This window comes from Myxococcus sp. CA023 (assembly GCF_010998615.1).
In the GTDB taxonomy this organism is placed as follows: domain Bacteria; phylum Myxococcota; class Myxococcia; order Myxococcales; family Myxococcaceae; genus Myxococcus.
Genome location: NZ_JAAEAH010000044.1, coordinates 1 through 55,661 on the forward strand (window position 1 = coordinate 1; position 55,661 = coordinate 55,661).

The 55,661-nt window shown below is 68.8% G+C and carries 51 protein-coding genes (1 of these 51 running past the window's edge); 20 read left to right on the forward strand and 31 right to left on the reverse strand.

What is annotated here, in order from left to right:
• Positions 1–270: 270 nt before the first annotated feature.
• From F8M74_RS19955 to F8M74_RS19970, 4 genes are all read right to left on the reverse strand, one after another.
• On the reverse strand, positions 271–813 hold the full coding sequence (locus tag F8M74_RS19955) for a hypothetical protein (RefSeq protein ID WP_090494907.1): 543 nt from the start codon (positions 811–813) through the stop codon (positions 271–273).
• Between the two features lie 163 nt (positions 814–976).
• Entirely contained in the window at positions 977–2,176 is a 1,200-nt protein-coding gene (locus F8M74_RS19960; RefSeq protein WP_171410232.1) for a peptidase MA family metallohydrolase, read from the reverse strand.
• A gap of 77 nt (positions 2,177–2,253) precedes the next feature.
• Positions 2,254–2,781 (reverse strand): DivIVA domain-containing protein, encoded by a 528-nt coding sequence (locus tag F8M74_RS19965; RefSeq protein ID WP_011553162.1) that lies wholly within the window; start codon positions 2,779–2,781, stop codon positions 2,254–2,256.
• Positions 2,782–2,886: 105 nt separating this feature from the next.
• Positions 2,887–3,405: a HEAT repeat domain-containing protein gene (locus F8M74_RS19970; RefSeq protein ID WP_141279581.1), complete on the reverse strand. Its 519-nt coding sequence runs from the start codon at positions 3,403–3,405 to the stop codon at positions 2,887–2,889.
• A 102-nt stretch (positions 3,406–3,507) separates the two neighbouring features.
• On the opposite strand from F8M74_RS19970, the gene F8M74_RS19975 reads away from it, so the two are divergent.
• Positions 3,508–4,017: a J domain-containing protein gene (locus F8M74_RS19975; protein WP_141254468.1), complete on the forward strand. Its 510-nt coding sequence runs from the start codon at positions 3,508–3,510 to the stop codon at positions 4,015–4,017.
• On the opposite strand, the gene F8M74_RS19980 is transcribed toward F8M74_RS19975, so the two are convergent.
• The gene (locus F8M74_RS19980; protein WP_141254469.1) at positions 3,951–4,943 is read right to left on the reverse strand and encodes a stage II sporulation protein M; all 993 of its coding nucleotides are present in this window, start codon (positions 4,941–4,943) and stop codon (positions 3,951–3,953) included. The two genes, F8M74_RS19975 and F8M74_RS19980, sit on opposite strands and share 67 nt — an antisense overlap.
• Before the next feature lies 1 nt (position 4,944).
• Entirely contained in the window at positions 4,945–5,709 is a 765-nt protein-coding gene (locus F8M74_RS19985) for an RDD family protein (protein ID WP_171410233.1), read from the reverse strand.
• A gap of 526 nt (positions 5,710–6,235) precedes the next feature.
• Between F8M74_RS19985 and F8M74_RS19990 the strand changes: the two genes are divergently transcribed.
• Entirely contained in the window at positions 6,236–6,925 is a 690-nt protein-coding gene (locus F8M74_RS19990) for a response regulator transcription factor (RefSeq protein ID WP_011553167.1), read from the forward strand.
• 93 nt (positions 6,926–7,018) lie between these two features.
• Here the strand turns inward: F8M74_RS19990 and F8M74_RS19995 are convergent, their stop codons facing one another.
• Positions 7,019–7,234 carry an MbtH family protein gene (locus tag F8M74_RS19995; RefSeq protein ID WP_013939684.1) on the reverse strand — a complete coding sequence of 72 codons (216 nt, stop codon included), beginning with the start codon at positions 7,232–7,234 and terminating at the stop codon, positions 7,019–7,021.
• A 112-nt stretch (positions 7,235–7,346) separates the two neighbouring features.
• Between F8M74_RS19995 and F8M74_RS20000 the strand changes: the two genes are divergently transcribed.
• Positions 7,347–8,351 carry a DUF4105 domain-containing protein gene (locus F8M74_RS20000; RefSeq protein WP_141254471.1) on the forward strand — a complete coding sequence of 335 codons (1,005 nt, stop codon included), beginning with the start codon at positions 7,347–7,349 and terminating at the stop codon, positions 8,349–8,351.
• 13 nt (positions 8,352–8,364) lie between these two features.
• Here the strand turns inward: F8M74_RS20000 and F8M74_RS20005 are convergent, their stop codons facing one another.
• The 3 genes from F8M74_RS20005 to F8M74_RS20015 form a co-directional block, all read right to left on the reverse strand.
• On the reverse strand, positions 8,365–9,084 hold the full coding sequence (locus F8M74_RS20005) for a hypothetical protein (protein ID WP_141254472.1): 720 nt from the start codon (positions 9,082–9,084) through the stop codon (positions 8,365–8,367).
• Positions 9,085–9,173: 89 nt separating this feature from the next.
• Positions 9,174–10,130 carry a ketopantoate reductase family protein gene (locus F8M74_RS20010; RefSeq protein WP_141254473.1) on the reverse strand — a complete coding sequence of 319 codons (957 nt, stop codon included), beginning with the start codon at positions 10,128–10,130 and terminating at the stop codon, positions 9,174–9,176.
• Positions 10,131–10,282: 152 nt separating this feature from the next.
• Positions 10,283–11,605 carry a styrene monooxygenase/indole monooxygenase family protein gene (locus tag F8M74_RS20015; RefSeq protein WP_141254474.1) on the reverse strand — a complete coding sequence of 441 codons (1,323 nt, stop codon included), beginning with the start codon at positions 11,603–11,605 and terminating at the stop codon, positions 10,283–10,285.
• A 212-nt stretch (positions 11,606–11,817) separates the two neighbouring features.
• Here F8M74_RS20015 and F8M74_RS20020 point away from each other — a divergent pair, with 212 nt between their 5' ends.
• Entirely contained in the window at positions 11,818–12,810 is a 993-nt protein-coding gene (locus tag F8M74_RS20020; protein ID WP_228559936.1) for a hypothetical protein, read from the forward strand.
• A 10-nt stretch (positions 12,811–12,820) separates the two neighbouring features.
• Here F8M74_RS20020 and F8M74_RS20025 read toward each other — a convergent pair whose 3' ends face one another.
• Entirely contained in the window at positions 12,821–13,912 is a 1,092-nt protein-coding gene (locus F8M74_RS20025) for a D-TA family PLP-dependent enzyme (protein ID WP_141254476.1), read from the reverse strand.
• A 136-nt stretch (positions 13,913–14,048) separates the two neighbouring features.
• On the opposite strand from F8M74_RS20025, the gene F8M74_RS20030 reads away from it, so the two are divergent.
• Positions 14,049–15,152, forward strand: a complete 1,104-nt coding sequence (locus tag F8M74_RS20030) for a winged helix DNA-binding domain-containing protein (RefSeq protein ID WP_141254505.1) — start codon at positions 14,049–14,051, stop codon at positions 15,150–15,152.
• A 283-nt stretch (positions 15,153–15,435) separates the two neighbouring features.
• Here the strand turns inward: F8M74_RS20030 and F8M74_RS20040 are convergent, their stop codons facing one another.
• The 3 genes from F8M74_RS20040 to F8M74_RS38655 all read right to left on the reverse strand — a co-directional run bounded on the left by F8M74_RS20040 (position 15,436) and on the right by F8M74_RS38655 (position 16,885).
• Positions 15,436–15,813 carry an ArsC/Spx/MgsR family protein gene (locus F8M74_RS20040; RefSeq protein ID WP_141254477.1) on the reverse strand — a complete coding sequence of 126 codons (378 nt, stop codon included), beginning with the start codon at positions 15,811–15,813 and terminating at the stop codon, positions 15,436–15,438.
• A 125-nt stretch (positions 15,814–15,938) separates the two neighbouring features.
• On the reverse strand, positions 15,939–16,574 hold the full coding sequence (locus F8M74_RS20045; protein ID WP_228559933.1) for a hypothetical protein: 636 nt from the start codon (positions 16,572–16,574) through the stop codon (positions 15,939–15,941).
• Between the two features lie 146 nt (positions 16,575–16,720).
• The gene (locus tag F8M74_RS38655) at positions 16,721–16,885 is read right to left on the reverse strand and encodes a PAN domain-containing protein (RefSeq protein ID WP_140790858.1); all 165 of its coding nucleotides are present in this window, start codon (positions 16,883–16,885) and stop codon (positions 16,721–16,723) included.
• Between the two features lie 234 nt (positions 16,886–17,119).
• Between F8M74_RS38655 and F8M74_RS20055 the strand changes: the two genes are divergently transcribed.
• Positions 17,120–17,482, forward strand: coding sequence for a hypothetical protein (locus tag F8M74_RS20055; RefSeq protein WP_228559931.1), 363 nt, complete (start codon positions 17,120–17,122; stop codon positions 17,480–17,482).
• Between the two features lie 69 nt (positions 17,483–17,551).
• On the opposite strand, the gene F8M74_RS20060 is transcribed toward F8M74_RS20055, so the two are convergent.
• Together F8M74_RS20060 and dacB are read right to left on the reverse strand one after the other, a co-directional pair.
• Complete coding sequence (locus F8M74_RS20060; protein WP_141254480.1) at positions 17,552–19,759, reverse strand: prolyl oligopeptidase family protein; 2,208 nt, start codon at positions 19,757–19,759, stop codon at positions 17,552–17,554.
• A gap of 153 nt (positions 19,760–19,912) precedes the next feature.
• Positions 19,913–21,397 carry a D-alanyl-D-alanine carboxypeptidase/D-alanyl-D-alanine-endopeptidase gene (gene dacB / locus F8M74_RS20065; RefSeq protein ID WP_141254481.1) on the reverse strand — a complete coding sequence of 495 codons (1,485 nt, stop codon included), beginning with the start codon at positions 21,395–21,397 and terminating at the stop codon, positions 19,913–19,915.
• Between the two features lie 149 nt (positions 21,398–21,546).
• Between dacB and rdgC the strand changes: the two genes are divergently transcribed.
• Positions 21,547–22,191, forward strand: a complete 645-nt coding sequence (rdgC, locus tag F8M74_RS20070) for a recombination-associated protein RdgC (RefSeq protein WP_141254482.1) — start codon at positions 21,547–21,549, stop codon at positions 22,189–22,191.
• Entirely contained in the window at positions 22,178–22,867 is a 690-nt protein-coding gene (locus F8M74_RS20075) for a hypothetical protein (RefSeq protein ID WP_011553182.1), read from the forward strand. The genes rdgC and F8M74_RS20075 overlap by 14 nt, the downstream gene beginning before the upstream one ends.
• Positions 22,868–22,876: 9 nt before the next feature.
• On the opposite strand, the gene F8M74_RS20080 is transcribed toward F8M74_RS20075, so the two are convergent.
• Positions 22,877–23,581 carry a TVP38/TMEM64 family protein gene (locus tag F8M74_RS20080; protein ID WP_141254483.1) on the reverse strand — a complete coding sequence of 235 codons (705 nt, stop codon included), beginning with the start codon at positions 23,579–23,581 and terminating at the stop codon, positions 22,877–22,879.
• Positions 23,574–23,999 (reverse strand): GAF domain-containing protein, encoded by a 426-nt coding sequence (locus tag F8M74_RS20085; RefSeq protein ID WP_043612819.1) that lies wholly within the window; start codon positions 23,997–23,999, stop codon positions 23,574–23,576. Before F8M74_RS20085 ends, F8M74_RS20080 begins: the two co-directional genes overlap by 8 nt.
• Before the next feature lie 181 nt (positions 24,000–24,180).
• Between F8M74_RS20085 and F8M74_RS20090 the strand changes: the two genes are divergently transcribed.
• Positions 24,181–24,435: a hypothetical protein gene (locus F8M74_RS20090; RefSeq protein ID WP_228559929.1), complete on the forward strand. Its 255-nt coding sequence runs from the start codon at positions 24,181–24,183 to the stop codon at positions 24,433–24,435.
• Here F8M74_RS20090 and F8M74_RS20095 read toward each other — a convergent pair.
• A complete protein-coding gene (locus F8M74_RS20095) occupies positions 24,423–24,827 on the reverse strand; it encodes a hypothetical protein (protein ID WP_141254484.1) in 405 nt (134 codons plus the stop codon). The two genes, F8M74_RS20090 and F8M74_RS20095, sit on opposite strands and share 13 nt — an antisense overlap.
• 290 nt (positions 24,828–25,117) lie before the next feature.
• Between F8M74_RS20095 and F8M74_RS20100 the strand changes: the two genes are divergently transcribed.
• Positions 25,118–27,418 (forward strand): SO2930 family diheme c-type cytochrome, encoded by a 2,301-nt coding sequence (locus tag F8M74_RS20100; protein WP_216619944.1) that lies wholly within the window; start codon positions 25,118–25,120, stop codon positions 27,416–27,418.
• A 43-nt stretch (positions 27,419–27,461) separates the two neighbouring features.
• Here F8M74_RS20100 and F8M74_RS20105 read toward each other — a convergent pair whose 3' ends face one another.
• A complete protein-coding gene (locus tag F8M74_RS20105) occupies positions 27,462–28,745 on the reverse strand; it encodes an endonuclease/exonuclease/phosphatase family protein (protein ID WP_141254486.1) in 1,284 nt (427 codons plus the stop codon).
• 253 nt (positions 28,746–28,998) lie between these two features.
• Between F8M74_RS20105 and F8M74_RS20110 the strand changes: the two genes are divergently transcribed.
• A complete protein-coding gene (locus F8M74_RS20110; protein WP_141254487.1) occupies positions 28,999–29,805 on the forward strand; it encodes a hypothetical protein in 807 nt (268 codons plus the stop codon).
• Here F8M74_RS20110 and F8M74_RS20115 read toward each other — a convergent pair.
• Positions 29,762–30,517 carry a hypothetical protein gene (locus tag F8M74_RS20115; RefSeq protein ID WP_228559927.1) on the reverse strand — a complete coding sequence of 252 codons (756 nt, stop codon included), beginning with the start codon at positions 30,515–30,517 and terminating at the stop codon, positions 29,762–29,764. The two genes, F8M74_RS20110 and F8M74_RS20115, sit on opposite strands and share 44 nt — an antisense overlap.
• On the opposite strand from F8M74_RS20115, the gene F8M74_RS20120 reads away from it, so the two are divergent.
• Positions 30,497–30,766 (forward strand): helix-turn-helix domain-containing protein, encoded by a 270-nt coding sequence (locus F8M74_RS20120; RefSeq protein WP_228559925.1) that lies wholly within the window; start codon positions 30,497–30,499, stop codon positions 30,764–30,766. The genes F8M74_RS20115 and F8M74_RS20120 overlap by 21 nt on opposite strands.
• Before the next feature lie 30 nt (positions 30,767–30,796).
• Here F8M74_RS20120 and xdhB read toward each other — a convergent pair whose 3' ends face one another.
• The 5 genes from xdhB to nth form a co-directional block, all read right to left on the reverse strand.
• Complete coding sequence (xdhB, locus tag F8M74_RS20125; RefSeq protein ID WP_141254488.1) at positions 30,797–34,618, reverse strand: xanthine dehydrogenase molybdopterin binding subunit; 3,822 nt, start codon at positions 34,616–34,618, stop codon at positions 30,797–30,799.
• Positions 34,615–35,451 (reverse strand): xanthine dehydrogenase accessory protein XdhC, encoded by an 837-nt coding sequence (gene xdhC, locus F8M74_RS20130; protein ID WP_141254489.1) that lies wholly within the window; start codon positions 35,449–35,451, stop codon positions 34,615–34,617. The genes xdhB and xdhC overlap by 4 nt, the downstream gene beginning before the upstream one ends.
• Positions 35,452–35,654: 203 nt before the next feature.
• Entirely contained in the window at positions 35,655–36,245 is a 591-nt protein-coding gene (locus tag F8M74_RS20135) for a hypothetical protein (RefSeq protein WP_228559921.1), read from the reverse strand.
• Positions 36,246–36,313: 68 nt separating this feature from the next.
• Entirely contained in the window at positions 36,314–37,642 is a 1,329-nt protein-coding gene (locus tag F8M74_RS20140) for a DUF418 domain-containing protein (protein ID WP_141254490.1), read from the reverse strand.
• A 125-nt stretch (positions 37,643–37,767) separates the two neighbouring features.
• Positions 37,768–38,400 carry an endonuclease III gene (gene nth, locus F8M74_RS20145; RefSeq protein WP_141254491.1) on the reverse strand — a complete coding sequence of 211 codons (633 nt, stop codon included), beginning with the start codon at positions 38,398–38,400 and terminating at the stop codon, positions 37,768–37,770.
• Between the two features lie 483 nt (positions 38,401–38,883).
• On the opposite strand from nth, the gene F8M74_RS20150 reads away from it, so the two are divergent.
• Positions 38,884–40,227, forward strand: coding sequence for a M6 family metalloprotease domain-containing protein (locus F8M74_RS20150; RefSeq protein ID WP_141254492.1), 1,344 nt, complete (start codon positions 38,884–38,886; stop codon positions 40,225–40,227).
• A 367-nt stretch (positions 40,228–40,594) separates the two neighbouring features.
• On the opposite strand, the gene F8M74_RS20155 is transcribed toward F8M74_RS20150, so the two are convergent.
• Positions 40,595–41,482, reverse strand: a complete 888-nt coding sequence (locus F8M74_RS20155) for a LysR family transcriptional regulator (protein ID WP_141254494.1) — start codon at positions 41,480–41,482, stop codon at positions 40,595–40,597.
• Between the two features lie 119 nt (positions 41,483–41,601).
• On the opposite strand from F8M74_RS20155, the gene F8M74_RS20160 reads away from it, so the two are divergent.
• Positions 41,602–42,006 (forward strand): RidA family protein, encoded by a 405-nt coding sequence (locus tag F8M74_RS20160; protein ID WP_020478577.1) that lies wholly within the window; start codon positions 41,602–41,604, stop codon positions 42,004–42,006.
• A 36-nt stretch (positions 42,007–42,042) separates the two neighbouring features.
• Here the strand turns inward: F8M74_RS20160 and F8M74_RS20165 are convergent, their stop codons facing one another.
• The gene (locus tag F8M74_RS20165) at positions 42,043–44,367 is read right to left on the reverse strand and encodes an ethanolamine ammonia-lyase (RefSeq protein WP_141254495.1); all 2,325 of its coding nucleotides are present in this window, start codon (positions 44,365–44,367) and stop codon (positions 42,043–42,045) included.
• A 250-nt stretch (positions 44,368–44,617) separates the two neighbouring features.
• Here F8M74_RS20165 and F8M74_RS20170 point away from each other — a divergent pair, with 250 nt between their 5' ends.
• Positions 44,618–45,511: a 1,4-dihydroxy-2-naphthoyl-CoA synthase gene (locus F8M74_RS20170; RefSeq protein ID WP_002640507.1), complete on the forward strand. Its 894-nt coding sequence runs from the start codon at positions 44,618–44,620 to the stop codon at positions 45,509–45,511.
• A 91-nt stretch (positions 45,512–45,602) separates the two neighbouring features.
• Positions 45,603–46,007: a hypothetical protein gene (locus F8M74_RS20175; RefSeq protein ID WP_141254496.1), complete on the forward strand. Its 405-nt coding sequence runs from the start codon at positions 45,603–45,605 to the stop codon at positions 46,005–46,007.
• 16 nt (positions 46,008–46,023) lie between these two features.
• Here the strand turns inward: F8M74_RS20175 and F8M74_RS20180 are convergent, their stop codons facing one another.
• Positions 46,024–46,698 carry a hemolysin III family protein gene (locus F8M74_RS20180; RefSeq protein WP_171410234.1) on the reverse strand — a complete coding sequence of 225 codons (675 nt, stop codon included), beginning with the start codon at positions 46,696–46,698 and terminating at the stop codon, positions 46,024–46,026.
• Positions 46,699–46,856: 158 nt separating this feature from the next.
• Positions 46,857–47,072 (reverse strand): VOC family protein, encoded by a 216-nt coding sequence (locus F8M74_RS20185; protein WP_141254508.1) that lies wholly within the window; start codon positions 47,070–47,072, stop codon positions 46,857–46,859.
• A 14-nt stretch (positions 47,073–47,086) separates the two neighbouring features.
• Between F8M74_RS20185 and F8M74_RS20190 the strand changes: the two genes are divergently transcribed.
• From F8M74_RS20190 to F8M74_RS20205, 4 genes are all read left to right on the forward strand, one after another.
• Complete coding sequence (locus F8M74_RS20190) at positions 47,087–48,085, forward strand: hypothetical protein (protein WP_141254497.1); 999 nt, start codon at positions 47,087–47,089, stop codon at positions 48,083–48,085.
• A 147-nt stretch (positions 48,086–48,232) separates the two neighbouring features.
• Positions 48,233–51,544, forward strand: a complete 3,312-nt coding sequence (locus tag F8M74_RS20195; protein WP_141254498.1) for a C45 family autoproteolytic acyltransferase/hydolase — start codon at positions 48,233–48,235, stop codon at positions 51,542–51,544.
• 156 nt (positions 51,545–51,700) lie between these two features.
• The gene (locus F8M74_RS20200) at positions 51,701–53,812 is read left to right on the forward strand and encodes a M13 family metallopeptidase (protein ID WP_141254499.1); all 2,112 of its coding nucleotides are present in this window, start codon (positions 51,701–51,703) and stop codon (positions 53,810–53,812) included.
• A 53-nt stretch (positions 53,813–53,865) separates the two neighbouring features.
• Positions 53,866–54,090 carry a hypothetical protein gene (locus F8M74_RS20205; protein ID WP_141254500.1) on the forward strand — a complete coding sequence of 75 codons (225 nt, stop codon included), beginning with the start codon at positions 53,866–53,868 and terminating at the stop codon, positions 54,088–54,090.
• Between the two features lie 24 nt (positions 54,091–54,114).
• Here F8M74_RS20205 and F8M74_RS20210 read toward each other — a convergent pair whose 3' ends face one another.
• A protein-coding gene (locus tag F8M74_RS20210) for a fumarate hydratase (RefSeq protein ID WP_026114163.1) crosses the window boundary here: on the reverse strand, positions 54,115–55,661 show its 3' portion. 91 nt of this gene lie beyond the right edge of the window; the window shows 1,547 of its 1,638 coding nt (coding positions 92–1,638); its start codon lies beyond the right edge, outside the window — the gene reads right to left on this strand; its stop codon occupies positions 54,115–54,117.

Below are 55,661 nucleotides of genomic sequence, written 5' to 3' on the forward strand. Positions count from 1 at the left end.
CTCCCGCATGCTCCACCCGCGGCCCCCACAGCCGCTGCTGCACACCCTGCGACAAATGCGCCGACCCGTCCGACCGGCGAGTCGCGTGGACCCCCATCCACGCGTCTTGCCAGCGGCTCGCGGAGCGCGCTCACCACTCCCCAGCGGGAGCACGCCTTCCCACAAAGCGCGCCATGGGCCCCCACCCAGGCACACTCCCTCCCGCCGGTCTCGGACGCGCCCGTTTCTGGGCACGTCAAGTCGAACGGGCCGGCCAACCCCTACACGCCCTCAGTGCATTGCCGTACGTCCATCTCCCGTGTCCGGGGACACGCGCCGCGTCCGGGAAGGACGCTCGAAGTACTCGACGACCAGCCCACCGAAGGGCACCCGCGGGCCATCCGCTCGCGGGTCCTTCATCCGTTGGAGGAGCGCCACCGCGGAGTCCACGGCTTCGTCCACGGCGCGGTTGATGCGCTCGCGCTCCCAATCCCCGCCACCGAGCACCTCGGAGGCATCCACCAGGCAGCGCCGCAGCGCCGCGAATTCGTCGTAGAGCGAGCGTGCGCCCCGATGCGCCGACAAGCGCAGCACCGCGCGAGTGCGGCTCCAGGGGCTGGACTCCTCGCCCGCGAGCGTCCGGCCCAGCTCGCGGATGAAGGGCTCCACCAGGTTGTCCAACTGGGTGGGCGCGCCCCGCGACGCGTCCGAATCGGGCGCCGCCAGCACCATCCGTCGCCACAGCGCGGAGATTCGATCCGGCTGCTGACGGAAGAACCGCGCCAGCACGGCTGCCTTACGTCCACGCTCGCTCATGTCCAGTGCCTTCCGCATCGCGGACGGAAGCCAAAGCAATCCATCGGCCAATGCCCCTGGGATAAGTCTCCCCAGTGAAATCAGCCATTTGCCTTGAAGGGATGGGCAGGCAGAGGAGCAGCACGGCCGTAGAAACTACAGGCCCGGCCCTGTAGTCATGGCAGGACGGAAAGGGCGGCGCTCAGTGGAGGGTGGGCTTCGGCGGCCGGCCGTTGGGGCCGTCCTCGTCGTCCAGTTCACCCGGAAGGTCGCCGACGGCGCTGTCCGCGGGCGCCTCGCCGTCCTGGGCCTCCAGGTGGGCTTCCGTGCCCTGCGAGCCCGCGGGCCAGTCTGGCCAGGTGGAATCCCCGGCACTCACGGCGGTGCCCTGCGCCTGGGCCTGCGCGGCCTGGGCGGCCAGCAGACGCAGCGCGGCGTCCTCCGCGGCATCCTGGGCGGCCATCTCCGCCAGCTTCGCGGCGCGCTGCTGGCGGCGGCGGGCATAGGCGGCGACGCAGAGGAAGGACGCGCCCAGCCAGACGAGCGCGGAGCTGGTGGTGAGCGGGAGCCAGCCGTAGCGCGCGGCCAGGCCTTCACGCCAGTCGGTCTCCTCCACCAACAGCGAGGTGCGGAAGGCCTTGCCGAAGGCCGTCTCGAAGGGCTCGCCGCGCGCCACGCCGTCCACGAGCGCGGCCATGGCCTGGGGGCCGAACTTCGCCGACAGGTGCGCGACGAAGGCGGCGCTCTGCGCGTAGGCGATTTCCACGTCCGACGGCACGTCCGGCCAGGCCCGGTCGAGGTGCTCGAAGTGGAACACGCGCTCCTGGGTGACGGCCCGGAAGAGGGCGGAGTAGTGCGTCAGGGAGTAGCGCTCCCCGGTGACGTACTGCGCGACGCCTTCCTGGAACCAGCGGGGCCACGACGGGGCCAGTTGCCCCAGGGCCACGTGCGCCAGCTCGTGCCGGAGCGTCTGCTGGCCCTCCGGCTCATGGAGGCTGAGCGCGTCCAGCAGGATGATTTGATGGGCGGGGTAGGCCAGCGCCACGGCCCACCCCGGGGGCTTTCCGCCAGGCAGCGCCAGGGCCTCGAACTCCGTGCGGCCCACGCCCAGGCGAATCTCGGTGACGCCCGGCCAGTCCTTGCCCAGGATGGTGCCGAACCGGTCGCGGACACCTTCAATCTGCCGGGACAGCTCGTGGGCGGCCGCGGTGGCGGCGGCGGTGTGGAGGATGCGGAAGCGCTTCGTCGTCACGTCCCCGCTGACCTGGGGCGGACGCGTCAGGGGCACCAGCGCGGCGTCATTCACGACGTCATGGGCGTGGGGGCCATGAGGGCCGCCCGGTCCCTGGGCCCAGGCCCCAGGAGCGGCGAGCAGCAGGAGCAGGACAAGCAGGTGGCGCATGTGCGGCGGCCTCACGTTCCCACTGACATAACAGCCTCGTCCCAGGTTGCAGCAACCTCACCACGCGGCGCGGTGCGTCAGGAGTCGCCGTTGGCTTTTTTCTGGGACAGATACGCCACGTTGTCCTCGACGCGCGCGTAGTCGCGGTCCGCGAACGTGGGGCTCTTGAAGGTCTCCAGCAGCTTCTGGTGGGCATCCAACACGGAGCGGACCTGCGACTCGAATTGGGTGCGCTGGCGCTTCAGCTCGTTGATGTCCTCCACCACCTGCACCAGCCGCTGGTGGGCGCCGTGGACGATCTTCTCCGCCTGATGCTCGGCGTCCGCGATGATGATTTCCGCTTCCTTCTTCGCGGCGTCCTTCAGGTCCTCGCTGATGCGCTGGGCGGTGACCATGGTCTCCTGGAGGGTGCGCTCCCGTTCCTGGTGTTGCTCCACCTTGAACTGGGTGCGCTTCACTTCCTCCTTGAGCGCGATGTTCTCCTTCACCACCTCCTCGAATTCACCGGCGATGAGCTCGAGGTAGGCCTCCACCTCACGGCGAGAGAAGCCGCGCAGGGCCGTTTCGAACCGCTTCTGCCGGATGTCGAGCGGAGTGATTTTCATGACGCCGCAGTGTAGCGCAGGGGCGTCGCATCTCCAGGAAACGGCCCTTGACCTGGGCGCCGGCGCTGGCGGGTGGTGCTTGCATGGCTGCCCGACGGGCGGGCGTCAGCGTCGCGTCGCGTCCCACTGAGACACGACGGTGCGCGCGGCGTTCTGCACCCCCGCGGTGAGCCGCGAGTCGACAGCGGCGTCCTGGACGGCCCGGCGCGCGGTGGGCGTGCGCTGAAAGACGAGCCCGTTGAGCGCCTGGATTTTCAGCGCGTCCGGCAGCCGGGGGTGGCGCACCACATTGGCGAGAATCTCCTCCGCGCGGACGTGCTGGAACAGCGTGACGGCCCTCAATGCCGCCTGCTGGATGCGGGGGTTGGGGTCCCACAGGAGCGTGGCCAGCGTGTCCAGGGCGCGGGCATCTCCCAGCAGCGCCAGGTCTTCGATGGCGATGGCCCGAATCTCCTCCGGCGCGGGCCGCACCGCCCCCAGAAGGCCCCGCAGGAGGGCGGCGTCGTCCTTCGCGGGCGCCAGGGCGGCCTCCACCGGGGGCGTGGGCGCCGGACCCGGGGGGGGCGAGGCTTGGGCACGGGCGGCGGTGGTAAGGAGCAGGCCAGCGAGAAGCAGGGGACGCATGGAGGCCCTTCTAACCTGGGGCGGAGAGATTTTCTTGACGCGATCTCCCATCGTGGGACCTTCCCCGCGCTACAGGCGTGTTGCAAACGGGAGCAAGGTTCGATGAACGCGGCGGCAGCGAACTGGCAGACACTGGAAAACGTCGATGTGGAGTGCACCCACTGCGGCATCCGGATGACCCAGCAACCGGGGACCCGAGTCCGCTACTTCCGGTGTTCCGGGTGCCACCGCTGGGTGTCCAGCGTGTACTCCGACGTCTTCCGGGCGGACGCGAAGGTGCGCACGCACCCGGTGAAGGACACCGGCGCCCAGGACGAGCAGTTCATCGAGGTCAAGGACCGGCTGGACCGGTGGCTGTCCGCGCTGGAAGAGCAGGACCCCTACCGGCTGCTGGGTGTCTCGCCGCTGGACTCGGCCGACACGGTCCGCGCGCGTTACCACGCGCTGGCCATGGAGCAGCACCCGGACCGCGGCGGCTCCGCGGAGAAGATGCGCGAGCTGAACGCGGCCTATGAGCGCATCCTCCGTCACCGCCAGCGCAAGCGTCAGGAGGCGCTGTCGGCCGGAACGCCCGTGGCCTCCGCGACCGTCCTTCCCGCGCGCAGCAGGTAGGCCCAGAAGAGCGCTCCCAGGACCAGGCCCAGCCCCGCCTTCAGCCAGGTGGGGAACAAGTCCCCTGGGGAGACGTAGCCCTCCACCACGCCGATGAGGGCGAGGAAGGGCGCGCAGCCCAGCACCAGCTTCACCGCTTCCCGTCCGCGCACCGCCAGCGCCTGTCCCCGGGGCAGCTCCCCCGGGTCGATGAGCGCCTGGCCCACCATCAGTCCCGCCCCGCCGGCGATGACCAGGATGGACAGCTCCACCGGGCCGTGCGCGGCGATGAAGTCCAGCAATCCCCCCAGCATGCCTTCGCGGGCGCACAGCGCGCTGATGGCGCCGATATGCACCCCGTTGTTCACCAGCAGGAACAGCGTGCCCAGGCCGCCGGTGAGGCCCAGCGCGAAGGTGACAATGGTGACGGTGAGATTGTTGGTGGCGATGCCGGACGCCACCGAGTTGGGAGGCGCCACCGACAGGATGTCATCCGTCCACATGCGGCCCTGAGCCACGTAGTGGCGCACGCCGGAGGGCACCAGCAGCTCGGCGCCCCGGGGCTCCCACAGCACCACCAGGGCGCCCAGCAGGATGCCCAGGATGAACAGCACGGCGCTGGCGCCCACGAAGCCACGCTCGCGGCGCAAGGTGGCGGGGAACTCGCGGCGGAAGAAGTCCCGCACCGCGGGCCAGCGCTCGCGCGGCGGCTGGTAGATGGACGCGTAGGCCTGGCCACAGAGCTGGTTGAGGAAGCGGTGGACATCCGTGCCGGCGTAGAAGGTCTGCGCGTGCGCCAGGTCGGCGGACGCGCGGCGGTACAGCGTGTCCAGCGTGCGCAGCTCGCCCAGCTTCAGCGTGCCGGAGCGCTGCTTCGCCAGCAGGGCCTGGAGCGCATCCCAGTCCGTGCGGCGTTGGGCCACGTAGGCGGGCAGGGGCATGGCCATCTCAGCGCTCTCCCTGGACGCGGGCGCGCAGGAAGGCCTCGGTGCTCTCTGCGGACGCCAGCACCGCCGCGCGTGCTTCCGCGTCGTCAGGCCCCACGCGCTCCACCAGCCGCGTGCCCAGCCGCTGCCGCACCTCCGGCGACAGCCCCGGCGCGCGCGAGAGGAAGGACAGCACCAGCTCCACGTCCTCCGGAGACAGGGGCCGCGCACCCGTGCCTTGTGGCAATGGTACGGACGCGGCCGGAGCGGCGGTGTACTTGTCCAGGTCGATGCGCTCCTCGCGCACCAGCAGCGTGCCGGCCAGCAGGTCTCCCAGGCGCCGGTGCTGGCGGGTGAGCAGCATGCTGACACAGGCGGCGGCGTACAGCATGGGCAGGAAGTCCACCGCGCGGCAGAGGTTGCGCACCGCGCTCTCGTAGACACCCACAGGCGAGCCGTCCGTGCGCACCACCCGGATGCCCAGCACGCGCTTGCCCACCGTCTGGCCGTGGAAGAAGACCTCGCACACCGTCCAGTACAGCCACTGCGTGGCGAAGACGCCCACCACCAGCAGCGTCTGCCCCACGCCCGACAGCGCCTGGAAGACGCCGAGCACGTCCGACACCAACAACGTGAAGACGAAGTAGGCCACCAGCCAGAAGAAGAACAGCAGGCTCGCGTCCACCAGCCACGCGAGGCACCGGTAGCCGATGCCCGCGATGGGAAGCGTGAGCGCCACGCGCTCGGGGGTGGCGACGTCGAGATGGGGAGTCGGAGCGGAGCGCATGCGGGGTAGGCAGCATACACGTCTGCCTTCCTCCCACGCGTCCATGTCGCACTCCCTTTTTTGCTTGGAGTTGCGGGATTTTCAGGGCCCAGACGCATGTGTCACGGTTGACAGTCAGCGCCGTGCGGGAGGGGGCTTTCATCGACTTGTGGACGCCCCGGCGTGTCCGGCTCCGGACAGCGATGACGAACCAACGGATGAAACCCCTGTAACGGGCTCTGATTCATGCACACTGGACACTCCCATTGGGGCTGGTTCGCGTCTGCGCTTTCCCGGTGATAGGGTTTCTGCGTTGGACCATGAACCTGGGCCGAAGGAGGTGCGGCCCGCAGGGACGTCAGGAGTAGCTGAAAGTCAAAAACAGCCTGGAGTCGAGTCGTACATCGGTAGGTCGACTCCGGAGTGGCTCAGCGGACGCGCTCGTTCTTCCCTGTCATGCAACCCACTGGCCCAGGTGGTACCGGAGCCGGCTGTGGTCAGTTGTCTGTTCATGCAGTTTTCGCCATGACGGCTGGGGGGCCTTCGCATGGCAACCAATCAAGCAGCGATTCGTGTATCGATTCTCGAAGGACCGTGGGCGGCCTGGCAGGGCCTGGCCGACGGGCTCCGTGGTGAAGGCGTGCAGGTCTCCTCGGTGACGAGGGACGTGCGCCTGTTCCTCGACAGCCTGGGGACAGACCCGCCGCAGGTCGCGGTGATGGACGTGGAGGGCGACAGCGAGGCCGCCGTGGGCTGCTCCGTCACGGAAGGCATCAATCTCCTGCGGGAGGCGCGCAAGCGCCGGCTGGAGGTGCGGATGCTGTTGCTCTCCGCGGTGAGCACACCGGAAATCATCTCGCAGTGCTTCGACGAGGGTGCCTCCGGCTACCTGTTCCGCGCGGGACTGGGCACGACGGCGGTGGCGTCCGCCATCAACTCCCTGGTCCGAGGCGAGCGGCTGTTTCCGGTGCAGCTCCTGAGGAACGACTTCGAACATCCACCGGTGACGTCACCCACCGCGAGCGTGCTGCTGGCGCTCACGCAGCGCGAGCGCGAGGTGCTGGCGTATGTCGCGGGCGGCGCGGACAACCTGAAGATTGCCGCGCACCTGCAAATCGCCGAGCGCACCGTGAAGTCCCACGTCACGCAGCTCTACCGGAAGCTGGGCGCCGAGAACCGCACGCAGCTGGCGCTGAGGGCGTGCCACCTGGGCGTCCGGCCGCCGCCGGACCTCTAGGCGTCGCTGTCGTTCCGTTCATGCAGCACGCCCCCCGGACCCTGGCGCCGTTGCCAGGGGGCGCGAGGGGCGTGCGCACGGACGGTGCCGTGACTACGACTTCAACTCTTCCATCTTCTTGCGGAGGCTCAGCGGACGCATGTCCGTCCAGACCTCCTTGATGTACTCCAGGCACTCGGCCTTGAGGCCCTGCTTGCCTGCATCCTTCCAGCCGAGCGCATTCTCGCGGTCGGCCGGCCAGATGGAGTACTGCTCCTCGTGGTTCACCACGACCTTGTAGACGGTCGTGTCCTCTCGCTCATCCGCCATTGATATCTCTCCCTGGAACGGGGCGTATTCTGGCCACAATCCAGGAAAAGGGGTCAAGACACGGAAGGCGTGGGTGCGGTCGGCGTCTGAAGCCCGCATATACTCGCCGGCCATGCAAAGTGTCTTCCGTGTCATCACCGCCCTGCTCCTCGCGCTGGGCGTCACCTGGGCCGCGCTGGCCCTGGCGTTGACGGGGGCGGGCCCCGAGGGCGCGCACGTACTGCGGGCGTTGGGGGCCGGGCTGCTCGCGGTGGGCGCGGTGGTTGCCTGGCGGCGTCACTCACAAGGGGCGGCCCTGTCCGTCATTGGCGTCGGGTGTGTGGCCATCTGGGGGTGGACCCAGACGGTACGGCCCGCGACGCAGGCGGACTGGGCGCCGGACCTGGCGCGCTCCGCCCGGGCGGTGGTGGAGGGCTCCCGTGTGACGTTGCATGACGTGCGTGACTTCCGCTACCGCACCACGTCGGACTGGGATGCGTCGTGGTACTCGGCCACATACGACACGCGTGAGCTCACGGGCGCGTGGTTCATCGTGGAGCCCTTCTCCGGCGTCTGGGGCGCGGCCCACACCATGGTGAGCTTCGGCTTCGCGGATGGGCGCTACCTCGTCTTCTCCGTGGAGGTCCGCCGCGAGAAGGGGGAGACGTTCTCCGCGCTGGGCGGCCTGTTCCGCCAGTTCGAGCTCACCTACGTCGTGGGGGACGAGCGGGACCTGGTGCAGCTGCGCTCCAACCACCGCAAGGACGAGGTCTACCTCTACCCGGTGGATGCGTCGAAGGAGCGCATCACCCACTTCTTCCTCGACATGGTGGCGCGGATGAACGCGCTGCACGAGAAGCCGGAGTTCTACGACACGCTCACCAACAACTGCACCACCAACCTGGTGCGGCACCTGGAGAAGGTGAGCCAGAGCCAGGTGCCCTATGACCATCGCACCTTGTTGCCGGCGTTCTCGGACGCCCTGGCGTATGAGCTGGAGCTCATCGACCGGGACGCGCCGCTGGAGCAGGTGCGCAAGCGCTACCACATCAACGCGCGCGCGCAGGCGGCGGACGGGCGCCCGGACTTCTCGCGGCGCATCCGCGAGCCGCTGGCCGCCGCCGACACCTTGCCGTGACACGCCAGGTCCCTTAAGGGGCGTGGCGCGCCTTCAGGTGCTTGTCGTACTGCTGTTGCAGCGCGGCGAAGTAACCGCGCTCCTCCCAGAGCGCGGCGATGAGGCGCTCCGTCAAGGTCTTCATCTCGGCGCTCTCGCCCGGCTCGGGCGTACGGGGGCCGAGGGCGTCGGAGCTGAAGAAGGCGCGAGTGGCCTCGGCCATGAGCAGGCGGCTGCCGACGAAGAGCCGGCGCAGGGCCTGATTGATGGGGCGCGGGTCCAACTCCGCGCAGGCGGCGACGATGGCGTCGTGAATCTTCCCGGGCAGCGGGCCCTCCAGGTCCTCGGGCCTCAGGTCGCCACGGTCCAGGGCATGGTTGAGCAGGTAGCCGTGATGCAGCGCTGATGACGCCACGTCCACGCAGTCCTTCACCCACAAGACGAAGAAGATCTTGCGGAACACCTTGCGCACCGGGAAGAGCACCAGGCCCTTCATGTAGCTCATCAGTCGGCCACCCGCCGTCCGCCCCATGTGTGAGCCGGCGAGGACCTCCACCGCCCGGGCCGGTCTGGGGAGGCCGTGTTCGGAGAGGATGGTGAGGACCATGCTCTCGCGGGCCTGCCGGAGCGCGTAGTCGTCCAGGAAGGGGACGGGGATGAGCGGCGTCAGGCCGGACACGACGGCGAGAAAGGCCACGCGGCCCAATACGGGGGGCAGCTCGTTCTCGGAAGGACGGGGCTTCGGCTCGGTCATATGACGTTCATATGCCCATCGGGCCCGGCGATTGCGCGGGCCCTGAAGGCGGGATGGGTGTTGGCTGGCCTCCAGCCGGACGTCATGGCTCAGGCCTTCCGTTCTCCCTGGGCGTGGGGCAGCAGCAGGACATAGAGGGTGCTCATCACCGGCGTGGGGACGCCCCGCGCACGGCCCCGTCGCACCACCGACCCCTGGAGGTATTCGACCTCCAGCGGCTTGCCGTTCTCCAGGTCGCCCAGCATGGATGGGCGCATGTGGGCGGGCAGCCCGTCCATGTACTGCACCAGGGCGTCTGGCGTGCGGGTGGTGGTGACGCCCTCCGCGGCGGCGACGCTGAGCACCTCGGTGGCGGCCTGCCGGAACACCTCGCGGAAGGCCGGATTGTCCCGGAGGGCGCCCACGGGCAGCCGGGACGCGGTGCTGAACGCGGACATGCAGGCGAGGAAGGACAGCTTGTCCCAGAGGGCTCCGCGCGCATCCGCCACGGCTTCCACGGTGACGCCCGCGCCGGCCAGCGCGTCCCGCAGGGACTGTGCCCGGTCGGAGATGCGCGAGGTGTCACCGAACACTTCTCCGAGCACGATGCGGTGGTTCGTTCCGGTCTGGGTGATGACGCCGGGCTCGCTGATGGCGGCGGAGATGTACGTGGTGCCGCCCAGGACGGCGGCTTCGCCCACGGCGGCGGCCACTTCGGAGGGGATGTCCACGCCGTTCTGCAAGGTGAGCACGAAGGGCGGCGTTTCGCCCGGCGCCGGTGCGCCTCGCGCGGAGAGCAACGTCTTCACCGCGGGGAGCACGGAAGCGACGTCGTAGTTCTTCACCGCGAGGACCACGACGTCCACGGGGCCGAAGCGCTGGACGTCATCGTCGGCCTTGACCGCGACGGTGAAGTCTCCTTCGGCGCCGTGGATGGTGAGCCCGTGTTCCCGCATGGCGCGCAGGTGCGCTCCGCGCGCGAGGAACGTCACGTCATGCCCGGCGCGGACCAGCTTCGCGCCGAAGAAACCACCGACGCCTCCAGAGCCCAAGATGGCGAATCGCATGGCGCGGAAGATAACCGCACGTCCCCAGCGGGGCAGGGCTGAATCACGCGCTCGCACTCCGCGCATCAGCGAGCGAGGCCGCTGTGTTGGAGCACAGTCGCACGACGAGACGGCCTGCTTTCGCCGCCTCGCCGCGACGACTTCAATGGTCCTCAGCGGGTCAACGACACAGTGACCTTGGGCTCCTCGGGAGGCGGGTGCCACGCCAGGGGGCTGGGAGGCGGCGCGGCCTCGCGGACCATGGGGCGGTGCCGCGCGATGAACGCCGCGGTGCTCTCCGGGCTGGCACTTGCGGAGAGGATGAGCTCGGGCGTCACGAAGGCGGTGGCGATGGCGTCCGCGACCCGCGCGTCCTTGCTGCCAGCGGCCAGCAAATCAATCACGTGCGGAGGCGGCGGCTGGAGCAGGGCGTTGGTCCAGTGCGTCGCCGACGCGGTTGCGGCCCACGAGCCCGCTTCGGCCTCCCGACAGAAGACCTCGTCGAAGGGACGGTTGTCCGCCAGCGCGGTGACGATGTGCTCCGCCAACGCGAAGGCGGAAGCGGACCCCGCGTTGGCCCCCTGGCCCGCGACGGGGTCGTTCGTCACGTGCGTGTCGCCCACTGCCAGCGCGAAGCGGCCGTTGGAGAGGGGCGCCCAGCCCTGGCGCACCGTCGGCGTGAAGGAGCCCTGGAGGTAGTCCATGGGACCTCGCACGCCGAAGCTCGCCGGATCCACGCGCTCGTAGGTGGTGGGCGCGAAGCGCCGCAGGAAGTTCATCAGCATGGCCTCGAAGGCGCGCGGGTCTTCGTCGTAGCGCTGCGTGCTGAGCCGCGACAGCTCACTGCCGGGAAGGGCTTCGATGAGCACGCTGGGGACCCGGCCGTCCGCGGTGACGACCTGGGACTCGAAGATCTCGCCCTGGCCCGGAATCAGGTTGGCATTCATCCCAATGGGCTCCTGCATGCGCACGCCCTTGAGCAGCGCTGCGAAGAGCATGCGCGGCGGCTGCGTGTGCGGCGACAGTGCGGGCACGCGAGGGAACAGGCGTGTCAGGCCATTGCGGCCGGTGGCGACCACCATCAGCGCGTGCTGTTGGGCCAGGCGCTCCAGCACGTCGAGGTCCACGGGAAGGACCTCCATCTTGCCGCCGCGCGCGACGAAGTCCTCCGCGAGGCGCGGCTGGTATTGCCGGTAGTCCACGAAGATGGAGGGGGAATCCAGGCGGCCCCGGAGGCTGAACGGGTGAGGGCCGCCGTTCACATGGATGCCAATGTAGAACATGTCGGCGTTGGGGCCGCTCCAGTGGTCCACTCCCAGGATGCGCTCGCGCATGCGCGTGGGGGCATGGTGCGCCACCGTGTTGAGTAGACGGGAAACCCGTAGCTTGCTCGGCTCCTGCTCCGTGTAGATCGTCACGGGCACACCGTGGGACAGCAGCTTCAGACCCAGGTGAAGTCCCGCGGTGCCGGCGCCAACAATTGCAATGCGCTCCATATGACTCTCCTCCGTGCCCCGTGCCGTCATGGCTGTGTCGGGATGGACCCCCCAAGGGCCAGGGGCGTTCCTTAACACAACACAAACGGAGATCTTCAGACAGGACGTACTTGATAGCCGAGAAAAAGAGAGGCGCATTGCGTCATGCCCTGATGGGCAGACGTGGACGTCGGGTTGGGAACAGCAGGTGCGAGGCTTTACAGTGGGACGCAATGGCCCAGTTCCTCGACGTGGCGTTGAAGGTAGGAGACCTGACCGAGTTCACCGCGGACGCGGTGCTGTTCAAATACGCACAAAGTCTCTATGGCGCGACGGGTCAAGCGGCGCGGCGCCTGGAGCAGGCAGGCGTTCCCCTGGCGCAGCTCGAGCTCGCGCCGGGCGCGACGCGCCTCGTGGAGACGCGGGGGGCGCTGACCGCGTCACGGGCGCTCTTCGTGGGCACCGTTCGCCTGGGGGAGTTCGGCTACCACGAGATTCGCCAGTTCGCGGTGCGCGCGCTGGCGGCCCTGGAGAACCACTCGGGCCTCGCGCATGTCGCGGGCACCGTTCATGGCCCCAACTACGGATTGGATGAAGACGAGGCCGTGCTCGCCTTCGTGGGCGGGCTCGTTGAAGCCTTCCAACGTGGCTCAGGGCCCCAATCCCTGACGCGCTTCACGGTGGTGGAGCGGAACGCGAGCCGGGCGCAAAGACTGGCAAAGGCCTTCACGCGCGGCTTGAGCGCAACGCCTGGCGTGGAGCCGCTTCCGGAGGGTGGCTTTCGTGTGCGGCGAATGTCTGCCGTGACGCAGGCGCCGCCTCTGGCGACGGCGGGCACCGTGTCCATGGCAAAGCCTCACGCCTTCGTGGCCATGCCTTTCGCACCCGAGTTGGAGGACACGTACCACTATGGCATCCAGGGTCCGGTGAAGGCCGCGGGCATGCTGTGCGAGCGCGTGGACCAGGAGCTGTTCGACGGCCCCATCATCCAGCGCATCCGCGAGCGCATCGAGACGGCGAAGGTGGTGATCGCCGACCTGTCCCTGGCGAATCCAAACGTGTACCTGGAGGTCGGCTATGCGTGGGGGCGGGGCCGGCCCACGCTGCTGCTGGTGCGTGACGTGAAGGAACTCCGCTTCGACGTCGCGTCCTATCGCTGCATCGTCTACCGCAACATTCGCGAGCTGGAGCAGTTGCTGTCGAAGGAGCTCCAGCGCATGGACTGAGCCGCGCGCGTCACCAGCCGCGCGCGGTGATGGCGTGCGTGCCGGCCCAGGCGCCCTGGCGCAGCAGGTGCAACCGGTCGTGCAGGTTGACGGAGGCGCAGGCGTGGTTGGGCACCACGCGCACGCGGTCGCCCACGCGGGGCCGCCAGTCGGTGCGGGAGAGGTCCAGCAGGCCGTGCTCCTCGGACAGGCCGCGCACCAGGACGTCCGGCCGGTCGAGCAGGGCGCCGTACCCGCCTGCGTCCGTGAAGCCTTCCTCCTTGGCCAGGGCCTTGGAACCCGCGTCGATGACGGCCTGTCCCGGCACCGTGGTGCTCACCACCGTGGCCAGCACGGAGTACGCGCATTCGTCCCATGCGCACGCGCCCACCGTCGCGGAGTTGCGGTCGTTGAAGATGTTGATGCCCGGGCGAATCTCCGTGAGCCCGGTGACCTCGTGCGAACGCCACAGCGTCGGCGTGGAGCCGCCGCTCACGGTTTCGGGCCGCAGTCCCGCATCCGCCAGGGTGTCCACGTAGGTGGCCAGCCGCGCGGATTGCTCACGCATCGCGTCGCCCAGCTCCGCCTGAGGCATGCGCAGGTGTCCGGCGTAGAAGGTGATGCCCCGGTACTCCAGGCCACTGCTGGACGTCACTGCGCGGGTAAGGGTGACGGCGTCCTCGGGGGACTGGACCCCCACGCGCCGCATGCCCAGGTCCAGCTCCACCAGCACGCCCACGGTGCGGCTGGCCCGGCGGGCCTCGCGGCTCAACAGCTCCAGCGCTTCGGCCGAGTCCAGGGCCACGGTGAGCCGGACCTGAGGTGGCAGCCGCATGAGCCGGACGAGCCGGTCCTCTCCCACGGGCGGATAGCCGAGCAACACGTCGTCGCAGACGGCGGCCATGACCTCGGCTTCGCGCACGGTGGCCACGGTGACGCCCTGGGCTCCAGCGGCGAGCTGAAGCGCGGTCAACTCCGGCGTCTTGTGCGTTTTCGTGTGTGGCCGCCACCGCAGGCCATGCTGGCGGGTGTACGTGGCCACGCGCTTCAGGTTGGCGTCCACGCGGTCCAGGTCCACGAGGGCGGCGGGCGTCGTCATCATGTCCAGCGAGGTCGCGTCCATGCCCTGCATGGTGGCACCCTGAAGCGCTCGGCTCCAGGGGGGCAGGGGCGTTCGCCTCCCGTCCGTGAAGTGCTACACCTCTGCGGCCCGCGAGGTGCGTCGCCGCATCCATTGCTCGTCACGCGGGCGAGGCCACATGCCAGACACCTCGTTGACCCTCAGGGCCCTCAACCGCGCGACGCTGGCGCGACAGATGCTGCTGGCGCGTGAGCAGACCTCCGTGCTCGGCGCGGTGGAGCAGCTCCTGGCGCTTCAGGCCCAGCAGGCGAAGCCGCCGTTCATCGGCCTGTGGTCACGGGTCGCGGGCTTCGAGCGAGACGTGCTCCAGGTGCTGCTCCAGCGCAAGGAGGTGGTCCGCGCCACGTTGATGCGCGGCACGCTGCACCTGGCGAGCGCGGAGGACTACCGGCACCTGCGAGCCAGCTTCACACCGCTGCTCGAAGCCTCTGTGGCGTCGGTGCTGCGCGAGCGCGCGAAGGGGCTGGACGTCGCGCCGCTCGTCAAGGAGGCGCGCGCCTTCTTCGATGAAGCGCCGCGCACCTTCGAGGCGCTGCGCGACCACCTGGTGGCCCGGCATCCCCAGAACGACGAACGCGCCATGGGCTTCGCGGTGCGGATGTTCCTACCCCTCATCCAGGTCCCCACGGAGACGGAGTGGGGCTACCCCGGCACCACGGACTTCGCGGTCGCGGAGTCCTGGCTGGGCGCACCGCTGCGCGCCGAAGCGGACCTTCCCACGCTGGTGCAGCGCTACCTCGCGGCCTTCGGTCCCGCATCGGTGACGGATGCCCAGACCTGGTCCGGCCTCAAGGGCCTGAAGTCCACCTTCGAGGCGCTTCGGCCTTCGCTGCGCACGTTCCGGGACGAGAAGGGGCGGGAGCTGTTTGACCTGCCCAAGGCACCCCGGCCGGACGAGGACACGGCTGCACCCGCGCGCTTCCTCCCGGAGTTCGACAGCCTGGTGCTCGGCCATGAGGACCGGGCCCGGCTGGTGGATGACGCGTACCGCTCCAAGCTCATCACCAAGAATCTGCGAGTCCCCGCCACCTTCCTCGTGGACGGATTCATCGCCGGGACGTGGACGGTGGAGCGCAAACGCGCGGCGGCTACGCTCGTCGTCGAGCCCTTTGCGCCCATCAAGAAGAAGGACCGTGACGCCCTGGTGAAGGAGGGCGAGGCGCTCCTGCGTTTCATGGAGCCCGAAGCCCGCACGTTTGAGGTCCGCGGGCACGACCCGTAGGTGCCGTCCTTCGGGAAGAGGTTGCTGCCCCTGTTTTTGGCCCTGGCGCCCTCGTCCAGGTAGCGGGGCGCGAACTCCTTCAACGTAGGCACCGCCTTTTTCTCCACGGCCGTGCGGCCTCGTGAGAGCAGCTCGGCCTGCCGCTGCTAACCCCACGCCTTCGCGCCCGACTTGGAGCCCACAGGCGCCTTCACGCGCTCGTGGTACAGCTCGCTATCGGGCCACTTGAACATGATGTCCACCCCCGGAAGCGGACGAAGCTCACTCGGCCTGAAGCCCCCGCTCAGGTTCCCGAGCCGCGCTCCGCGGCGAGCACCTTCTCCAGCGCCTCCGGGCTTCGCCCCACCACAGTCGTCCCGTCGCTGGCGGTAACGATGGGCCGCTGAATCAGCTCTGGGTGCTGGACCATGGCTGCAATCCAGTCGGCACGGTGTGTCGCGTCTCTGGGCAGCATCTCCAGCGTGGCCTTGGTCGCCGCGGCCTCACCCATGCGCACCAGCTCCCAGGGTTCCAGCCCGAGCCTCCCGAGTACGGCCTCCAGCTCCGCAGCGGTGGGGGGCGACTCCAGGTAGCGGCGGACGACGTAGGCTGTACCGGACGCATCCAGCGCGGCCATCGCGGCGCGGCACTTTGAACAGGCAGGGTTGATCCAGAGCTCCATCCGGCCAGTCTCGCACGCTGCGGAGCCGCCCGTCCGCACTCTTGCCGGGCTGTCGGTGCTGCGGCAGGCAGAAGCGAGGCGCGCCCCCGCTTCGCCTGCCCGTGGAGGTGCCCACGCGCCCCGCATCACCCCGCGGGCGGCGGGCCCACGCACTTGCCGCTGACCTTGTTCCCCCAGCCGGTGGTGCTCGCCTCTCCCTCGTAGGTGCTCCCATCCCCTCTCAGCTCGAGATGGACGGTGCCGGACGTGCCCTCACGACTGACCCAGGTTCCATCGAAGGCCTGGCCCGTGACCTTGCCGTTGATGGCGCCGGGCGATGTCGTTCCGGAATAGGTGCCACTGGCGCTCTCGCCAATCTGGACCAATTGCATGGTCCCGAAGATGTTGTCCGACCAGGTGCCGGAGAATCCCCAGCAGCCGGCAGGGGTGGGGGCCCCCGGCGTCGGGCCTCCCGGGGCAGAAGCGGGTGCACAGGCCGCCCCGACCGCCTCTTCAAAGGCGGCGAAATCGCGTCCGCCGATTGGCTGGCTCCAGTCGGGTGGCCGGATGGCCCGAACTCCCGGGCGGTTGACATATTGGTAGATGTAGAACTGGCCGCCGTTCTCACCCGGGCCATTGCAGTTGATGATGCTGACGACCGACTCCTCGACGATGAGTTTTCCCGTCGCATCGCGCGACTCGGGCTGGCGAAACTGCTGAATGATCTCGGCGGCATTCGCGCTTCCTCCGAAGAGGACCAGCGACGACAGCAAGGCCCGCACGCTGAGGAACTCCAGGTGGGGGCGCGCCGCTTTGGACTGATTCGAATTCATTCTCGGCTCTCCAGTGGTGGTGCGGTGTCGATTGGCCGCACGCCGCCGGAGTTTGTGTACGTCGCGCCTGCGACGGGAGGCACGGCGCTCTTGAGCTAGCAGCGGGACGCCGGGCCCTGTACTCCAGACCGCTGGTGGGGCCAGGCATGGCAGCGCGCGTCCTGCTGACACGCGGCCGCACACGCAGTGGCGTTCTGCGTTGAGGCCTTGAGGAAGCGCTCGCCTGGCACGCAGGCTTCACGTGGCTCGCGTGAACACATGCCTGTGGCTCACCTGATAGGCCCGCGTGCGGATGAGCTCGCGGAGGGAGCGCGGCGCGGCCATCCAGCGAAGGACCGAGACCGGAGACGTCTTGTCCGTCGAGATGAGGGCGACGCTGCCGATGCCGAGGAGTCGGTCCAGCAGGCTCTGCACGACTCGCCAGTGAGTCGTGCTTTCCAGCTTTTTCTCGGGCTAGGCTGCCCATGCAGCTTGCTCAGGAAAGGTGGTTTCGCATGCGGGGTTCACTGAAGCGGTTCGCGCTTCACGGTGCCGTGTTGCTGGCCGTCGCAGGGCTCACGGGCTGTGGTGTGGTGGACGAAGAAGGCGCGGCGTCCGACGGGGTGAGCGAAGAGGCGGCGCTCAATACGGGGTGCTGCACGGCGCTGACGGGGACGACCCAGGCTTTCTGTGACTCGATTCCCCAGACGCCGGGGCGCTGTAATGAAGTCAACCAGGGCAACTCCTGCATCTGGACGTGCACGGGCTGCTGCCAGGCGCTTCCGGGGACGGCGCAGAGCTTCTGCGACTCGCTTCCCCAGACGGAAGGGCGCTGCAATCAGGTGTGGGGCGGCACGGCCTGTACCTGGACCTGCTGATTCGCCGTGCAGCACCGCATCCACCGCCGCGCCAGCGTCCGGGCGGCGGTGGATGCAGGCCTCACGCGGCTACTGCGGCTTGGGCGCCGCGACCTTCTTCGCCGGGGGCTGGTACTTCATGCCCAGGGCGTTGAACACGAACGAGTACACGTCGACTTCCTCCTCGATGCGCGCGTTCAGCGGCGTGCCGGCGCCGTGGCCCGTCTCCGCGTTGGCACGCAGCAGGATGGGGTTCTGCGCCTTGGTGGCCTCCTGCATCCGGGCCACCATCTTCCGCGAGTGGAACGGGTCCACGCGCGGGTCGTTCGCGCCGGACGTGAAGAGCACGGAGGGGTAGGCCGTGCCGTCCTTCACGTTGTGGAGCGGCGAGTACGCGTGCAGCGCCTTGAACTGCTCCGGGTTCTTCACGGTGCCGTACTCGGTGATGTTGAACTGGCCGTTGGGCGTCAGCTCCACCCGGAGCATGTCGTAGATGCCCACGCGCGCCACGACGGCGCCGTACATCTCCGGGTGCTGGGTGACGGCCGCGCCCATCAGGAGGCCGCCGTTGCTGCCACCCTGGATGGCCAGCTTCTTCGGCTGCGTGTACTTCTGGTCCACCAGCAGCTTCGCGGCGGCGTGGAAGTCGTCGAAGACGTTCTGCTTGTTCGTGAGCGAGCCCTCGGCGTGCCACTTCTCGCCGAACTCCGAGCCGCCGCGCAGGTTGGCCACCGCGAACACGCCGCCCTGTTCCAGCCAGAAGCCCGCCAGCGAGTTGTAGCTCGGGCTGATGGAGATGTTGAAGCCGCCGTAGCCCGTCAGCAGCGCCGGGTTGTTGCCATTGAGCTTGGTGCCCTTCTTCTTGAGGATGCTGACGGGAACCTTGGTGCCGTCCTTGGACGTGGCGAACGCGCGCACCACCTCCACGTCGCTCAAGTCCAGCGGCGACGTGCGGGCCAGCGCCGTCTTCTTCACCGTGTTGTCCTTCGCCGAGTACCGGTACCAGGCCATCGGCTGGGTGAAGCTGGTGTTGATGAAGAGCACGTCGTCATCGCCCTGGCTCACGAGCCCGCCCACGGAGGACACGGGCAGGGTGGGCACCATCCCCAGCGCCTTACCCTTCAGGTCCACCATGCGCAGCTGCGAAGGCCCGCCGAGTTGCTCGCTCACGTAGAGCCGCGACTTCGTGGGGAAGAAGCCCTGGATGCTGGCCTCACCCTCCGGCACCACCACCGTGGCCTTGTCCAGCGTGGGCGTGGCCAGCGGCAGCCGCAGCACCTTGCCGCGCGGCGCGTCCTTGCGGCTGAGCAGGTACATGGCGCCGTCGTGGCCGAAGCGCGCGCGGATGACCTTGTCCTCGAACTTCGACACCTGCGACCACTTCCCGGCGGGGTCGCGCAGGTACAGCATGTACTCGCCGCCGTCGCCGTTGGCCACGACGGCGGAGATGTGCTGGCCGTCGTGAGACGTGTCCAGCTCCGTCATCGCGATGCGCGGGAAGTCCTTGCCCAGCACATACGTGTCCTTCTCCGTGGGCATACCGAGCTGGTGGAAGTAGACCTGCTGGAAGAAGTCACGGTCCGCCTCGGGACGCTCCTCGCCGCGCGGGTAGCGCGTGTAGAAGTAGCCCTTGCCGTCCGCCGTCCACGTCAGGCTGCCACCCGCGGTGCCGCCATTCACGCGGGGCACGGTCTCATTCGGCAGCGGCTTGCCGGTGGCCACGTCATAGACGGTGACGTCGCCGCTCTCGGTGCCGTTCTTCGACATCGACACGGCGATCTTCTTGCCGTCCAGCGTGGGGACGTACCAGTCGATGGTGGTGTGGCCCGAGGGGTCCACCACCATGGGGTCCACCAGCACGCGCTCCTTGGACGTGTCATCCACCGAGCCGAGCACGACCAGGAAGGACTGCTGCTTGGGCGGCTGGGCCTTCATGGCGAACATCGTGCCCCCGGCCTCGTGCAGCCCGCCGTAGCCAGGGGACTTCCAGCTCAGCAGCTCGGAGACGCGCTGGCGGATGGCCTCGCGTCCGGACAGCTTGTCCAGGAGGGCGCGGGTGTACGCGTTCTGCGCGTCGTTCCACTGCTTGACCTGCGCGTCGGACGAGTCCTCCAGCCACTGGTACGGGTCCTTCACCGCCGTGCCGTGGTAGGTGTCCACCGTCTCCTTCTTCGGCGACGCGGGCGCCTTGGCGGCGGCCTTGCGGGGCGCCGTCGCGGCCGGCGCGGGGGCGGGGGCGGCTGGCGCAGCCAGCGGCAGGGTCAGCACCGCCGCCGTCAATGCGGTCTTCAGCTTCACGGTTCACCTCGGGGTTGGGAGACGCGCACGAAGCCTGCCACGTCCCTTGGGAGGGGAAACGGCTTCGTTGCGTTGGGAATGCCGCCGTGCGCTGGGTGTTCGCACGCGCCTCCGCCGTGCAACCGTTGGGAATGAGACGGTGCGTCCTGGCGGTCAGCGCAGCGGCAGTGTGACCAGCCCCGCGGCGAACCGGTCGAACGCCTCATTGGCGGGCAGTGCGGTGCCGTCGTCCATGTTTCCCAGCATCAGCGCGAAGACGACGCGTGGGTGCCGCGCGTCTCCTGGCCGGTCCACCACCCCCACGAAGCTCCGCTGACCGGACAGCGTGCCCGTCTTCGCGCGGATGTGGCCCGCGGTGTCGGCGGTGACGGGGCGGGCCGCGAGCGTGCCGTCCTGGCCGGCCACGGGAAGGCTGTCCAGCAGCGCGGTGCCGTAGGCTTCACGCAGGCTGGTGAAGATGACGCGCACCAGCCCCCGCGCGGTGGCCAGGTTGTACCGGGACAGGCCACTGCCATCCACCGGGCGCAAGTCACGCGAGGGGATGCCTCGGCGGGTCAGTTCCTCCGTCAGCGCGGTGCGCAGGGCGCCATAGCTCTCCGTGCCCGTGAGTTCGCGCGCGAAGCGCAGGCCCAGGCGCTCCGCGTACAGGTTGAGGGATTCCTTGTTCGTCACCTTCACCAGCTCGGACAGCGGCGGGCTGACCAGGGTGACCAGGGGCGCGGGCACGGACGGTTGCCGCGGCGTGGGCGCCTCCAGCGTCATGGGCAGTCGGGGGATGCCGCGCGCGAGCAGGGCCGCCTCCACGCAGGCGGAGAAGAGCTGCTCGGGTTCGTCCACCGACAGCCTCACCGCGGCGGAGCGGGGGCAGGTGTCCGCGGTGGAGCGCCACAGGCAGCGCACGCCGGGCCCGCCACGCTGGCGCACGCAGGCCAGGGAGGGGCGCTCCGCGTTCGTGTCCACGCCCACCACGGCCGTCAGCGTCGCGAAGGCGGGGGTCACCTGGATGGTGGCGGGCTGCGCGCAGTCCGCGCCCGCCGCCCGGGACAGCGCCACGTCCACCACGTTCTCCCGGAAGACGAAGGCCGTTGGCGCCGCGCTGTAGGCATAGGCGGCGTCATCCCAGGCCCAGCCGGGGCCGAAGGGGAACTCCGCCTCCTGCGCGCCGCGCACGCGCACCTGCCCGCGCCACTGGCGGATGCCGCGCGCCTGGAGGGCGTCCGCCACCTGCTCACACGCCAGCGCCGTCTCGGGGAAGCGCCACGAGCCCAGGGACGGGTCCCCCGTCGGGTCCACCACGATGTCGCCCAGGAAGAGCCCGCCATCCAGCGTGCCCTCCAGGGCCACCGGCGTCTGGAAGCGGAAGTCCGCGCCCAGCGCGGAGAGGACCGACGCGGTGGAGACGACCTTGAGCGTGGAGGCGGGTAGGAGCCGGACGTGCTCGCGGTGGGTGAAGAGTGGCTCGCCCGTCTGTGCGTCCACCACGTAGGCGCTGGCCAGGGCGCCTTCGGCCTCCAAGGTGTCGAAGAGCGCGCGGGCCAGGGAGGGAAGGGTGTCGCCCTCGGGCCGCGTCTCGCGGAAGCAGCCGGAGAGTACCAGGGGGGCCACAAGCAGCAGCAAGGCGGACAGGACGCAGCGCATGTCGCCCGGCACGCTACCGCCGAGGGGCGGACCTGTCATTCGGCCGGGGACAGGCCGCCTGGAAAGGGAGCGCGGCCACGAGGAAGGCGCCGTCAGCCACACCGAGTGCCTTGACGGCACGGCGCTCGCACCCCATCCTGCCGCGCCCCATGCCTGTCCTTCGTGGTGCTGTCACGCTGTCGCGCTTCCGGGTCGAACCGGCGAAGGAAGCGCCTTCGGATGTCAAACGCTGGCTGACGCGCGGCCTCAAGGCGCACGCGTTCGAGCCCATCGACCGCCGCTCCGAAGAAGAGCGCGCCGTCGGCTTCGTGGAGCTGGAGAACGAGGAGTCCAGCGAGTTCTCCGCCGGCCGTCTCTACTATGGCGAGTACGCCCTGTTCGCCTTCCGCATCGACACCATCAAGGTGCCGGCCGCGGCGCTCAAGGCGGAGCTGGCGAAGTGGGCCGCCGCCTTCGAGAAGGAGAATGGCCGCCCGCCCAGCCGGGGCGAGAAGACGCAGAGCCGCGGTGAAATCCGCCAGATGCTCCGCACCCGCGCCACGCCCCGCACGTCGACGGTGGACGTGAGCTGGAACCTGAAGACGCAGCAGGTGCAGATCTGGTCCGCGTCGCGCAAGGTGGTGGACGAAATCACCGTCGCGCTGGAGGGCGGGCTGAACGTGAAGTTCTTCGGCATGACGCCGTCGGCCATGGCGCAGACGGCGGGCATCGACGAGTCCCTGCTGGGGCCCACCACGGAGCTGATTGGCATGGACCTGCCGGTGACGGCGGAGGTGGCACATGGCGAGGCGTGACGAGGCGCGGGCCGAAGCGGCCTTCATGCGCGGTGATGTCGGCGTGGACGGCGGCGCCACCGAGGAGACGAAGGACGAGGCCGAAGTCGAAAAGGGCAAAGCGCAAGATCAGCTGCTGCGTGGCCGCGCCTATCTGGGCCGCGAGTTCCTCACGTGGCTCTTGTGGCGCACCGAGGCCGGCGGGCCGCTCGTCGAGGTGGAGGGTGAAGGCGTCAGCGTCCTCTTCATGGGCCGCGTGGTGCTGCGTGGCGTGTCCGGTGAGGTGACGGAGATGAGCGCCAAGGGCACCCTGGCGCCGTACTCCGAGCAGGTGAAGCACTCGCTGGACCGCGGGCTGCTGGTGGCCCAGGCCCGCCTGCGCTTCACCCAGGGCGAGAGGGAGTTCGAGGCCACGGTGGACTCCGAGTTCCTCGACATCCGCGCGGGCAAGCTGCCGGCGCTGATGAGCGAGGAGGAGGATGACCAGCTCTCCGAGCGGCTCCTCCTGATGGAGCAGCTGGCCGCTATGGTGGACGCGCTGGTGCAGGACTACCTGTCGGTGCGCGCCAGCAAGGGTTGGAGCAAGACGGTCGTCCCCGCGATGAAGGAGTGGATGCGCGGCGACGAGCAGGGGGCGGACGCGCTCGCCAAGGCCGCCCGCGCCCGGGGCCGCGACGCTCGCACGGCGCGGAGCTGAGCAGGCCGTCTAGCGTGTCGCCGGGTCAGGATGCGGTGGTGTCCTTCGCCGCATCCAGGCCAGCGCCAGGCCGGGCAGCAGCACCATGCCCGCGAAGAGCAGCAGGAACGACTCCAGCCGCGCGGCGCTGGCGCCCAGCGCGGCATAGGTCACCGACACGCCCAGGTTGGCCAGGGCGCTCACGGTGAGGAACGTCCGGGGGCGCATGCGGCTGGTGCCCGCGAAGAGCACGGACGTCTCCGCCAGCACCGGCACCGCGCGGAAGGCGAGCAGGAACCAGGGCCCCATCCGTTCGGCGGCGCGGGTCAGCCGGTCCAGCTCGGCGTCCCCCGCCATGCGCCGCAGCGCCGCCGTTCCGGCCCGCGCGCCCAGGCCATAGCCCACCGCACAGCCCGCCATCATCCCCAGCCAGGAGGTGGCTGCGCCGGCCCAGAAGCCCAGCAGTCCCCCTGCGGCGGTGCCCACCAGGCTGGAGGGCACCGGCAGCACGGCATCACCGGCCAGCAGTCCCCCGAGCATCAGCGCCACCTGCCAGGATGGTGGCCGCGTGGCCAGGAAGTGTGCGGACGCCGCCTCCAGGCTGTCACCGAACCAGGCGAAGGGCACCAGGATGGAGGCCAGCAGCAGCCCGCTGAAGGCCGCCCAGCCCATGACGGCGCGACCGGACAGCCGGCCTTCGCTCGCCGCCGTCAGGCCCGGCGTGGGCTCAGCCATCCGCGATGGGGAGCCGGGACGCGGCGGCCATCAGGGACGTCTCGCGCTCAGCGGCCAGCGAGCCTTCCTCGGTGAAGGCGATGCCCACCACCGCGCGCACACGGCCTGTCGCATCGAGCACTGGAATCGCCACCGCCGCGCGCGCGTCCACCGCCTTCGCGCCCGGCTTGATGTCGCTGGACGTGTCCTCCTTCAGGTTGCACGTCTGCACGGGTTGCTTGCGCACCTGGGCGAGCCCCGCCATCCCCTTGCCGTGTGGCACGTGCTGGACGGCCGCCATCAACGGCGGCGGGATGTTGAGGGCAGCCACGAGGAAGAGGTCGTCTCCCCGCTGAAGGTGGACGGTGCCCGCGGTGGCTCCGTGCTCGCTGGCGAACGACTCCAGCCACGACTGGTAGGACGCGCTCTTTTCGTTCATGGCGCGGAAAACTGTGCGCCCGGGCTTCGCCCGCAGTCAACGCGCCCGGGCCTCGAGTCGACGTTCGAACCCATCCTCCGCGAGACTGTTCAGCCCACGTCACTCCTGTGTACTGGAGGGCAACTCGTCCTCCCGCCCGTGCAGGATGAGGCGCGATGCTCCGCTGGAAGGTCGCAGGTCGATGAAGCCGCGCTCGCTCCGCTTCTATCTCGGGTTGCTCGCGCTCGGCCTGCTGGTGCCGCTCGTGCACTTCGCTGCGGGGGCGGTGAACCGCTTCGCGGCGTCACAGCGCGAAGCCCGGGCCCAGGGCATGCGCGAGACGGCCCGCGTGCTGGATGCGGGCTTCGACGAGCACCTGGTGAAGCCGGTGGACCTCACGCGTCTGCGTGAGTTGCTGCTGCCGAGGAAACGAGCCGTGCCGGCTCACTCCACGTAGCCGGGACAGTTCTGGACCGCGGGCTGGCACAGCTGCAACACGCGCGCTGGGGCCGTGAAGGTCTGCTCCCGGGCCTGGAGATAGCAACTCGCGGGGTCTTCGTCGGGTGCGGCGAACTGACACAGCTGGACGGCCTGGCTTTGCGTGAGGGAGGCTTCATCCTGGGCGCGCACGAAGCAGTCGGCGGGCGTGGATGAACGAGCGCCGCGGCAGAGCTGCGCGGCCAGGGAATCGTCGAGTCCGCCGTCGGTCGCGCGCTGGTAGCAGGACAGTTGCGGCACGACGCCCTGGGCGGCCGCGGCCGCGGGCACTCCCAAGAGGCCGAGCACGGCGGTGAGCGCCGCGCCCGCGAACGGACGAAAGAATCGGGATGTCCCACTGCCTGTCTTCATGAGGCCTCCTTCCCGAGCAATCTAGGGGCTTCCGCGCGGTGAGGCCGGCTCCCGCACGGCCGTCCGCCCCGTGGCAATGCGGCAAGGGAAGGGGTCGTTCCGCCGCCTGCCTCATTCGGGAAGATTGTCGGATGGCGCGCCGCGTCCGGGGGGAGACGTCGCGGGAACGATGCGCGGGCCTACTTCACGACGACTGCCACCCACGCGGTCCGGCATCCAGCAGAGGACGCCTTGGATGTGCGGTCCGACCCCTGGCGTTCCGCGCCTTCCCGAACCACCACAGCAGCGCCATGAAACAACGACGACCGTCTCTCCTGATGCTGCTGGGCGTTGTGGCGCTCGCGATGGGCCTGCTCGGCATTTCGCTCGCATGTCCTGGCTCCTCGGGTGACCGTTCCGGTCGCCCTGGGGACGACGGTGAAATCATCGACCTCCCATCCGACGGGGGGCCGGGCACGGACGGAGACGGGAGCGCTCCGATGGCGCCAGATGGTGGGGGCCCGGATGCCCAGGTGCCCTTCGGGTTGGACGTGCGTCCCGCGAACCCTACGTGCGTAGCACCTCCCCGGCCCCCGGACCCCGCGGGGGCCACCGTCACCCGCGCGTTCCCGGAGCTGAGCTTCACCCAGCCCTTGTTCGCTCTCCAGGCGCCGGGGGACAGCCGTCGCATCTACGTGGTGGAGCGAGTGGGACGGGTTCGCGTGTTCGACAAGGACGCCACGCCGCCCGTCAGCTCCGTGTTCGTCGACATCTCCGGGCGGGTGAACGTGGAGCATGACGAGACGGGCTTGCTCGGGATGGCCTTCCACCCGGCGTTCGCCACCAATGGCCAGGTGTTCCTCTCCTATGTCGGAAACAACGCCATGGGCGGTCTACGCACGTTCATCGTCCGCTACCGCAGCCCGGATGGCGGGGCCACCCTGGACCCGGCGAGCGCGGAGGTCGTGCTCGAACAGGACCAGCCCTTCTCCACCCACAACGGCGGCCACCTCGCGTTCGGACCGGATGGCTTCCTCTACTTCGCCTTCGGTGACGGTGGCGGACGCATGGACCCGAACCGGACGGCCCAGAATCCGGAGCTCCTGCTGGGGAAGATGCTGCGGCTCGACGTGGACAGCGCGCGGCCCTATGCCATTCCGCCCACCAACCCCTACGCCACTGTCGGCGGGCGGAAGGAAATCTACGCCACCGGCTTCCGCAACCCGTGGCGCTGGAGCTTCGACCGGAGCACCGGCGCGCTCTGGCTGGGCGACGTGGGCGAAAAGCTCCTCGAGGAAATCAACCGCGTCGAGCTGGGAGGCAATTTCGGCTGGAGCATCCTGGAGGGAACCGAGTGCGCGCGCGGTAGCGGCTGCAAACCCACCGGGTTGACGCCGCCCGTGGCTGTCTATGGCCGCGCAGAAGGCGTCTCCGTCACCGGAGGCTACGTGTACCGCGGCACCGCCGTACCGGCGCTCGCGGGCAAGTACGTCTTTGGCGACTTCGGCTCGGGCCGCATCTGGACGCTGCCGGGTGACGCCCTTCCTGGTGCAGCCGCGGCGCCCCAATTGCTCGCCACCACGGCGCTCAGCATCTCCTCGTTCGCCGAGCTCAACGACGGCGAACTGCTGGTGTTGGACTTCGCGGGGGGAGGACTGCACCGCATCCACGCGTCTCTGCCCGCCGCGCCGGGTGGCGAGGCGTTCCCCACACTGCTGTCCGCCACGGGCTGCGCGGACCCGACGAACCCGAACCTCCCCTCGGCGGGCCTCATCCCGTATGGCGTGAATGCCCCGCTGTGGTCGGACGGCGCGCAGAAGGAGCGGTTCCTGGGCGTGCCAGACGGGGCGGTGATGACGGTGGGGCCGGAGGGCGTGCTGGACGCGCCCCCCGGCACCGTGACGGTGAAGACGTTCCTCCTGGGCGGGAAGCGCGTGGAGACACGCCTCTTCATGCGCCATCCGGACGGCATCTGGGCGGGCTACACGTACGAGTGGAATGAGGCGGGTACCGACGCGACGTTGCTGGAGACGGGCAAGGTGAAGCCGGTGGGGACGCAGACGTGGACGTACCCCAGCCGGGGTGAATGCATGCAGTGTCATACCGCCGCCGCGGGCTTCGTGCTGGGCCTGGAGGTCGCGCAGCTCAACGGGGATTACACATACCCGGGCGGGCGCATCGCGTCGCAGCTCCGGACCCTGGAGCATATTGGCGTGCTGAAATTGTCGGCCCCGGTGGAGCAGTTGCCCCGGATGCCTGCCTACGCCGGACCGGAGCCCGTGGAGACGCGCGCGCGGGCCTACCTGCACGCCAACTGCGCCGTCTGTCACCGGCCCAATGGCCTGGGCCGCGGTGAGTTGGACCTGCGCTTCTCCACGTCGCTCGCCGCAACGAAGATTTGTGGTGTGGCGCCAGAGCACGGTGAGCTGGGCGTGGCCGGAGCGATGCTGGTCGCGCCGGGAGACCCGTTGAAGTCGGTCCTGTCGCGGCGCATGCACTCGCTGTCGACGCCACGCATGCCGCCGCTAGCCAGCGCGGTGAAGGACAAAGAGGGCACGGGGCTCGTGGACGCGTGGATTACGTCCCTGCCTGCGTGTCCCGCGGGGCCCTGAGGCCTCGCGGGACGGGGGCGCCAGCATCTGTGAGGCTGGCGCCTCAGGTGGGCCGCTGGACGGTGCCGGAAGCGGGTTTGCCGTCCTTCAACCCTGGCGTCCGCACGTCGTAGTGCGCCACCACGGGTTGGTGGTCGGAGGACTCGGTGCTGCGGTCCACCTCGAAGAGGCGGGGGACCAGTCCAGGGCTGGCGTAGAGGTTGTCGAAGCGCTTGCCCGTCGCGGGCACCACGCCATTCTCATCCGGCAGCGAGGTGAGGGTGGCGCTGTCCGCGATGTCCTGGAGCCGCAGCCATTGCTCGCTGCCGCGTTGCACCTGGCCGGAGCGCAGCTCGGCGCACGCCTGCTTCGGCGTCATGAGCGAGCCATCCGGCAGGCGCACCTGTGCGGTGGTGGCATGGGCGATGGTCTCCGGCAGGCTCTGCTCCATCACGTGGAGCTCGTGTCGCAACCGCGGGTCGGCGATGTTGCCCACCCCTTCGTCCCCCACGCTGGCGTGGGGCTCGCCGTAGCGCACCTCGTATTCCTCCACCGTGTCGGTGTCGTCGTACGTCCTGAGGTGGGCCATCAGCCAGGAGCCGCCTGTCTTGATGGCGGTGTTGGCGTTGAAGTCCCCCAGCACCACCGCGTGCATGACCTCCCGGTGCTGCAGCAACGCGTTGAGCTGGCGGAGGTTGCGGGCGTTGATGCCGGAGTCGCCCAGGGTGTGGTGCACGTTGTAGAGCACCACCGGGTGACCCTCCACCTCCAGGCGCACGTACAGCGCGCCCCGGTCCTCGGGAATCTCGCAGGGGTCTCCGCCACGCCGCATGATGGCCGCGTCCCGCTCCGCGTCGGGCGTGGCGTACGTGAAGTGCGCCGCGTCCACCAGCGGGTGCCGGGTGAGGAAGGCCTTTCCGTTCACCAGCCGCGCGCCGGGGCCGCCGTCATGCCCCTGGTACGCCAGGTGGAAGCCGTAGCGCTCCGCGAGGAGCACGGCGATGGGGACGTTGGCCTCCTGCAGGCCCAGCACGTCCGGCAGCCGTCCGCGGGCCTCCAGGTTGTCGAAGTAGTCCAGCAGCGCCTGGCGGCGCTTCCCACCGAGCAGGATGTTGTACGTCATCACCGTGAGCCCTGGCCCGCGCGGCGAGCGCACCGCGGGGTTGCGGACCACCAGCGTGCGGCCGTCGCCCAGCGCTCGCTCCGTATTGGGCAGGGACACCGCGGTGAAGTCCGGAAGCGTCACGGTGGTCTCCCGGCGCGGAAGGGCGCCCTCGTGCCCGTGCGCCATCCGGCCAATCAGGGGGCCGACCCCCGGCAGGTGCTCCAGCATCTCCGGAACCTTCATCGGGGCTCCTTCCGCGGGAGCGGCTGCGCGGGTTGAGGGCGGAAGGTGTCTTCGTGAAAGGCAACTGGCGCCACAGGTCCTCCTCGATGCCCTCAAGGTCTGTGCTCGCCCTCCCCATGACCAGGGGGCTCCCAGGGAATGGAGGGCTGGCCAGGCTGCTCCGTTCGGATGGAGGGCGGCCAGGCCTCCGGGCGCGCCGTCCCGGGCTTGGATACCGAGGAAGCGCGGGCGCGCTTGTGGTTGAATACCGGACATGCGGCGATTGGCGTTCCTGGCGGTGATGGCTCCTCTCCTGGTGGCGTGTGCCACGACCAGCCAGGTGGTGCCCCGAAGCACCTCCTGTGAGAAGGGCAGCCTGTGGGCGTGCAACGAATGGGGAGAGCAGCTCCTCCAGGACGGAGACCGGAGCCAGGCGGAGACGGCCTTCTCCAAGGCGTGTGACGGTGGCTCGACGCAGGGGTGCCTGGCCCTGGGGCGCCTGCGCATGGCGGACGGCAACCTCGCGGGCGCCGAGGCGCCGTTCGTCACGGTGTACGAGACGGACAGCGAGGAGGGCGCCCTGGCGCTCGCGGACCTCTACGACGCGCGCGGTGGCGAGGCCCACGCTCGGGCAGCGGCCAAGCTCCGGAGGGAGGCACCGGCGCTGGACAAACCGGCCTTCGACTTCGCCATGCAGTACCGGGTGGGGGCCTGGCGGCCGACGGCGGACCTCGCCCTCAACATCCAGCCCATGGCCTTCCTGGAACGGCGACTCAACATCGGCTCGAACCTGGCCTACACGAGCCGGGGCATCTCCGAGTTCAACGGCTTCGTCGGCTACCAGCACTTCGTCAATGCCTGGGTGGTGCCCTACGGCCGGTTGATGATGGGCACGGCGACACGCGCATCACGCGACCCGGGCTTCAACGTCGGCGCGGAGGTGGGCACGCGACTGGCCCTGGGGTACTTCGGCCACGTCAACGTCGCGGCTGGCATGTCCCGGGCGAGCGGCAACTACATGTCCGTGGGCGTGGGCCTCAACGGCCTCTTCGTGCTGCTGATGCTGCTGCACGCACCTTGACGCTTCCGCGCGTGGGCCGCCCGAGCACGTACGTGATGGCGGCCTTGCCCGGGGCCTTCGCCTCGCCCACCTCCCAGGCGTAGCCCTCGCGCGCCAGGGCCTCCGTCATGCGCCGGAGCTCGTCGGGCTGATGAGTCCTCAGCGCGGACACCAGCCCGTCCCAGAAGATGATGAGCGGCGCCACCGGCACCACGTAGGTGAGCAGCAGCCGCAGCGGCGTCAGCGGCTTCACCAAGGGAGTGAAGAGCAGCACCAGCAGGGGCACCAGCAACATGGACAGGATGGCCGGGGGCGTGCGGCGCACCGTCTCGAACGCGGCGATGGGAACGCCGCGGGCCTGGGCGTCCTCGAGCACCGCGCGGGCCTCGTCCGGCCGGAAGTGGTGCAGGGCGTTGAAGAGGGTCCGCATGCCCCGCAGGTCCGCCGGAACCTGGAGCGCGTCCACCGAGCGTTCCAGGTACTGCACGCCCTCTGCCCGCGCCCGCTCGGCGGCCTGGGCGTTGGGGAACTTGTCGGTGAGCACCACGCGCGCGTCGATGCCGTGCTTCTCCGCGAGCAGTTGGCGCAGGCGGGGCAGGGGGCCTCGGCCGCCGGAGGCCAGGTCCACCAGGTCCGGGCCCTGCGCCGCGTTCAGCCCGCGCGCCAGGATTTCCGCCGCCGCGTCGAAGATGCCCAGGCGCGTGCTGACGGTGTGGAGGTAGTCGGTCGTCAAGTCCCTCAGCGCGCCGGGGACCCAGCGCTCCAGCGGCGGCTCGCGGGCGAAGGGCAGAGCTATGCGGCCATCGTCGAAGCCCTGCGCCGAGAGCTGTCCGAGTCCTACCTCCAGCGCCGCATGTCCATCTCCGAGGTGTCCTTCCTCCTCGGCTACGCGGACCCGGTGGCCTTCCACCGCGCCTTCAAGCGCTGGTGGGGAGTGAGCCCGGAAGGCTTCCGGAGAGAGCGGCTCCAGGCCCCACGCTGAGCCTGGACCACTGTCCATCCGAGCGACGTTTCAGGCCGCCTCGCGCCCGCCCGCCGCCGCCGCGCGCGCCAGCCGCTTCTGGATGGCGAGGAACAGCGCTTCGTGCGTGGCGGGGGAAGCCAGCTCCACATCGCCACCGGACTGGCCGAACGCCGCCACCGCCTCACGCAGGGCCTCGCGCGCGGACATGGCCAGCATCAGCGGCGGCTCGCCCACGGCCTTGCTGCCGTGGATGGTGTTGTGCTGGTGCGCCCGCTCCAGCAGCCGCACCCGGAAGTCGATGGGCGCGTCGCTGAAGGCCGGCACCGCGTAGGTGCTGGCGGAGTGCGTGAGCAGCCGGCCATTCGCATCCCAGCGAAGCTCCTCGCCCGTGAGCCAGCCCAGGCCCTGGACGAAGCCGCCTTCAATCTGCCCGCGGTCCACGGCGGGGTTGAGCGAATCGCCCACGTCCTCCAGCAGGTCCACGCGCAGCACGCGCTTGACGCCCGTGTGGCCGTCCACCTCCACCTCGCACACCGCTGCGCCGTAGGCGAAGTAGAGGAAGGGGCGTCCGCGGCCCTTGGCCTTGTCGTAGCCGATGCCCGGCGTCTGATAGTAGCCCGTCGTGGACAGGCCCACCCGGGACAGGTACGCCGCCTCCACCACGTCCGCGAAGGGCAGGGCGAGCTCGGGCTCACCGCGCAGGCCCACCTTCCCATCGCTGAACAGCAGGGCATCCGGCGCCACATTGCGCCCGTGCCGGTCCGACAACAGCCGCACGGCCACCGGGGCCAGCCGCTCCCGCAGGGTGACGCAGGCCACCCGCACGGCGGCGCCGTTCAGGTCGGAGCCGCTGGAGGCCGCGGTGGCGGAGGTGTTGGGCACCTTGTCCGTCGCCGTCTTCGCCATCCGCACGGCGTCCGCCGTGACGCCCAGCTCGCGCATGACCACGCCCAGCACCTTGGTGTGCAGGCCCTGGCCCATCTCCGTGCCGCCGTGGGACACCATGACCGAGCCGTCCCGGTACACGTGCACCAACGCGCCGGCCTGGTTGAGGAAGGTGGCGGTGAAGGAGATGCCGAACTTCATCGGGGTGATGGCGAGTCCCCGCTTGATGAAGGGGGATTGGGCGTTGAACCCCGCCACGTCGCGTTGCCGGCGCTCGAACTCCGACGACTTCTTGAGCTCCTCCCAGACGCGGAGGATTCGCTCGTCCTCCAGCTCCTGGCCGTAGTGCGTGGTGTTCGTCTCCCCAGTGCCGCGGTAGAGGTTGCGCTCGCGGACCTCGTCCGCCGGCAGCCCCACGGCCCGGGCCACGCGGGCCAGGACCTCCTCCGTCACCAGCATGCCCTGCGGACCACCGAAGCCGCGGAAGGCGGTGTTGGAGACGAGGTGTGTCTTCGCCACCCGCCCGGAGTACGCCAGCGCCGGCACGTAGTACGCGTTGTCCAGGTGGAACAGCGCGCGGTCCAGGATGGACTCGGACAGGTCCAGGGACCAGCCACCGTTGGATACCAGCTGGACGCGCAGGGCCAGCAGCCGTCCCTGGTCGTCGAAGCCCGCCTCGTAGGAGGCATGGAACGGGTGGCGCTTGCCCGTCACCGCCATGTCCACGTCGCGGTCTAGCATCCACCGCACCGAGCGTCCCGTGTGCCACGCGGCCAGCGCGACGAACGCGGCGGGCGCGTTGCCCTGCGTCTCCTTTCCGCCGAAGCCGCCGCCCATGCGGGGTGACTGCACCACCACGCGGCTGCGCGGCAGGTGCAGCACGTGGGAGATGATGGCCTGCACCTCGGACGGGTGCTGGGTGGAGGACACGACGGTGATGTCGCCGTCGTCACCGCGCTCGGCGAAGGCGGCCTGCGTCTCCAGGTAGAAATGCTCCTGCCCGCCAATGGCCAGCGTGCCCGACAGGCGGTGGGGGCTGCTGTCCATCGCGGCGTCCACGTCGCCCCGGCGGATGACGTGCGGCTCGGTGTGGTAGCTGCTCCGCGCCACGGCGTCCTCCACCGTGAGGATGGCGGGCAGGGGCTCGTACTCCACCTCCACGGCGCGGGCGCCCGCGCGGCAGGCCTCCACGGACTCGCCCACGACCAGCGCGACAATCTGCCCGTGGAAGAGCACCTCGCGGTCCGCCAGCAGTGGCTCGTCGTGGCGGATGGGGCCGGTGTCGTTCATGCCGGGGATGTCCTCGGCCATGAGCACCTTCACCACGCCGGGCACCTTGCGCGCCGCGGTGGGATCTCTCTTGAGGATGCGGGCGTGCGCATGGGGCGAGCACACCGGCCACACCTCCAGCATGGGCCGCTTCTGCGCCATGTCGTCCACGTACCGCGCGCTGCCCGTCACGTGGCCCAGCGCGCTCTCGTGCCGCAGCGCGCGTCCCGCGTCCGCGGGGGCCTGGACCTCACCCGCGTCGAAGCCCGGCGCGGCGTCCAGGGCCGGGCTGTGCGAGCCGGAGAAGAACTTCTCCAGCAGGCCCGCCACCAGTCCCCGTCGGTACTCCGCGCTGCCGCGCAGGTCGCTGATGGGCGTGATTTCCTCCGCGAGCACGGGCAGCACGCGCGCCACCGTCTCGGCCGTCCAGGGCTGCCCGGTGAGCACCGCCTCCGCGCGGCGCGCACGCACCGGCGTGGCCGCGACGCCGCCGTAGCCCAGGCGCGCCAGCTTCACCACGCCGCCCGCGTCCAGCTCCACGCGGAAGCCCGCGGCGACGATGCTGATGTCCAGCTCGCGCCGCTTGGACACCTTGAAGGAGTCGGAGAGCCGCCGGCCGCCCTCGGGCACGGCGGCGTGGGGGATGATGATGTGGCGGACGACCTCGTCCGATTGGAGCGCCGTCTTCCGGTAGGCGAGGAAGAAGTCGGACAACGCCACCGTGCGCTCGCCCCGCACCGAGCCCAGGACGAGCGAGGCATCCAGGGCGAGCAATACCGGCGCCATGTCGCCAATGGGCGACGCGGTCACCAGGTTGCCCGCCAGCGTGGCGCGCTGGCGAATCTGCCGGGAGGCGAAGACGTTGAGCATCTTCTTCACCTCGGGCAGCTCGTCACCCAGGGCTTCTTCCAGCGCCACCAGTGAGGCCGCGCCGCCCACGTACCAGCCATCCTCCCCACGGCGGACCGCGCGCAGGGACTCCACGCCCTCGGTGGAGATGAGGAAGGGGTAGCGGCGGGCCTTCTTGGTGATGTCCACGCCCAATTCAGTGGCGCCCGCCACCAGGTGGGCCTCCGGGTGCTTCGCGCGCAGGTCGAGCAACTCCTCCCACGACGTGGGGCGCAGGAAGGTCTGTCCACCGGCCTCGTAGCGCAGCGGGGACAGGGGCTCGGCGGGGCCTTCGAGCGGCGCGGAGGGGATCGCCGTGGCGGGCGCCGGTCCTTCGTCGCGCTGGGCCAGCGCTTCCATCATTGCGTCGCGAATGGGGCGGTAGCCGGTGCAGCGACAGAGGTTGCCACAGAGCTGGTCCGCCACGGCTGACGGGGTACAGACGTCCTTGCGGGAGTACGCCTCCGCCATGGAGACGATGAAGCCCGGCGTGCAGAAGCCACACTGCGAACCGTAGTGCTTCACCATGGCCTGCTGCACCGGGTGGGGCTTCTCGCAGCTGCCCACGCCTTCCACCGTCACCAGCTCACGGCCGGCCACCATGGGCACCAGGGCGATGCAGGCGTTGAAGGCGCGCAGGCACCGGTTGCCCTGGGCGTCCCGGTCCACCAGGGCCACGGTGCACGCGCCGCAGTCGCCCTCGGCGCAGCCCTGCTTGGTGCCGGTGAGGCCGCGGGCACGCAAGAAGTCGAGCAGCGTGGTGTTGGGGGAGACGCCATCGACGCGGACCGTCGCGCCATTGAGCTGGAACTCGAACATTTTGCTCATTCTCCTGACGAGCCCCCGCGCATGCGGGGCGTCTCCGAGGGCGGGGCCTCGGCGGTAGTTTCGGTGTCTGCGCCCTGGTGATGGAGCTGAAGGAGTCCGGCGGCGATGCTCACCGCGACTTCCTGGGGCGACTTGCCGCCAATCTCCAGCCCCATGGGGCAGCGCACGCGGGCCAACTGAGCCGCCGTCGCGCCCCGGGCCTCCAGGCGCTGACGGAAGCGGGCCCATTTGGTGTTGCTTCCAATGAGGCCCACGTAGCGCGCGGGCTTCTCCAAGGCGAAGGCGATGATGTCCTGATCCAGGTCATGCCGGTGCGTCATCACCGCGATGTACGTGCGGCGCGCGTCCCAGACAGCGCGCGAGGCGAAGACGTCCCACGGCTCCTCGTGGCGGATGACCGAGGCGGGGATGCGCTCGCCGTGGACCCATTCGGGGCGCTCGTCGACGAGGTGGACCTGGAAGGGGGTGCCGTCCAACGTGCGGCACAGGGCCTGACCCACGTGGCCGGCGCCGAAGAGGTACAGGCGCGGGCCGTGGTTCAACGGCTCCATGAAGACGTCCACCACGCCACCACAGCATTGGCCGAGCTTCGAGCCCAGCGGATACCGGTACGCACGGGGTTCCCCTTTCTCCAGGCAGGCGCGGGCGTCCGCGAGGACGAGCTGCTCCAGGTGGCCACCGCCCACGGTGCCGTGGAACGTCCCGTCCGCGCGGACGAGCAGCTTCGCGCCGGGCCTGGCGGGGGTACTTCCCTGACACACCGTCACGGTCGCCACGGCGAACGGAACATCGTCCCGCGACCACTCCGCCAGTTGGCGGATCCAATCCGACATTGTCGGCAGAGTCTGCCACAGGCCGGGCCGCCCACGTCACGTCCATGAAACTGAGTCCGGCTCAAAACGCGTAGCGTACCTGGCAGTAGGGCAGGTGGCGGGCCCGCATTTCCTTGAATTCAGCGACCAGTCGGCCCTTGAGTCCGGTGCGGTAGCGCACGTTGTGGCCTCCGGTCGCTGTTGTGCGGCGACGGGGAAAGTGCTCACTGCTCGCGCAGGGAGAAACTCCAGGCCGTCTCACGCTGCAGGTAGGGCTGCTGAGACCCGAGCTCCGCGACATACGTCCCGGACGATGGGGCCGTGAAGGTCTGGTTCCCCGTTCCTGCCTCCTCGTCCGCCAGGGCGACCTGCGCGGCATGGGGATCAAGGATCCGGATGGTCGTTCTGCTGCCGCGCACGACGTAGGTCCGGCCCGCCTCCAACTCGAAGGAAAGGACGTCCACGTCCGAGCCCAACTCGAAGACACCGGCCACGTTCACGGGAACGGTCTGCGGCGTGGCGTGTTCGGCGTCGTTGCCGTGGTCATCCGTGCTCGCCTGGTCCAACTTGAACGTGAAGTCGTAGGGAATGGACCTCGAGCTGACGATGAACGTGACGAGCCCCGAAGCCGGCGTATGGACGTGCCACAAGCCGTCCCCGACCTTCAGCATGTAGAGGGGGGCGCCGGAAGTGCGCGTCGTCAGCGTACATGCCCAGGTGCAGGACAGCCGGTAGAACACATCCGCGTCGAGCGGAATCGAGATGGCGTCCAGGTCCGTCTCCTTGTGGATGAGCCCGGTGATGGTTTCCCCCACGTCAGCGCGGGTGGCCGTTTGGGGGGTAGCGCCATGGTCATCCGTTTGACGTCGCCAGGTCGAGCCCGTCACGCCGTCAGGGGCGCGGGCGTGTCGGACGCGGCGCGCCGCATGGGCTGTGCCTTCCCGTACGTCAACGAGCGCCACGCCCACTCCACTGGACCGAAGCGGTAGCGTGACAGCCACAGGTGGCTCCACAGCACCTGGACACAGAAGATGCCGACGCAGATGACGACACACGCGAAGGGGCCCCGCTTGCCCACCTGCCCCAGGCCATAGCCGTAGAAGATGAGCAGGCTGATGACCGTCTGAGACAGGTAGTTCGTCAGCGCCATGCGTCCCGCGGGCGCGAGCAGTCCCAGCGCCCGCTGCCAGGTGGCGCGCTGGAAGAGCAGGGTGATGCCCGCCAGATACACGCCCGCGAGCCCCACCTGTGCCAGGTTGCGCAGCGGGGCCAGCACCAGGGGCAGCCACACGGGCATCGTCTCCGGCGTGAGCACCTTCTTCTGCATGAGCACCGTCACCACCACGCCGGGCACGGAGCCCACCACCGCGGCCACCAGCCCCCAGCCGAGCAGGCGGCGAAAGAAACCCAGGTGCGAGGGGACGTCCTGGAAGATGCCGCGCCGTCCCGCCCAGAGCCCGAGCGCGAAGCGGCCCAGACAGGTCAGCAGTCCGGCCAGCATCATCGTGAAGAACTCATCGCGGTAGAACCCGGCGCTGGTCTTCGTCACGTCCCACCAGCTTCCCCCGGTGATGGCCGTCAGCATCCGCGCATGGATGGCGGCGGACTTCTCGCGGGCCGCGGCCATGACCGCGGCACCGGCCTCGGGTGAGTCCGCCAGGAGCTGCGGCAGCCGCCAGAGGAGGCTCATGAGCAGCGGCCACACCAGGACGAGCACCGCCGCGATGATGAGCAGCGTCCGCTCCGAACGCCGCCGTAGGAGCAGCAGGCCGAAGCCCATCAGCGCATACGAGGAGAGGATGTCGCCGTACCAGAGCAGGAACAGGTGCAGGACACCCACCACCAGCAAGACCGTCAGCCGCCTCGCGTAGAGCGGGACGAAGCCGCCACCTCGCGCTTCGGCCCGGCCGAGCTGAACCGCGAAGCCCAGGCCGAAGAGGAAGGCGAAGAGGGTCATGAACTTCCCGGAGACCAGGACCTCGAAGGCATACCGGGTGATGGTGTCCAGGAGCGAGGCATTGGCGATGGACGCCTCGAATTGTTCCCGGGGCAGGAACACCCTGCCGCTGAACCACATCTGCACGTTGGAGATGAGAATGCCGAAGAGCGCGAAGCCACGCAGCGCGTCGAGCAGCTCCAGGCGCTCACCTGCCTCGACCGGGCGGGCTTCGGCGAGCGGTGCGGATGCAACGGAGGAAGGGGCGTTGGGCATGATGACTGAACAACGTCATACAGCCACGTCGATTGCGAATTCCTCCGTTTTTGATGCGCGTCTTTTCGCGTCCCAGGAGCGTACGCGAAAAGACACTCATATCCCACAGGCGGACAGGGATTCGGCTACACGCCGATACGCGGGCACACATCCTTTACGATGCAGACGTCGCATTTCGGCTTCTTTGCGGTGCAGGTGTAACGCCCATGGAGGACGGTGGCGGGGCCGAAGAAGGTCCACTGATCCTGGGGCACCAGCTTCATCAGGTCTTCTTCAATCGCCTCGGGTTTGTCTTTCTTCGTCAGGCCCAGGCGCTGGCTGACGCGCGCCACGTGGGTGTCGACGATGATGCCGGAGGGGAGATTGAAGGCGGTGTTGAGGACGACGTTGGCCGTCTTCCGCGCCACGCCCGGGAGCGTCACCAGTTCGTCGATGGTGCGGGGGACCTCTCCGCCGAACTTGTCGAGGAGCGCGCGGCTCATGGCCTGCACGGACTTCGTCTTCTGCTTGAAGAAGCCGGTGGGCTTGAGGTCCTCCTCCAGCGCGGCGGTGTCCGCGTCGGCGAAGGCCTGTGGACCCGGGTACTTGGGAAAGACAGTGGCGGTGACGCGGTTGACGCGCTCGTCGGTGCACTGCGCGGCCAGGATGGTGGCGACGAGCAGCTCGAAAGGTGTGGACCAGTTGAGTTCGTAGCGCGCATCCGGATGGGCTTCCCGGAGGCGCTCGAGGAAGAGGGCGGCTTTCTCGGCGGGATTCATGGTGGCGTGAGTAACCACCACCCTACTCGGAGCGTCTGACATGTGCCACGAGCGTTTGGGCGCCGCTCAGCAGGCGCTTGGTCGCGGAAAAGCCGAATACGTAGAGGTCGCGCTGCTTCTGCGCCGCCCTGGGCAGGTGAGGGGGCGTGGCTCCCATGCCGGCAGTCGCCCCAAACATCTTCTCTCTTCATCCCTTTTCGCAGGACCCCTTGATGAGTCCGAGTGCAACGACAGTTCAGTGGGCAGCCCTTTGCGCGGTCCATGTCGTCCGCTGGTTCGATCCAGGCGTTGCTTCGAAGACAGACCCTCTCGCCGAAAAGGTTCTGGCACTGACTGTGCAGTTCAGACAGGCGCCAGGATGAGACAGTCGGACAAGAGGTGTCTGGGTGTCTGGCCTGGCGAAAGGGGTGGGACATGTGCAGCGATCATTCACCTATCGAGCGGCCTTGCCGCGTTCCTCCAAGTCCAGAACTCCGGAGCAGGATGAAGGAGCGTTTCCAGGGTATCCAGGCCGTATCGGAAAACCTCTTTGGCCGACGGCTTCTCCTTCGTGAGACGCACGCCATGGGGTTGAACGACGGCCTCATCATCCCTGGCTCGTATTTCCCGCTGGGGACCGGGCCGAATCGGGTCCGCAACTTCGCCCTTGAGCGCCAGCCACTTCGGGGGCAAGTGCGCGTCATCGTCGTCCTCGTCGACTTCGAAGACAGGCCCATGAATCGAAGCCAGCAGGAATTCGAGGACCTTTTCTTCTCACAAGGGAAGAAGATCCCGACGGGAAGTGTGCGGGAATATTTCGAGGAGGCCAGTCATGGGCTCGTCGACATCGTAGGGCAGGTCGTCGGTCCGTATCGCATGCCTTGCAAGCTGGCCCAGTACGCTGGGAACGGTTCGGGCACTGACAATCCGGAGCCCAACGCGCGGACCATGGCGAGGCATGCCGCCCAAGCCGCGGCCAGCGTGAACTTCTCGCCCTACGACAACGATGGAAACGGCTTCGTCGACGCGTTCATCGTGGTTCACTCAGGCGGTGGCGCAGAGCAGACCGGCAGCGCTGGTGACATCTGGTCGCACAAGTGGGTTCTTGTCGGGGGGGAACACAATGCGCAGGGGGCCAAAATCTTCGGGTATTTGACCATCCCGGAGGATGCGAAGATCGGCGTCTGTTGCCATGAAATCGGACACCTCGTGTTCGGCTGGCCGGACCTGTACGACGCGGATGGCTCCTCGGAAGGGCTCGGGAACTGGTGTTTGATGGCGGGTGGAAGCTGGAACAACAAAGGCGATGTCCCGGCCCATCCATCCGCTTGGTGCAAGGCCAGGCAGGGATGGGTCTCCATCGTCAATTACACCGCCAACAGGAGCGTGAAATTCGCCGACGTCAAGACGGAACACTCGGTGCACAGGCTTTGGAAGAACGGGGTGCCGGGCTCCGAGTACTTCCTGGTCGAGAACCGCCAGCAGAACCAGTACGACAGATTCCTGCCTGGTTCGGGACTGCTCGTGTATCACGTGGATGAGTCCATTCCGGACAATACGAACGAAGTCCATCCTCGGGTTCGCCTGGTTCAGGCAGATGCCTTGGAGGATTTGGACCGTGCCGTCAACCGGGGCGACGACGGGGATCCATTCCCGGGTCGTTCTGGTAATTCTCGCTTTGATTTCAACACCCATCCGAGTTCCCGTGCGTATTCCGGGCGTGACAGTTGCGTGTCCATTTCCGACATCAGCCCTTCCGGGATGTCAATGACGGCTCACGTCGAAGTCAACAGGGCACAGAAAACCAGAGACGTCCTGCAGCAGCTTGTCAATGACTGGCCTGAGTGAGCGCGCGGTGCTGGCCGCGAGGGACGACGCTTATGGTGCAGATTCAGGAGAACTGGGCCGATGTGCGGGGGCAAGTCCTCTCATGGTGGCCGCAGAGTGACGTTCCACGCCATGGTCTTCTCGAACTCACCGTCACGCACGTGCAGGTCGTCGAGGGCTTCGCCAATCTCTCAAGAGGCATCGAGGGCTCGACGATTCGAGTCTATGTCCCGGCGGAGCCGGGCCAGGCTCGCGAATTGGCGGCAGGAGACTCGGTCTCCTGCCGCATTCGCAAGTCTCAGCACGCTCGGTACTTCTCGCGCCCGGGGAGCTTGGAGGTCCTCCGCCCCACGGATACCTGAGACACCGCGGGGGGCGACTTCGCGCGCTATTGCTCGACCAAGAGGTCGATGAAGCGCCGCACCTTGGCTGGCAGGTGACGCTTGCTCGGGTAGAACGCCATGATCCGGACGACCTCCGTCTCGCATGACGGCAGCAGCGCCTTGAGTCGTCCACGGGCCAGGTCTTCGTCGACCAGAAAGCTGGGAAGAAAGGCGATGCCCAGTCCCGCGACAGCCGCGTCCCGGATGGCCTCGCCGCTGTCGAGCCGTAGGCGGCTTCGACCCTCCACCGTCACATAGGAGCCACCCTTCGGGCGCAGTCGCCAGCGCTGTCGTCGCGCCCGGCTACTGAAGAGCAGGCAATCATGCGTCGCGAGCTCCTCCAATGTTTGGGGTTCGCCGCGCGCGGCCAGGTAGGAGGGGGCGGCGCAGACGAACACCCGATGTTGCGCCACGAGCCGGGACACCAGTCGCGTATCGGTGCTGGTGACATTGATGCGCACGGCCAGGTCGTAACCCTCCTCGATGATGTCCGCGACGCGATCGGTGAAGCTCACCTCCACCTGCACGTCGGGCCAGGTCTGTAGATATTCCTTCAGCACGGGCAGGACATGCAGTCTGCCGAATGCGTCCGGCACGGTGATTCGCAAGACGCCCCGGGGCGTGCCCGTGCGATCTCCGACGCTGGCTTCCGCTTCATCCAAAGCCGCCAGGACTTGTTGGCAATGCTCATGGAAGACACGGCCATCGTCGGTGAGACTCAGGTGGCGCGTCGTGCGATTGAGCAGACGCACCCCCAGGCGGGATTCCAGCCGGGCCAGAGCCTTGCCAGCCGCCGAGCGCGTCAGCCCGATGGCCCGGCCACCGCTGACGAAACTGCCCGCGTCCACGACGGCCATGAAGGCGAAGATCTCATCCAGATGGGCGCGTTTCATGGCGGGCTCTCGATTGTAGCCCTCCTGTCGCTGGAGTGGGGAACGCCGTTCGTCAGTGGGCTCGGTATACGCGTCCGGCAATCGCTCCTTTCCTCAACCTCATCCATTGGAGAGCACCCATGCCTGTCACCCTGATGAACCCCGAAGGAATGATGAAGCCCGACGTGTACCGACAGGTGGCGGTCGCCACCGGCAGCAGGCAGGTGCACATCGCAGGGCAGGTCGCGTACGACGCGGATGGGCAACTCGTCGCACGAGGAGATCTGGCAGGGCAGGTCGCGCAAGCCTACCGCAACGTCGCCATCGCTCTCGCGGCGGCCGGGGCGACGTTCAACGACGTCGTTCGGCTGACGATCTACGTGGTCGACTGGAAGCACGAGCGGATGCCGGACTTCCTGGCCGGCATCGAGCAGGTCTCCAAGGAGTTGAACATCGTGCCGGCGCCAGCCTCGCTGATTGGCGTCTCCGTGCTCTTCGAGCCGGGCGTCCTCGTCGAGATTGAAGCCACGGCGGTCGTGGACTGACTCACGCCGTCCCCCGTCATCGAGCGCCCCCGGACGTCACCCGCCCCGGGGCGCCAGTTGCTGAAGCAGCCGCACTGTCTCCGGCGCCGCCAGTGAGGGCGCATACGCCGTGAGCGCGACCCCAGACACCACGCGGGTGATGTTGTGGTCCACCTTGCCGGGCTGGGACCAGACGGCTCCGGGAGGCGCGGTGATGTACGCGGAGAAGGTGTGGTGGCCGGTGCCGGGCCGTTCGCCAATGACATGGATGAGGCCCCGGTGCCGGGCCGCGTCCTCCAGGCCTGCGTATAGCGCTTCGCCCACGCGGTACCCCGCGCGCACGCGACCGGACGTGAGCACCAGATTCTCTGGAGCAGGCTGGTACCCCGCGGCAATCAGCGCCGCGCGCAGTGTCTCCAGATAGGGCGCGAGCTGTCCTTCATCCATGATGGCCAGCGCGTTGAGCCCGTCGGACACCATCAACTGCACGTCGTACCGTCCCGCATGGCGTGCCCTCATCGAGCGCACCGCTTCCAGGGACGCGGCGTCGAGCTGCTCGCCCGTCTCCGGGTGGAGGATGTACTCCGTCCGGTCTTGCGACTTCGACACCAGCCGCACGCCCTCCGGAACGGTGGTGATGAAGGCGGGCGTCAGCTCCGTCCACAGGCTCTTCTTCGAGTCCGCGTAGACACGGCGCAACTCCGCGTCCAGCGCGGGTTCCAGGTCCCACGGGTGCGTGCCGTGCCCGCGTGCCATGGACACGCCGCGCGCACGAATCGCCGACAGCTGTTGCTCCGCGTCCGCCCGGATGTCCGCCTCCGGCCGGCTGTCGCCCTTTGCGCGCAGGTACTGGAGATAGACCCAGACCGGGTCACCGAAGTGGCGAGTGGGCTTGCCCTCTGCGTCGATGACGCCCAGGCGCTGGAAGAAGGCCCACATCCGGTCATCCACCTTGTAGCCGAACTGCTCGCGGATGCGGACGTGGTCCTGGAACCCGGTGGTGAGGTAGCCCAGCATCGGGTCGTTCTTCGTGGGCAGCGCCATGAGGTACGCCGGATTCGCCGGCATGATGCGCTCGATGCACCAGTCCAGGTCGTCCAGTGACACGTCCATGTGCAGCGTGGAGCAGATGTCCAGGCCAATGGTGAGCCCGTGCAGCTTGCCCATGGCGATGTCTTCCAGGCAGCAGCGCACCAACTGCTCGCGGGTGCGGAACACCTCCGGCCCGATGAAGCCCGCGACGTCGTTGAGGTGCACCCATGGCGCCGCGCCCTGCCGCGCCCGGGACACACGTTGGGACAGGGCCCTCGCGAAGCCGTACTTGCGCGACTCGTGGAGGACCATGTCGTAGCCGTGGCCGTGGCCGTTGGTGAAGTCCGCGCCCTGGCCCGTCTCGAAGTAGAGCCCGTAAGGCCCAGTGCGCCCGTCCGCGTAGGCGAGCATCTTCTCCACGGAGATGTCGAAGGTCGCGTTGGCGCTGTCGCTGCCAGCGATGCTCTGGAACCAGACGCCCGTGGTGCCGGGCTGCCGCCGCTCCACCTCCGCCTGCACGTCGATATGGGACAGCACGCAGTGGGGCAGCACGTCCGTCAGTCCGAAGGTCACCAGCACCTCGAGCAGGGCGGACTCGATGGCGGCCACGGACTCCGGCGTGGAGGACACCGGGTTGCATCCCAGCACCACGTCACCCACCGCGTATGAGAAGCCGTCGAACACCTGCCAGCGGATGTCGTCCACGTTGTCAGTGGGCGAGTTGGGCTGGATGCGCGCCCCCATGTAGCCCCGCGCGCCCACCTTGCTGCCTGGTAGCGGGTTGAACACCTTGCTTCCCAGCGCGATGAGCTCCGCGTCACTCATCAGCTTGACGACGCAGCCAATGGTATCGCTGCCCAGCCCGGGGCTGATGGCATGAATGGCCGCCTCGTCGGACTCCAGCAGGAACTTCCTCAGCCGTCCCAACGTCCAGTCCGCCGTAAGCGCCGCCGCCTGCGAGTCCTCGGCCTCCAGGCTCAGTGCGTGCAAGGCATCCTGGTGCAAAGGGTATCGCCGCACGTCCGCCAGCCGCGTGTGCCCCAAGAGCCTGCGCGCATTCGCACGCGAGTTCTCATCGGCGGCGGCGACACCCACGAGCGCGTCGCCTTCCTTGAAGGTATTGGCCGCGCCCAGCACCTGCTTGTAGAGCGTGTCGTCGAAGCCGCCCCGGAGCCGCTGGACGTAGCCGAAGACGTCCTCGCCCGACTTCACGTCTGGGATGTAGACGCCTCCCGGCGTGGGGGTGGACGTCGGTTTTCTCCGGCAGCCCAGAACGGAGGCGGCCGTGCCTCCCACCATCGCGGTCAGCACTGCGCGTCGGTGCAGCAGGAACCTCGGGTCCAGGTGCATGGTTCTCCCTCGCTCAGGACTTGCATGGCGGAAGGGAACACCCCTCTTCCCGCCGCGCACAAGCAGGGCCCGGGTGGTGCCGCGTCTCGCTGTAGGGCACCCAACGGAGGGCTCCGGCCGGAGTCTGAGCACTTCCGCGAGGTTCGGACAGATGGCGCCCGTGCGGGCTGCGCGCGCATCCCTGGACGGGCGCTGCCGCTGCGCCTAGGGTCCGCGCGCATCCACTTCAATCCCCCCGAGTGAGAACACCATGGTCTCGGACATCTTCAATCCGGCGCGCTGGAAGGCCGTCGAGGGCTTCAAGTTCAAGGACATCACCTTCCACCGCGCGGTGGACCAGGGCACGGTCCGCATCGCGTTCAACCGCCCCGAGGTCCGCAACGCGTTCCGGCCCCGCACAGTGGATGAGCTGTCCCGCGCGCTGGAGGCCACTCGCTTCATGACGGACGTGGGGTGCGTGCTCATCACGGGCAATGGGCCGTCGCCCAAGGATGGCGGCTGGGCCTTCTGCTCCGGCGGAGACCAACGCATCCGCGGAAAGGACGGCTACAAGTACGAGGGCGAGGAGGGAGAGTCCGACCCCGCGCGCCTGGGCCGCCTCCACATCCTGGAGGTCCAGCGGCAGATTCGCTTCCTGCCCAAGGCCGTCATCGCCGTGGTGCCGGGCTGGGCCGTGGGCGGTGGGCACAGCCTCCACGTCGTCTGTGACATGACCATCGCCAGCAAGGAGCACGCGGTGTTCAAGCAGACGGACGCGGACGTGGCGTCGTTCGACGCGGGCTACGGTTCAGCGCTGCTGGCTCGGCAGATTGGTCAGAAGCGGGCGCGGGAGATCTTCTTCGTGGGCGCCAACTACTCGGCGGAGGAGGCCTTCCAGATGGGCATGGTCAACGCCGTGGTGCCCCATGCGCAGCTGGAGGAGTTCGCGCTGGAGTGGGCGGCGGAGATCAACACGAAGAGCCCCACGGCCATCAAGATGTTGAAGTACGCGTTCAACCTGCCCGACGACGGACTGGTGGGCCAGCAGCTCTTCGCGGGCGAGGCCACACGCCTGGCCTACGGCACCGACGAGGCGCAGGAAGGCCGCGACGCCTTCGTCCAGAAGCGCAAGCGCGACTTCAAGCGCTTCCCCTGGTCGTACTGAATCCGCGGCCGCCGAGGCGGCGCGGACGCCCTGGGAATACCCATCCAGGGTGATGGTCGGTGGAAGGGGCCTCGTGTTCTAGGCCTCTTCCATGCCGAACCTCTCCGCGTCCCTCCTCATCGTGCTCGTGAGCCTGTCGCTGGGCTGCTCCAGCGGCGCCACGGGCGCTGTCAGCCGTCGCGAAGCCTCCACGCCCGCCACGGCGTGTCTCGACACCATCTCGTGTTGCCTCCAACGTCATCCGGCGCAGCCTGAGTTGTGCGGTCTCTCGGCCTCGGAAGCCGTCGTGTACCTGGCGGAAATCCAGGCCGTGGCGAAGGAGCGCGAGGCGAATCGGGACGACGGCGCGAAGGCGGGATGGAAGCGGCGCTGCGTGGACACCCATGCCCGGTGCAAGGACGCGGGGAGGGGACGATGGGTGGGAGACTGCTACGCCTGTTTCGTCCGCTGCGAGCGCGAGCGGGAATGGCCCTACGACAGCTGCCACCGGCGATAGCGCCGCCACACCGGCGTCAGGCGCTGCCGACGATGTCCAGGATGACGGCGTAGTGCACGCCCGCCGCGGCCACGACGAGCAGGTGGAAGATTTCGTGGTAGCCGAAGACGGTGGGAATCGGGTCGGGCCAGCGGCGCGCATAGATGACCGCGCCCACGGCGTAGAGCACGCCGCCCAGCACGAGCCACGCGACGCGCCCGGAGCCAATCACTTCGGGTAGCCGCAGCATCACCGGCGCGGCCACGGCGCCCAGCGCGACATAGAGCGCGGAGCGCAGTCCTCGCGAGGTGTGCACCCCCAGGAGCGTGAGGCCCGCGCCTGTCAGCGCGGCGATCCACATCAACCAGAGCAGATACAGGCTGGTGTCACCCGTGGTGTCCAGCGTGGCCATGGGCGTGAATGAGCCCGCGATGAGGATGTAGATGGCCGCGTGGTCGAAGCGCTGGATGCGCCGGTACGCGGCCATGCCCCAGGTGAAGCGGTGGTAGGTGGCGCTCACGCCGAACATCAGCACCAGGCTGCCACCGAACACGAGGTCGGCCAGGTACTGGGGACCGCGCGTTGGCAGCAGCGCCAGCTGGATGCACCCCAGCAGCGCCGCCACGAAGGCCACGGCGTGGGAGACGCCTCGGAGCCGGGGCTTGACGCTCTCGATGAGGAGCAGGGTGTCAGTGCCATCTGGGGACGCCATGACCTGCTCGTAATCATCGCAGGTCACCATCACGTCAGCGCGCAGTGCATCCCGTCCAGCTTCTGACGCCCGGAGCGCCCGAGCGTCCAGCGGCGTACGGCCGCGGGTGCGAACCGGAAGACACCACCGTCGGTTCGCGGCCAGGCATACGTTCCGCGTCAGAACGCTGGTTTCATCACCACGGAATCCGAGGAGCGCGTCCCTGGGTCCACCCGGTCGACGAACAGCTCGTCGGCGGAGAAGTGGTGTGGACTCTCGCTGAAGAAGGGCACGCTCAACACGTCTAGCACCGCGCGATAGAATCGCTTGCTGGCATCGAGGTCCTGGACGCGCAGATGGACGTGATCGAACAGCCGGCCCTTGTGGAACTCCATGTTGCGCCTTCACGGTGATATGGCTCATGGACGTCGAGCGGTGCGCGGGGAGGCGCGAGGCTGACATGAAACCTCACATGCTGACCTTCTTTTGCGAGCTGGAGGCGGAGCCTCTCTGTGAGCTATTCGCCACTCCTGGCGTCGTGGAGGACCTGGCGGCGCTGGATGCCGGGGTGAGCCTGGGCCTGCTCGACCTGGGGCCGGAGCGGGCCCAGGTGGTCCAGCGGCTGAACCGGATGGGCATTCCCGTCACGGCGTGGCTGCTGCTGCCCACCGACGAGGGCTACTGGTTCCATGCCGGCAATGTGGCGCAGGCCACGGCGCGCTACGAGGCCTTCCAGGCATGGACGGCCGAGCACCACTTGACGTGGGAGGGCGTGGGGCTGGACATCGAGCCGGACATCCGCGAGCTGCGACGGTGGATGGAGGGCGGGTGGCGGCAGCTGGGCGAAATCCTGCCCAGGCTCGTGCAGGGGCACCGCATCCGGGACGCGAGGGCAGGGTACGCGCGGCTGATGGAGCGCATCCGCGCGGACGGCTACCGGGTGGATGCCTACCAGTTCCCCATCATCGTGGACGAGCGGGAGTCGCGCTCCACGCTGGTGCAGCGGCTGGCGGGGGTGCTCGACCTGCCGGCGGACCGCGAGGTCCTCATGCTCTACACCAGCTTCCTGCGGCCCCATGGCCCCTCCGTGCTCTGGAGCTACGGGCCCGGAAGTCAGTCCCTGGCGGTGGGCGTCACTGGCGGGGGCGTGGAGCTACCCGGCGCCTTCGCCGCGAAGCCCCTGGATTGGACGGAGTTCTCGCGCGACCTGCGTCTGGCGGTGCGCTGGACGCATGACCTCCACGTCTTCAGCCTGGAGGGCTGCGTCCAACAGGGCTTCCTGAACCGGCTCCGCACTTTCGACTGGGATGCGCCCATCACCCCGCCAGCGGCCGCGGCGCGCCGCGTGGACGCCGTGCGGCGCGCGGCCCGGCTGCTGCTCCGCACGAGCGCCTGGGTCCTTCGCTGAGGGACGGACATGCGGACAGCGCGGTAGCCGCCGTGCGTCATCGCCGTGTCGTGGTTCATCGCGATTGACGCTCGGGGAGGGCGGGGGTGTCATGCGCCCCGGCCACCTCCACCCGTCGCCCGGTGTCCCTTCCGGGCTGGGAGCCTCATGTCCGCCTTTCGCATGACGTCCAAGCTGCTTGGCGCGCTGCTGCTGTCCGCGAGCACGCTCCATGCGGCACCCTCATGGGCCGCCGCGCCCGCCTCCACGCCCGTCGCCGTGCCCAACGGGAACTTCGAGATTGCGGGCGGCTCCGGCTCGCTCCCCGCCTTCTGGAAGTCCCGAGGGCAGGGGAAGGCGTCCGGCAGCGCCGCGGCGAAGGTGGAGGGCGCTCGCGGCTTGGCCATCGAGAACCCGGTGGGCGGCGCCGAGACAACGGTGGAGTCCGAGGCGATGAAGCTCCAGGTGGGCCAGCTCTATCGGCTCAGCGCCTGGGTGCGCACGCGAGGCGTCCAGACGGACCCGCAGGCGCGCTACCCCACGGCGCACGGCGCCTGCCTGTCGATGAAGAGCTTCCCCTTCACCAACTGCTCACCCGCGCCCGCGGCGGAAGCGGGAGCCCGCGCGTCGGTGCTCTTCTTCGCCACCCAGTCCTCGGACCGGGTGCAGCTCCACCTGGGCCGCAACGGCAAGGCCACGGGCACCGCCTGGTTCGACGACGTCCGCATCGAGAAGGTGGAGGACATCACCGCCTACATCCCGCTGGAGTCGGTGCGCTGGGCCGGCAAGGGCTTCCGCTATGACGAGGGCGGGTGGATCTACGTCCACATCGAGGGCGAGCCCTACGAGCGGGGCCACCAGTTCGGCCAGCTAGTGCCGCAGGAAATCGTCCGCTACATGGAGAAGCTCGGCATCGAGAAGGACAAGACGGACGCCTCCAAGGGGTGGAACCACCAGCGGCTGCTCGCGGACGCGCTCTTCCTGCGCAAGTACGACGCGGAGTTCCTGGAGGAGATGAAGGGCATCGCGGACGGCGCCAACAAGGCGGGCGCGAAGTTCAAGGACCGCGAGCTGGACCTGCTGGACATCGTCACGCTCAACTCCGCCGTGGACGCGGGGCAGCTCGCCGAGGCGAACCGGGCCACGGGCACGCCGCTCACCGGCCGCACCTTCCTCAAGGCGGAGGAGGACGCGGAGCGGGCGGGGAAGGGGGACCACTGCTCCTCCTTCGTGGCCACCAGGTCCGCCACCCCGGATGGCCGCGCCATCATGGGACAGATTTTCATGTGGGGCGGCTACACGGGCGTGCACTGGGACGTGGTGCTGGACGTGAAGCCCACCAAGGGCCACCGCTTCGTGATGCAGACCTTCCCGGGTGGCATCCACAGCGGCTCGGACTGGTACGTCAATGCCGCCGGCATCGTCATTGGCGAGACGACAGTGGGGCAGTCGCCGTTCGACATGAATGGCACGCCCCAGAGCAACCGCATCCGCAAGGCCGCGCAGTACGCGTCGTCCATCGACGACGTCGCCCGCATCATGAAGGACGGCAACAACGGCCTCTACACCAACGACTGGACGTTGGCGGACACGAAGACGGACGAGGGCGCGTGCCTGCTGCTGGGGACGAAGAAGACGCGCCTGTGGCGCACCGGCGGCAAGGGGCAGGCCGGGGACACGCCGGGCAATCTCAAGGACTTCATCTGGGCCAACAACAACAACCGGGATTTGGAGGTGCGTAAGGAGTACGTGCCCAACCCGGACAACGCTCCGGTGGACCTGTCCTTCAACACCTGGAACCGCGACATCGCCTTCTGGGAGTACTACGCGAAGCACGGCAAGAAGGGCTTCGACCTGGACACCGCCATCCGGATGATGGCCTCCAGCCCCATCAACCGGCCCCACGCGTGTGACGGCAAGGTCACTACGTCGGAGATGGCCCAGAAGCTGATGTTCCTGGCCCACTACGGCAAGACGACACTTCGCGAGAAGATGGTGGGGGGCCGGTGGATTCCCGACCTGCCCGGCGCCACGCCGCACCTGTCGCTGGGGTACACGGCCTTCAGCCCCGTCGTCGTCGCGGAGAAGCTGGAGGCCGCTCGCAAGGGTTGGACGGCTCCCGCCGAGCCCGCCGCCCTCAAGCGCGACGTGTCGAAGGTGAAGGACGCGTTCGTCTTCGGCAGGCCCCTGCTGTGGGCCAACACCGTGTTCCCCGCGACGGATGGGGAGAACTGGCTGGTCAGCGGCACCGCCGCGTATTGGAAGCTGCTCAAGGACCTGCCGGCGGACGGAGACACGTCCGACAAGGCCTTCGAGTACCAGCGCAACGCGCTGGCCGACCTCAACGCGCGCTACCTCTTCACCACCTCGCGCGAGGCGGACGTGGTGCCGGCCTCCGCGAAGACGGACTACGGCCGCTACGGCACCTACATGCTGCCGCGCATCAAGGGCACCTTCCTGCTGCACCAGCTCCGGTTGCTGCTGGGCAACGCCCACTTCTCCAAGGCGATGAACGCCCTGCATGGCCGCTACGCCAACAAGAACGTCACCACCGCGGACTTCAAGCGCGCGGTGCTGGAGGCCACCGGCAGGGACGTGGGCCTCTTCGTGTCGCAGTGGGTGGAGCAGACCGGACTGCCGCAGCCGCGCATTCGTGCCAGCGCCGAGCAGGTGAAGGACGGCTACGAGGTGACGCTGAAGGTGGAGCAGCCCGGCTCGCGCCCCTGGCACTTCGTTGCGATGGTGGAGGTGCGCACCGCGAAGGGCGCCACGCTGGAGCGCGTGGAGGTGAAGGGCCTCAACGAGACGTTCACCTTCCGCACGGCGGAGCCGCCCGTCCGCGTGGTGTTCAACGCCGGCAATGACATCCCGGTGCCGCGCGAGCATCACCAGACGCTGTCGAACCAACTCGACGCCTGGGAGAAGCTGCTCCTGGTGCACGGCACGGCGCGCCAGACGGAGTCCATGCGCACGCTGGCGCTGGGCTACCGGGAGGTGCTGGCGGACGCGTTCGTGGAGTACCTGATGCCCATCAAGCCGGACGCCGAGGTGACGGACGCGGAGCTGGCGGACCGGGACCTGGTCCTCTTCGGCGGCGCGGAGGACAACGCGCTGCTGGCGCGGCTGGCGACCGAGAAGAAGCTCCCCGTGGAGCTGGGGCGGCGCTACTTCCGCTGGCAGGGCAAGACGTACGGCCGCCCGGATGATGGCCTGGCCGTGGCGCTGCCGAACCCCTGGAACCCGAAGCGGTCGATGTACCTGTTCGTGTCCAACAGTGGACTTCAGCTCTGGCACATGACGCGCGCCTATCAGCGCGGCCTGCCGGGCTGGGCCCTGTACCGGGGCGCCGAGGTGAGCGCCAAGGGCTTCCACGACGTGGACGCGCTGGCCCAGGACGTCGCGGTGACGCCCGCTCCTCCGCCTGCCGCGCCAGCGCCCACGCCTGTACCGGCGCCGGTGCTGGGCCAGCCGCAGCGTTAGCGCACGCTGCGAGGGGCCCCTCCGCGCGGAATGTGCGGGTGGGGCCCGCTCCATGGAATAGGGGACGGGCCCGGGTGTTTTTCCTGCCTGCCCGGAGGGACGACGACCCTCCGCGTCTGGCAGCATTCGCCGCCCCTCATTCCTCACGGAGCCGCATTGAGCCCCCTGAAGACCTTCTCCCGCCGTGCCTGGGCCCGCAGCGCCTTGGGCACCCTGCTTCTCACCGGCTGTGCCACCACGCAGCAGCCGGCCCCCTCCGATGACGCGCCTCCTCCGGCCGTGCCCGCCGCCCAGGCCGCTTCTACGGAAGCCGTGCGTTCGCTGGGCGTGGAGCTGAAGCACCTGGACCGCGATATCCGGCCGCAGGACGATTTCTACACCTTCGTCAACGGCAACTGGCTGAAGACGACGTCCATCCCCGCGGACCGCGCCCGGTACGGCACCATCATCGAGTTGGTGGACAAGGCCGAGCTGGCCATGCGCGCCATCATCGAGGAGTCCGCCGCGGCGAAGGAGCGCCCCTCGGGCTCCACCGCGCAGAAGGTGGGTGACCTCTACAACAGCTTCATGGACACCCAGCACATCGAGTCGCTGGGCCTGAAGCCGGTGCGCGACGAACTGGAGCGCGTGAAGGCCGTGAAGCGCGCGGACGCGCTGCCGGAGCTGTTCGCGACGCTGCTGCGCGAAGGCGTGCCGGTGCCGTTCGGCATCTTCGTGGGCCAGGACCAGAAGCAGGCCACGCGTTACACCGTCTACGCCACGCAGCTGGGCCTGGGCCTGCCGGACCGGGACTACTACACCAAGCAGGAGCCTCGCTTCGTCGAGGTCCGCGCCGCGTACGTGGCCTACATCGAGAAGCTGCTCACGCTGGCTGGTGAGAAGAACGCGAAGAAGGCCGCCCAGGACGTGATGGCGTTCGAGACGGCGCTGGCCGCGAAGCAGTGGGACCGGGCACGCAACCGCGACCGCGAGAAGACGTACAACCCCAAGACGGTCGCGGAGCTGGACGCGCTGACGCCGGGCTTCTCCTGGGGCCGCTTCCTCAAGGCGTCCGGTGCGGAGGCCACGCCCTCCGTCATCGTCCGTCAGCCGGACTACCTGGAGGCCCTGGGCGGGTTGCTGAAGTCCACGCCGCTGCCGGTCATCAAGCAGTACCTGGCGCTGAAGGTGCTGGACACCCGCGCGCCGCTGCTCAGCAGCGCCTTCGAACAGGCGCACTACGAGTTCCGCGGAAAGACGCTCCAGGGCCTGGAGGAGAACCGCCCGCGTTGGAAGCGCGGCGTGGCCCAGGTGAACGAGGTCGTCGGCGAGGCAGTGGGCCAGCTCTACGTGGAGCGCCACTTCAGCCCCGACTCCAAGAAGCGCATGCAGGAGCTGGTAGCCAACCTGCGCGAGGCCTTCCGCAAGGGCATCGACGGACTGGACTGGATGAGCCCCGCCACCAAGGCGCAGGCCCAGGCCAAGCTGGAGAAGTTCGGCGTGAAGATCGGCTATCCGGACAAGTGGCGGGATTACTCGTCGTTGGACATCGTCGCCGGTGATTTGGTGGGCAACGTCCGCCGGGGCGAGCTGTTCGATCACCAGCGCGCGGTGGGCAAGCTGGGCAAGCCCATCGACCGCGAGGAGTGGGGCATGACGCCGCAGACGGTGAATGCCTACTACAGCTCCACGATGAACGAGATTGTCTTCCCGGCCGCCATCCTCCAGCCGCCGTTCTTCGACCCGGAGGCGGACGACGCGACGAACTATGGCGCCATCGGCGGCGTCATCGGCCACGAGTTCAGCCACGGCTTCGACGACCAGGGCAGCCGCTCCGACGGCGACGGCAACCTGCGTGACTGGTGGACGCCCGAGGACAAGACGGGCTTCGAGCAGCGCACCAACATGCTGGTGAATCAGTACAACGGCTTCAGCCCGCTGGAGGCCATGAATGTCAACGGCAAGCTCACGCTGGGTGAGAACATCGGCGACCTGAGCGGCCTCACCGTGGCGTACCAGGCCTACAAGCTGTCCACCCAAGGCCAGACGCCACCCGTCATCGACGGCTTCACCGGCGACCAGCGCTTCTTCCTGGGCTGGGGGCAGATCTGGCGCGGCCTGTACCGGGACGATGCCATGCGGCAGATGCTGCTGACCGACCCCCACTCGCCGCCGCGGTACCGCGTCAACGGCGTGGTCCGGAACATGCCGGAGTTCTACGAGGCTTTCGGCGTGAAGGAGGGGGACGCCAACTGGCTGCCGCCCGAGCAGCGCGTCAAGATCTGGTAGCCCCGCGGTATGGGGCCGGTGGACAGCGGCCACGGGCTGTTTAGGCTGGAGGCGTGAACGCTCTCGCCGTCCGGCTCGTCTGTGGCCTGCTGTTCTCCGTGTTGGTGTTGGGGGCCATCGTGAAGCCCCCTGAGAACTTCAGTCAGGGGCTGGGAATGCTGCTCCCAGCCACCATGCTGTTGGGCGTGGCCCTCAAGGGTCCGCGGCGCTCCATCATCCCGAAGCGCCGCGCCTCCGCCACGGCGGCTCCCAAGGTCGGGGAGCCGCCTCGGCCCTGAGCGTCAGGGGCGGGTGGCTCCCGTTCAGGCCTTCTTCGCCGCCGACGGCTTGTTGATGTTGGCGAAGAAGTCGTTGCCCTTGTCGTCCACGACGATGAAGGCCGGGAAGTCCACCACTTCAATCTTCCACACGGCCTCCATGCCCAGCTCGGCGTACTCGAGCACCTCCACCTTGGTGATGCAGTCCTTGGCCAGCCGCGCCGCCGGGCCGCCAATGGAGCCCAGGTAGAAGCCACCGTGCTTCTTGCAGGCCTCGGTGACGGCGGGGGAGCGGTTGCCCTTGGCCAGCATCACGAAGCTGCCGCCCGCAGCCTGGAACTGGTCCACGTACGCGTCCATGCGGCCGGCCGTCGTCGGGCCGAAGGAGCCCGAGGCATAGCCTTCCGGCGTCTTCGCCGGGCCCGCGTAGTAGACCATGTAGTCCTTGAGGTACTGGGGCATGCCGTTGCCGGCGTCCAGCACCTCCTTGATCTTCGCGTGGGCGATGTCACGCGCCACCACCAGGGGACCGCTGAGCGACAGGCGCGTCTTGATGGGGTAGCGCGACAGCTCTGCGCGAATCTCGCTCATGGGGCGGTTGAGGTCGATCTTCACCACCTCGCCGCCCAGCTCCCCGTCCGTCGTCTCTGGCAGGTACTTCGCCGGGTCGGCCTCCAACTGCTCCAGGAAGATGCCGTCCTGGGTGATCTTCCCCAGAATCTGCCGGTCCGCCGAGCACGACACCGCGATGGCCACCGGGCAGGACGCGCCGTGGCGGGGCAGGCGGATGACGCGCACGTCGTGGCAGAAGTACTTGCCGCCGAACTGCGCGCCAATGCCGGTGCGCTGCGTGAGCTTGAGGATCTCCTGCTCCAGCGCCACGTCGCGGAAGCCGCGGCCCAGCTTGTTGCCCTCGGTGGGGAGCGAATCCAGGTAGCGCGCGGAGGCGTACTTGGCCGTCTTCAGCGCGTATTCGGCGGAGGTGCCGCCAATGACGATGGCCAGGTGGTACGGCGGACAGGCCGCGGTGCCCAGCGAGCGGATCTTCGCGTCCACGAAGTTCAGCAGGCTCTGCGGGTTGAGCAGTGCCTTCGTCTCCTGGAACAGGTAGCTCTTGTTGGCGGAGCCGCCGCCCTTCGCCATGAAGAGGAACTTGTAGGCGTCACCGTCCGTCGCGTAGAGCTCGATCTGCGCGGGCAGGTTGTTGCCGGTGTTGACCTCCTTGTACATGTCCAGCGGCGCCATCTGCGAGTAGCGCAGGTTCGACGTCTGGTACGTCTCGAACACGCCGCGGGAGATGGCCTCCTCGTCATTACCGCCGGTGATGACGTACTGGCCCTTCTTGCCCATGACGATGGCGGTGCCCGTGTCCTGGCAGGAGGGCAGCACGCCGCCGGCGGCGATGTTGGCGTTCTTCAGCAGCTCCAGCGCCACGAAGCGGTCGTTGGACGACGCCTCGGGGTCCTCGAGGATGTGGGAGAGCTGCTTCAGGTGCCCGGGGCGCAGCAGGTGCGCGATGTCGCGCATGGCCTCGCGGGTGAGCAGGGTGAGCGCCTCGGGCGCGACCTGGAGGAAGGTGCGGCCGCCGGCTT

Bases quoted from the DNA above. Each gene is read 5' to 3' on its own strand.
- F8M74_RS20080 (WP_141254483.1), bottom strand. From the start codon at position 23,581: ATGGCTGAGCCCACGCCGGGCCTGACGGCGGCGAGCGAAGGCCGGCTG.
- F8M74_RS20195 (WP_141254498.1), top strand. From the start codon at position 48,233: ATGTCCGCCTTTCGCATGACGTCCAAGCTGCTTGGCGCGCTGCTGCTG.
- F8M74_RS20040 (WP_141254477.1), bottom strand. From the start codon at position 15,813: ATGGAGCTCTGGATCAACCCTGCCTGTTCAAAGTGCCGCGCCGCGATG.
- F8M74_RS20180 (WP_171410234.1), bottom strand. From the start codon at position 46,698: ATGGCGTCCCCAGATGGCACTGACACCCTGCTCCTCATCGAGAGCGTC.
- rdgC (WP_141254482.1), top strand. From the start codon at position 21,547: ATGCCTGTCCTTCGTGGTGCTGTCACGCTGTCGCGCTTCCGGGTCGAA.
- F8M74_RS19975 (WP_141254468.1), top strand. From the start codon at position 3,508: ATGAACGCGGCGGCAGCGAACTGGCAGACACTGGAAAACGTCGATGTG.
- F8M74_RS19965 (WP_011553162.1), bottom strand. From the start codon at position 2,781: ATGAAAATCACTCCGCTCGACATCCGGCAGAAGCGGTTCGAAACGGCC.
- dacB (WP_141254481.1), bottom strand. From the start codon at position 21,397: ATGCGCTGCGTCCTGTCCGCCTTGCTGCTGCTTGTGGCCCCCCTGGTA.
- F8M74_RS20055 (WP_228559931.1), top strand. From the start codon at position 17,120: ATGCGGGGTTCACTGAAGCGGTTCGCGCTTCACGGTGCCGTGTTGCTG.
- F8M74_RS20095 (WP_141254484.1), bottom strand. From the start codon at position 24,827: ATGAAGACAGGCAGTGGGACATCCCGATTCTTTCGTCCGTTCGCGGGC.
- F8M74_RS20090 (WP_228559929.1), top strand. From the start codon at position 24,181: ATGAAGCCGCGCTCGCTCCGCTTCTATCTCGGGTTGCTCGCGCTCGGC.
- F8M74_RS19970 (WP_141279581.1), bottom strand. From the start codon at position 3,405: ATGCGTCCCCTGCTTCTCGCTGGCCTGCTCCTTACCACCGCCGCCCGT.
- F8M74_RS20010 (WP_141254473.1), bottom strand. From the start codon at position 10,130: ATGCGATTCGCCATCTTGGGCTCTGGAGGCGTCGGTGGTTTCTTCGGC.
- F8M74_RS20000 (WP_141254471.1), top strand. From the start codon at position 7,347: ATGCAAAGTGTCTTCCGTGTCATCACCGCCCTGCTCCTCGCGCTGGGC.
- F8M74_RS20100 (WP_216619944.1), top strand. From the start codon at position 25,118: ATGAAACAACGACGACCGTCTCTCCTGATGCTGCTGGGCGTTGTGGCG.
- F8M74_RS19955 (WP_090494907.1), bottom strand. From the start codon at position 813: ATGCGGAAGGCACTGGACATGAGCGAGCGTGGACGTAAGGCAGCCGTG.
- F8M74_RS20110 (WP_141254487.1), top strand. From the start codon at position 28,999: ATGCGGCGATTGGCGTTCCTGGCGGTGATGGCTCCTCTCCTGGTGGCG.
- F8M74_RS20075 (WP_011553182.1), top strand. From the start codon at position 22,178: ATGGCGAGGCGTGACGAGGCGCGGGCCGAAGCGGCCTTCATGCGCGGT.
- F8M74_RS20140 (WP_141254490.1), bottom strand. From the start codon at position 37,642: ATGCCCAACGCCCCTTCCTCCGTTGCATCCGCACCGCTCGCCGAAGCC.
- xdhC (WP_141254489.1), bottom strand. From the start codon at position 35,451: ATGTCGGATTGGATCCGCCAACTGGCGGAGTGGTCGCGGGACGATGTT.
- F8M74_RS19960 (WP_171410232.1), bottom strand. From the start codon at position 2,176: ATGCGCCACCTGCTTGTCCTGCTCCTGCTGCTCGCCGCTCCTGGGGCC.
- F8M74_RS20025 (WP_141254476.1), bottom strand. From the start codon at position 13,912: ATGGACGCGACCTCGCTGGACATGATGACGACGCCCGCCGCCCTCGTG.
- F8M74_RS20160 (WP_020478577.1), top strand. From the start codon at position 41,602: ATGCCTGTCACCCTGATGAACCCCGAAGGAATGATGAAGCCCGACGTG.
- F8M74_RS20015 (WP_141254474.1), bottom strand. From the start codon at position 11,605: ATGGAGCGCATTGCAATTGTTGGCGCCGGCACCGCGGGACTTCACCTG.
- F8M74_RS19985 (WP_171410233.1), bottom strand. From the start codon at position 5,709: ATGCGCTCCGCTCCGACTCCCCATCTCGACGTCGCCACCCCCGAGCGC.
- F8M74_RS20005 (WP_141254472.1), bottom strand. From the start codon at position 9,084: ATGACCGAGCCGAAGCCCCGTCCTTCCGAGAACGAGCTGCCCCCCGTA.
- xdhB (WP_141254488.1), bottom strand. From the start codon at position 34,618: ATGAGCAAAATGTTCGAGTTCCAGCTCAATGGCGCGACGGTCCGCGTC.
- F8M74_RS20185 (WP_141254508.1), bottom strand. From the start codon at position 47,072: ATGGAGTTCCACAAGGGCCGGCTGTTCGATCACGTCCATCTGCGCGTC.
- F8M74_RS20155 (WP_141254494.1), bottom strand. From the start codon at position 41,482: ATGAAACGCGCCCATCTGGATGAGATCTTCGCCTTCATGGCCGTCGTG.
- F8M74_RS19980 (WP_141254469.1), bottom strand. From the start codon at position 4,943: ATGGCCATGCCCCTGCCCGCCTACGTGGCCCAACGCCGCACGGACTGG.
- F8M74_RS20030 (WP_141254505.1), top strand. From the start codon at position 14,049: ATGCCAGACACCTCGTTGACCCTCAGGGCCCTCAACCGCGCGACGCTG.
- F8M74_RS20165 (WP_141254495.1), bottom strand. From the start codon at position 44,367: ATGCACCTGGACCCGAGGTTCCTGCTGCACCGACGCGCAGTGCTGACC.
- F8M74_RS20105 (WP_141254486.1), bottom strand. From the start codon at position 28,745: ATGAAGGTTCCGGAGATGCTGGAGCACCTGCCGGGGGTCGGCCCCCTG.
- F8M74_RS20170 (WP_002640507.1), top strand. From the start codon at position 44,618: ATGGTCTCGGACATCTTCAATCCGGCGCGCTGGAAGGCCGTCGAGGGC.
- F8M74_RS20085 (WP_043612819.1), bottom strand. From the start codon at position 23,999: ATGAACGAAAAGAGCGCGTCCTACCAGTCGTGGCTGGAGTCGTTCGCC.
- F8M74_RS20020 (WP_228559936.1), top strand. From the start codon at position 11,818: ATGGCCCAGTTCCTCGACGTGGCGTTGAAGGTAGGAGACCTGACCGAG.
- F8M74_RS19995 (WP_013939684.1), bottom strand. From the start codon at position 7,234: ATGGCGGATGAGCGAGAGGACACGACCGTCTACAAGGTCGTGGTGAAC.
- F8M74_RS20150 (WP_141254492.1), top strand. From the start codon at position 38,884: ATGAAGGAGCGTTTCCAGGGTATCCAGGCCGTATCGGAAAACCTCTTT.
- nth (WP_141254491.1), bottom strand. From the start codon at position 38,400: ATGAATCCCGCCGAGAAAGCCGCCCTCTTCCTCGAGCGCCTCCGGGAA.
- F8M74_RS19990 (WP_011553167.1), top strand. From the start codon at position 6,236: ATGGCAACCAATCAAGCAGCGATTCGTGTATCGATTCTCGAAGGACCG.
- F8M74_RS20175 (WP_141254496.1), top strand. From the start codon at position 45,603: ATGCCGAACCTCTCCGCGTCCCTCCTCATCGTGCTCGTGAGCCTGTCG.
- F8M74_RS38655 (WP_140790858.1), bottom strand. From the start codon at position 16,885: ATGTGTTCACGCGAGCCACGTGAAGCCTGCGTGCCAGGCGAGCGCTTC.